The following is a 57671-nucleotide window of genomic DNA, read 5'->3' as shown; positions in this document are numbered from 1 at the left end:
GCGCGGCGAGCAATACCTGATCCGCGCGCCCGGCCAGGTGCAGGGCATGGCCGACATCGGCAGCATCGTCGTCAAGCAGGCGCAAGGCGTCAGCGTGCGCATCCGCGATGTGGCCGAGGTGGTGCTGGGCAAGGAGTTGCGCACCGGAGCGGCCACCGAGAACGGCCAGGAGGTGGTGCTGGGCACCGTGTTCATGCTGATTGGCGAGAACAGCCGGGATGTATCGCGTGCGGTGGACGAGCGCCTCACGCAGGTCAACAAATCGCTGCCTGCGGGCGTGATCGCCAAGACGGTCTACGACCGCACCGTGCTGGTGGACAAAGCGATTGCCACCGTCAAGAAGAACCTGTTCGAAGGCGCGGTGCTGGTCATCGTGATCCTGTTTGCTTTCCTGGGCAACTTCCGTGCGGCCTTGATCACGGCCATGGTGATCCCGCTGTCCATGCTGTTCACCTTCTCGGGCATGGTCAGCCAGAAGGTCAGCGCCAACCTCATGAGCCTGGGGGCGCTGGATTTCGGCATCATCATCGACGGGGCCGTGGTGATCGTCGAGAACTGCGTGAGGCGCCTGGCCCATGCCCAAGCCCACCATGGCCGTCCATTGACCCGAAGCGAGCGCTTTCATGAAGTGTTTGCTGCAGCTCAGGAGTCGCGTCGGCCCTTGCTGTTCGGGCAGCTCATCATCATGGTGGTCTACCTGCCCATCTTTGCCTTGACGGGTGTCGAGGGCAAGATGTTCCACCCCATGGCTTTCACGGTGGTGGTGGCCTTGCTGGGGGCCATGGTGCTGTCGATGACCTTTGTGCCAGCCGCCGTGGCCCTTTTTCTGACTGGCTCGGTCAGCGAGAAAGAAAACCGGCTGATGGTCTGGGCCAAGCGGGCGTATGAGCCCCTGCTGGACAAGGCCCTGTCGCGTCAGCCTTTGGTGCTGACCATCACGGCCGTGTCGGTAGCCCTGGCGGCGCTGATGGCCACCCGCATGGGCAGCGAGTTCATCCCCAGCCTGGACGAGCATGACATCGCACTGCACGCCTTGCGCATCCCCGGTACCAGCTTGAGCCAGGCCATCGAGATGCAAACGCAGCTTGAACGCACGGTCAAGTCCTTTCCGGAGGTGGACGCGGTGTTTGCCAAGCTGGGCACAGCCGAGATCGCCACCGACCCGATGCCGCCCAGCGTGGCCGACACCTTCGTGATGCTCAAGCCGCGTGACCAGTGGCCAGACCCCAAACGCTCCAAAGAGGATCTGATCAAGGCCATGCAAGTGGCGGTGATGAAGGTGCCCGGCAACAACTACGAGTTCACGCAACCCATCCAGATGCGTTTCAACGAGTTGATCTCGGGGGTGCGCAGCGATGTGGCCGTCAAAGTGTTTGGCGATGACATGGACACGCTCAATGAGACGGCCGAGCAGATATCCAAGGTGCTGGAGGCGGTACCTGGGGCTGAGGACGTCAAGGTGGAGCAAACCACGGGCCTGCCCATGCTGTCGGTACAGATCGACCGCGAGAAGGCTGCGCGTCTGGGCCTGAACGTGGGCGACATCCAGGACACGCTGGCCACGGCGCTCGGTGGACGAGAGGCCGGAGCCGTGTTTGAGGGCGACCGGCGCTTTGACATCCTGGTGCGCTTGCCTGAGACCTTGCGCAGTGACCTCGATGCCCTGGGGCAGTTGCCCATCCGCCTGCCAGCGAATGCATCGGGCGAGCATGCTGGTTTTGCCCGCCTGGGCGATGTGGCCACGATGGACTTGACGCCTGGCCCCAACCAGATCAGCCGCGAAGAAGGCAAACGCCGGGTGGTGGTCACCGCCAATGTGCGGGGACGTGACATCGGCAGCTTCGTCAATGAGGCCCGCAGCCAGATCGAGGCCAAGGTCAAGGTGCCTGCTGGCTACTGGACCGCCTGGGGCGGAACGTTTGAGCAACTGCAGTCCGCCTCCCAGCGTCTGGCCATCGTGGTGCCTGTGGCCCTGCTTTTGGTGTTTGTGCTGCTCTTTGCCATGTTTGGCGATGTCAAGGATGGCCTGCTGGTGTTCACGGGCGTGCCGTTCGCACTGACCGGCGGCGTGGCCGCGCTGTGGCTGCGGGACATCCCGCTGTCCATCTCGGCGGGCGTGGGCTTCATCGCCTTGTCGGGCGTGGCGGTGCTCAACGGCCTGGTGATGATCGCCTTCATCCGCAGCTTGCGAGAGAAAGGCATGGCTTTGGAGCCTGCCATTCGTGAAGGGGCCCTGACACGCCTGCGTCCGGTGCTCATGACGGCGCTGGTGGCCAGCCTGGGCTTTGTGCCCATGGCGGTGGCCATTGGGACGGGTGCCGAAGTTCAGCGACCACTGGCCACCGTGGTGATCGGCGGCATCTTGTCGTCGACCGTGTTGACCTTGTTTGTGTTGCCGCTGCTCTATCGATGGGTGCATCGCTCGGACGACTTAACCCCCGTGATCTGACTGTCTCAACTTGAAGGAGCTCATCATGCTGAAACTGAAAATGACGCTGGTCGCCATCGTTGCGACTTTGACCACAGCCTGTACGACAGGGCCGCAGGTGACGGCAGATGCCTACGCCAAAGGCTGGCGACGGGCGCAGATCCTGGCCGTTGGAGAGGATCAATTGGCAGTGCCATCCAGCAAGGAGGACTGTCGAAAGGCTGTGAGTGCCGATGCTGGGTACGATCGGTTTGCTTTGGCCTCCTACAGCTATGGGGGAAATCCCAACCTGAGGGCCAAGCGCATCGTGGCCATCCCCAATCAAGTCGATGTGGCTGTGGGTGATTGGGTTTATGTCAGCATCACGGATTGCCGCCTTGCGCTCAAAAAAGTGGACCCTCGAAATGTGGGCTATTGAGTCATGACAGACCTCTTATTTGAATCTGCTTGCCCATGATCCAAAAAATGCTCTCTCATCGACATGCGGGGATCATGTCGGCGCTGCTCGCCGCATTGTTGTTCGGTGTGAGCGCACCGCTGGCCAAGGTGCTGCTTGCTCAGACCAGCCCATGGCTGCTGGCGGCGCTGTTGTACCTGGGCTCGGGGATGGGCTTGTGGGTGGTACGTCGCCTCCAGCATGTTCAGCCGGTGACGCTGGCCTGGCGCGATTGGGCCTGGTTGGCAGGCGCCATCGTGACAGGAGGCATCGCAGCGCCCGTGCTGTTGATGACGGGGTTGGCAGGCATGTCGGCGTCTCAATCGTCCTTGTTGCTCAATGCGGAGAGTGTGTTGACCGCCGTGCTGGCCTGGGTGGTGTTCAAGGAGAACGTGGACCGGCGCATCGCGCTGGGCATGGCCGCCATCGTGGCCGGTGCCCTGGTGCTGAGTTGGCCAGGTGCAACTGCTGAGCACTCAGCCACTTCGACACTCTGGCCATCCTTGGCGGTGCTGGGGGCATGTTTAGGCTGGGCTGTGGACAACAACCTGACGCGCAAAGTCGCTTTGAACGACGCCGGCTTCATTGCCATGGCCAAAGGATTGAGCGCGGGCAGCACCAACCTGGTCTTGGCCGTGGCGCTGGGCGCTGGGTGGCCCGGTTGGGAGACCACATTGTCTGCGGGCTTGCTCGGGTTTCTCAGCTATGGAGCCAGCCTGACCTTGTTCGTCCTGGCGCTGCGACATCTGGGGGCGTCGCGCACAGGGGCCTACTTCTCCGTTGCGCCGTTCTTTGGCGCGCTGGTGTCTGTGCTGCTTCTCCACGAGCCTGTCACGGTTCAGTTGCTCGTCGCTGCGGCCTTGATGGCTTGGGGTGTCTGGCTGCACTTGTCGGAGGACCATGCGCACGAGCATGCGCATGAGGCCCTGGAACACGCGCATGAGCATGTTCACGATGCGCACCATCAACATGAGCACGATGGCCCTGTCGTGCCGGGTGTGCCGCACAAGCACGTTCATCGTCATCGCCCCATGAGCCACAGCCATGCGCATTTTCCGGATGCGCACCATCGGCACGGCCACTGACGTCAGGACGACGTTGGCTGAAACGCAATGAAGGCCTTCCCAGCCAGCGCCATGCAGGCCCAGACCGCTGTCCCAGCGGCTTGGGGTGATGCCATCCACTTGCCACAGCCACGCCAAGGCCCCGAAAATGTAGACATCACCACAGGCCGCGTAGGTTCGCCCGGCCGCCGTGGGGTGCAGCGTCGGCAGCCACGGAGAACAAACTCAGCGCTGTCGCAGCAGGCAGCAGGAGCCACATGGACTTGCCCTGCTTGAGTACCAGCGCTGGCAGATAGACCAGGATTTCAAGTGCGTCACTTTTTCTTGAAGCGCTGTAGCCGCAGGGCATTGCCAATCACCGACACGGAGCTCAGACTCATGGCCAGAGCCGCAATCAATGGGGACAGCAGCCACCCGGTCAGGGGATACAGCAAACCCGCTGCGATGGGAATGCCCAAGGCGTTGTAGACGAACGCGAAAGCCAGGTTTTGCTTCATGTTGGCCACGGTCGCCATGGATAGCATGCGCGCCGTGGCAATCCCTCTGAGGTCGCCTTTGACCAGGGTGATCTGGGCGCTGTTCATGGCCACATCTGTACCCGTTCCCATCGCGACACCCACATCCGCGCGAGCGAGTGCGGGCGCATCGTTGATGCCGTCACCGGCCATCGCCACCACACACCCCTCTTTCTGCAGGCGCTCGACCAGCAACAGTTTGTCTGCGGGCTTGACCTCGCCATGAACCTCATCGATACCCAACCTTGCGCCGACCGCTTTTGCTGTGGTCTGTCCGTCGCCTGTGGCCATCACTATCCGGATACCTGCCTCCCTAAGGACGGTCAGTGCCTCAGGAGTGCTTGATTTGATGGGGTCAGAGACAGCCAGTAAGCCGGCAATCTGGCCATTGACCGCCAGGTACATGACGCTGGCGCCCTCCGCGCGCAACGCTTCTGCCTGCGGCACAAGTTTCTCTACGGAAACCCCGATCTGTTGCATGAGGGTGGTGTTGCCCAGCGCCAAGCGATGACCATCTACCTCCCCTTGTACGCCAATGCCTGTGCCAGTTTCAAAATTGATCGGCTTGCCCAAGAGCAGGCCCTGTTCACGAGCTGCTCGCACGATGGCATCGGCAAGTGGATGCTCGCTCCCCTGATCGAGGCTTGCCGCCAACCTCAATACTTCGGTGGCGTCCCAGCCAGGGGCTGCCACCGCGCGGTCGTAGGCTGGCTTGCCTTCTGTGAGCGTGCCCGTCTTGTCCACGATCAATGCATTGACCTGACGCATGCGTTCGATGGCCGCAGCATCCCTGAACAAGACACCTTGCGTGGCTCCCTTTCCGGTGGCCACCATGATGGACATGGGCGTGGCCAGGCCCAGCGCACAAGGGCAGGCGATGATCAGCACAGATACCGCGTTGATCAGGCCGTACACCCAGCTCGGATCCGGCCCGAAGAATCCCCAGCCGAAGAACGTCAGGACCGCAATGCTGACCACGGCCATCACGAAGTAGCCAGCTACGACATCCGCCATGCGTTGCATGGGGGCCTTGGAGCGCTGAGCCTGGGCCACCAATTGCACGATCTGCGACAGCATGGTCTCTGACCCAACCCGCTCCGAGCGCATGATCAGCGCACCGTTGGTATTGAGCGTCGCGCCTATGACCTTGTCGCCCGATCGTTTGCTCACGGGAATGGGCTCACCAGTCAGCATGGATTCGTCCACGGCGCTCGCGCCTTCCTCCACGATGCCGTCCACGGGAACCTTCTCTCCGGGCCTCACGCGCAAGCGGTCCCCCACGTGGACATGGGACAACGGGACGTCTTCTTCGCTCCCGTCAGACATTAACCTCCGGGCTGTCTTGGGCGCCAAACCCAGGAGCGACTTGATGGCCGCGGAGGTTTGAGAGCGTGCTTTCAGTTCAAGTACCTGCCCAAGCAGCGTCAGAGAAATGATCACAGCAACGGCTTCGAAGTAAACCGCCACGCGTCCCATTGCCATGAAAGAAGCAGGAAAGACCTGTGGCGCAACGGTGGCCACGACGCTGTACCAGTACGCCGCACCGGTGCCCAGGCCGATCAATGTCCACATGTTGGGGCTGCGATGCACCACCGATAGCCAGCCCCGATAGAAGAAGGGCCAACCGCCCCATAGCACGATGGGTGTGGCCAGGAGCAGTTCCACCCAGCTTTGGACGGTCATGTCCATCAGCCTCAGGTTGTGTCCGAACATTGCCAGCACGAATACGACGGCAGTCAGTGGAAGCGTCCACCAAAAGCGCTGCTGAAAGTCACGCAACTCGGGGTTGTCGTCATCCAGGATGGGAAGCAAGGGCTCCAGCGTCATGCCGCACTTGGGGCAGTTGCCCGGGTGGTCCTGACGAACCTCCGGGTGCATGGGGCAGGTATAGGTGGCGCCTGTGAGTTGCTCCGAGGCTGGTAACTGAGGAGGACTTGCTTCAGCCTGCTGCGCCTCGTTCGGCAAGACGAACCGATCTGGGCTTGAGAGGAATTTGGCTTTGCAGCGTTCGCTGCAGAAGAAGAACATCTTGCCTGCGTAGCTCTCGGTCAGTGCCGATTGCTGCCTGATCGTCATGCCACAAACTGGATCCTTGACTTCGTCGTCAAGCAATGCGGTGCTATCGCTTGGTGAGTGGTGATGGCTGTGATTTTCATTCACGGGCAGCTCTCCAGCGGTGATTGGAAAAAGCGCGGCAGGAACCTTGGTGTCATGAAAGCATGGACCTCGTAGGCCGCTCCAAACTCATGTTGTATGCACTTCATCGGGTTGTCTTGCCAGAATCTGCCGATTCCTGTGGCGTGTCAGACCCGTGCTTTTGCCCTCCGTGACCGCCATGGCCATGCCCGAACAGGTGCATCAGTGGGCATGCCAATAACAACAGATAGGGCAGCTTACCCACGACATGCGACCAGTGCTCTCGCAATACGAAGAACGCCAGAATGGCGCCGACCATGATCAACGCTACGCCGACCGGGGACCTCAGAAACGATGGGCGTCCAGTGCTGCTTTGGTGAGGGGTGTGTGCGTTTGTCATTTGCGCTCCGTGTATTGCGAGTGTTTACGTGGAAATCACTTTTTCGTACCGGATGCCGGGCCCATGCCCATGCCGTCCTTCATCATTGGACAGCCGCTTTCCTTCATGGCTTTCATGTGCTCATTCATGGCTTCCTGGCGCTTCTTGAAGTCTCGGATCTTCATGATTCGCTGGATTTCGGCGTGGTGCTTTTCCATGTGGGCGTGCATGCCCATTGACTCGCCCATGGCCGACGAAGTCGATGCGCTTGGGGCAACAACTGACGCGGATGCCGACGCCGACGCCGCAGGGTGATGTGCCGAGTGATCTTCTGCCTTTGATTGTGCAAAGGCCATTCCGTTCAGTGCCAAAAAAACCAGGGCTGCGGCAGAGAAATTGCGTTGATTGACGATCATGCTGACTCCAGTATTCGCTAGGCGAACGGTTGTGGTGAGTTCAGCTTAGTGGCGGCACCTTTCATGCAGGTGAGCCGGAGATTACAGGTTTGTTATCTTGGTGTCATTGAGGCCATTAACGCCAGCCAGCTTGATCTAGATCAATGGCAGAGGGCGCGCATTGCGCGGCACCGGGTGCCTGGATGCCAATTCCACAACAGAACGAGCACGTCAGGCGTGGGTCGGGTTCGCCCTGTCGCCCACCGGGAAACTCAGCGTGAAGCAGGTACGCCCATGCTCTGAGGTGACGGCGACTTTTCCGCTGTGGGCTTCGACAATCGCACGGGTGATGGACAGACCCAGTCCTGCGCCGTCGCTGGATGGGTGAGCCCGAGCGGGGTCTGCACGGAAGAATCGATCGAACAACCTTGGTAAAACCTTGGGGTCGATGTCTTCGCCCGAATTGGCAACAGCCACCTCGATATAGGGCTCTGCTTTTCGCACGGAGATGCAAACGTCTCCGCTGCTCGGTGTGTGGCGAAGGGCATTTGACAGCAGATTGCTGACGGCCCTCCTGAACATCAGCCTGTCACCTGTGATCAGATCATCGCCCACAAGGTTGATGCGGATGGATTTTTCTTCCGCGACGGCATCGTAGAACTCTACGAGTTTCTGGATTTCTGATGACGCTTGAAAATGCTCCTTTTGAGGTATGGCAAAGCTGCGTTCAGTCTTGGCCAGAAAAAGCATGTCTGACACCATTCTGGCCAAGCGCTGAAACTCCTCGACGTTAGATGCCAGGGTATCTCGATAGGTCTCCGTGTCACGTTGCGATGACAGGACAACCTGTGTTTGCGTCATCAAGTTGCTGATAGGTGTGCGCAGTTCATGCGCCAGATCGGAGGAGAAATCTGACAAACGCTGAAAATCACTTTGCAGCCTGTCCAACATGCTGTTGAGTTCCTTTGCCAGATCGGCCATCTCAATGGGAACTGAGCCGACAGGCATCCGCTCGTCAAGTTGCCTCCCGGAAACTGTCGCAGCACGCGATTTCATCGCCCTCAACGGAGCAAGACCCTGGTGGGCAGCAAACCAACTGAACATGCCGCTGGCGATCATCGCAAGTACCGTGTAAATCGCCAAGGTTCGGCCGAGTTGGGCGATGAATTCGTCGTGGTGTTTCGTGTCAATGGCCACAACAACGTCAAGGGCGTTGGTGGGGTCGTATCCAGGGCTTTGCTGCATGCGAAGCGCCCGGTATTCCCGCCCTTGACTCTGCCACCTTTGAATCACCTGCTCGTCAGGCTGGCTCAGCCCCGGCGCCACTTGCCCAGGCGGAGAAAACCGATCTGAACTATAGAGTGTTGATCCGTCAATGCCTTTGGCAGAGATGTACATGCCGTGGTGGTGATTCAAGGCCTCGCTCAATCTTTTGCGGGCGTCATCTTGAGAGCGCGACTTCGTTAGGATGTCCTTGATGAGGAGTTGCTTGTCACTGAGGGTGAAGCGGTCCAAATCGATGAAATGCTGGTCTGCAGCGTACATAAGCAGGCTGCCCAAGCCCAGCACAATGCACACGGACGTCAAGGTGAAGAACAATGTCAAGCGAGCGGTCAGTGACAACGCCTTCAGTCGTTCGATCTTCACTGTGCAGACCTTCCAGGCTCTTCGAGAACGTACCCCATTCCTCGTACTGTTTGAATCAACTTGATGTTTTGGCCTTCGTCGATTTTGACCCTCAGCCGCCGAATGGCCACCTCGATCACGTTTGTATCGCTGTCGAAGTTCATGTCCCACACTTGCGATGCGATGAGAGAACGCGGCAGCACCTCACCTTGTCGCCGCATCAGTAGCTCCAGAAGACCGAACTCTTTGGCCGTCAAGTCGATCCTCACGCCACCTCTGGTCACGCGTCGTCGCAAGAGATCCATCTCAAGATCAGCAACGCACAACGTTGGGCCGTCACCATGCTGCCGCCCCCTGCGCAGGATGATTCGAACCCGCGCCAGCAACTCCGCGAACGAGAACGGTTTGATGAGGTAATCATCGGCGCCCAACTCCAGCCCTTTGACACGATCCTCGACTTGATCGCGGGCTGTCAAAAATAAGACAGGCATTTCCAGGCCCTGCTGACGCAAGGTGCTCAGCACTTGCCACCCGTTGAGACCTGGCAGCATGACGTCCAGGATCACCAGATCGTGCGCACCGTGTTTGGCGAGGTGAATCCCGTCGGGGCCGTTGGTCGCCAGATCGACAACAAACCCTGCTTCGCTGAGCCCTTGGCGCAGGTACTCCCCGGTCTTTGGTTCGTCTTCTACGATCAAGATGCGCACGGTGATCTCCAGTTCCTGCCAGCGCATGAGTTTGCCGCCATTCTGACGTGCGTTTCGCAGATGACAAAACTGTCATCTGCGAAACAGGTTCTCGACAGGCTGACCTGAGCACAATGGCAGCTTGAAATCACAGCTTGCCAAGAGGAAGACATGCTATTGGCCCAATCGTCCTATGTTGTTCGCCCCGCACTGGGTCTGGTGCTGTTAGCCATGGGGGGGCTGACCCAAGCCCAGCAGCCTGCCAGTGCTGAACCAATCGCGCCACCTGAATTCAAGGTGACCTACCGATCCCCTATTGGCAGCTACCAGGGCTTTTCCGATCCGGTTCTCGCGGCCTGGAAAGAGTCCAACGACTTGGTCGGTCGCATTGGTGGTTGGCGAGCTTACGCACGAGAGTCGCGTGGTGGTCCCAACATCAAACCGAGCAGCGAGTCTGAACGCGATGATCCGCACGCAGGTCATGGGGAGAGCCGTCGATGAAAAGGCTGTTCAATCGAGTACCGCTGAGAGCGGGTGTCGCTGCGATCGGTTTGGGTGTTCTCTCGGGTTGTGCGAGCATCGACATTGGTCAATCGGTCAAGCGCATCAACGACGAAACCTCGGGCTTCACGCAGGGGAATCTGTCGCTGGCGACGAACGATTCTGAAAAGACAAAACTCCGCGGACGAGCCCACTCTCTGTTGGAAAAGCCTTTGAGCCAGTCGCAAGCAGTGGAGTTGGCGTTGGTCAATAGTCCTTCCATGCAAGCCCTGCTGGCGCAGAGTTGGGCTGAAGCAGCTCAGACGGCTCAGTCAGGCCGCATCGCCAATCCGGTGTTCAGTTTTGAGCGCTTGCGCGCTGGCGATGAGCTGGAGTTGGGGCGCGCTTTGTCCTTTGGCTTGCTTGATCTCATCTCTCTACCTTGGCGACAGAGTGCTGCCAGCCGACGAATTGAACAAGCACAGGTAAAGCTGGCTGCAGACGTTGTGGACCAAGTGACCTTGGTCCGCCAGGCATGGGTCCGTGCCGTGGCCGCTCAACAGACGCTCAAGTACGCCGAACAAGTCTATGAGGCATCGCAAGCAAGCGCAGAACTGGCGCAGCGTATGCAAGCGGTCGGCAACTTCAACCGTGTTTCGCGCGCCAGGCAGCAGGCCTTCTATGCCGATGCAGCAACCAGGCTGGCCTCTGCAAGCCATCTGAATACGGCGGCCAGAGAGGAGTTGGTGCGTCTGCTTGGTTTGAACGATGCCCAAGTCGATCAGTTGAGGCTTCCAGATCGTCTCCCCGACCTGCCCAAGGAACCAGTGAATCCGAAGGCATTCAGTGCGCAGGCGTCTCAATCCCGACTGGACATTCGCTTGGCCCAGAGTAATTTCGATGCGTATGCCAAGGCTCAGGGTCTTGAACTGGTGAACTCGTTTACCGATATCGAGTTGACCGCGCGCAGGAACACCAAATTTGATAACGCAGCGGGAACAAGTTCTTCCGCCAGAGGTTATGAGTTGGCCTTGCGGCTGCCAATTTTTGACTGGGGTGGCATGCAGCGCGACGCCTTCAATGCGCGAACTTTGGCGGCAGCCAATCAGCTTGAAGCTGTCACTCGCTCAGCAGGCTCCAATTTGCGAGAGAGCTATTCGGCATATCGAGCTGCTCACGACGTCGCCAGGCATTACAGAGACGAGGTTCTGCCTCTGCGCAAAGTCATCTCGGATGAGAACCAGCTTCGCTACAACGGCATGCTCATCGGTGTATTCGAGCTGCTGGCCGACTACCGGGATCAAGTCGAAACGGTTATTGCTGCCATTGATGCTGAACAACAGTTCTGGTTGGCCGACGCCGCGATGCAGGCATCTCTGATCGGGCGCCCCACCAGTACCACCTTGTCCGTCGGCGGCGCAGCTCCCAGCGCCGGTGGCGGTCACTGATCAAAGGAACAAAGATGTCGTCAAGAAGAGATTTTTTCAGGATGGCTGGCATTGCTGGTGGCGCCGTGGCAGCCAGTGCCGTCAGTCGCGTAGCGATGGCCGCTTTGCCTGAGCCGGTGATTCAGACCAGTTCGGACACCATGGCTCCTCTCGTTCCTGAAACAGGGCGTTCTTACAACCCTGTGGTGACCTTGAATGGCTGGACTTTGCCTTGGCGGATGAACCAAGGCGTCAAGGAGTTCCATTTGGTTGCCGAGCCAGTGGTGAGAGAGATGGCGCCAGGCTTCAAGGCACACCTGTGGGGGTACAACGGGCAAAGCCCGGGGCCCACCATTGAGGTGGTTGAAGGCGACCGTGTTCGGCTTTATGTCACCAATCGGTTGCCTGAGCACACGAGCATCCATTGGCATGGACAGCGGCTGCCCAACGGCATGGACGGTGTGGCCGGTTTGAATCAGCCCGCCATTCCCGTTGGGAAAACCTACGTATACGAGTTCGTGGCACGTCGTCCAGGAACGTTCATGTATCACCCCCATGCCGATGAAATGACCCAGATGGCCATGGGCATGATGGGGTTTTGGGTCACGCACCCGAAGAACAAGCACCCGTTGATCGATGAGGTCAACAGAGACTTCTGCTTCTTGCTCAATGCTTTTGACATCGATCCGGGCAGTTACACCCCCAAGACGATGACCATGCTTGACTTCAATCTGTGGGCGTGGAACAGCCGCATCTTTCCCGGGGTCGACTCGCTCAACGTTCGACTCAACGACAAAGTGCGCATCCGGGTTGGCAATCTCACGATGACGAACCACCCCATCCATTTGCATGGACATGAATTCTTGGTGACAGGCACCGATGGTGGCCCGACGCCGAAGAGCACTCGCTGGTACGAGGTGACCACCGACGTTGCCGTTGGGCAAATGCGGCAGATCGAGTTTTTGGCCGATGAGGAGGGGGACTGGGCTTTTCACTGCCACAAGAGCCATCACACCATGAACGCCATGGGGCATGACGTTCCAAATCTGATTGGTGTGGATCACCGTGGCGTTGCCAAAAAGATCAAGGGCCTTTTGCCTGAGTACATGGTCATGGGCGAGCGTGGGATGGCCGACATGACCGAGATGGAAATGCCGATACCTGACAACACGGTACCCATGATGACTGGCGAAGGGCCTTTTGGCTCGGTCGAGATGGGCGGCATGTTCAGTGTGCTCAAGGTTCGCAAGAACCAAAAGCATGGCGATTACAAGGACCCTGGTTGGTTCAAGCATCCTGCAGGCACCGTGGCACATGAATATACCGGCCCCTTGAGTGAGCCTGCCAGATTCAAGTCTGAAGGTGGGCAATCTATGCCCCGGGCCAAGAAGCCTGACAAGGCTGTCGAGGTGCGAGCCCGCAAGCCGACGTCTCACAGCGATCACTGATTCTCAACCTCTTGATACGGATTTTTCATGATGAACAAACGTCGATTCGCCACCCACTTCATTGCTGCAACTTGCTTGACGCTGTCCGCTTCCGCATTTGCTGGGGGAGACCATGCGCATGACCATGGTGCAGGAACCCAGGCCGCTGAAGAAACCGCCATTGGCGAGCCTGGTCGGGCATCGAAAGTCACCAGAACGATCAAGGTTTCGATGAGCGACAAGATGCGATTTGAACCTGCATCGATTCAAGTCAAGCAGGGCGAAACAGTGCGCTTCGTCGTCAGAAACGCAGGCCAGATCAAGCACGAGATGAACCTGGGGACCGAAAAGGAACTTTTGGAGCATTTGGAGGTGATGAAGAAGTTCCCGAACATGGAGCACGACGAGCCCAACAAGGTGACCATTGCGCCTGGGCAGCAAGGTGAAATCGTCTGGCAGTTCACTAAAGCCGGGACAGTGAATTTCGCATGCTTGGTTCCTGGTCACTACGAGGCGGGCATGAAGGGCAAGGTCCAGGTTTCGAAGAAATGATCATGCGAGACCAATCTGTATCTCCATTGCGCTCTAGGCGCAAAGTGCTGATGGCGGCCTTGTCATTGGCATGTACGCCGACGATTTGGGCGGCCTCAGAGACTGCGGAGCGAACACCAATCAAGGTGTGGAAAGATCCCAACTGCGGCTGTTGCAAGCTGTGGGTCTCGCACCTTGAGCACAATGGCTTCGTCGTCACCGTGGTGGATGAGGGCAACAAGGCCGCGCGTGCCACCCTTGGGATGCCGGAGCGGCAGGCATCCTGTCACACGGCTGTGGTGTCCGGCTATGTGATCGAGGGGCACGTCCCTGCGCGCGATATCCGCCGGTTGCTCAAAGACAGGCCACATGCCCTGGGTTTGGCTGTGCCTGGCATGCCTGTCGGATCTCCTGGGATGGATGGGCCTGACTTTGATGGTCACCGCGATCCATACCAAGTGCTGCTGATCCGCAAAGACGGATCGGTTCTGGTTTTTAACTCTTATTCATGAGGTCAACAATGAACGTCATTGCTAAATTTTTAGCCGTATCGGCTTGTGCCATCGGCATCGCTTCTCCACTTGCTTCATTCGCTCAAGCTGCCATGGACCATTCGAAGATGGAGTCCGCGCAGGCTCCCGCAATGACCGACGGCGAGATCAAGAAAATTGATCAGACCAACGGCAAAGTCACCATCAAGCATGGTGACATCAAGCACCTGGACATGCCAGGCATGACCATGGTGTTTACCGCCAAAGACAAGAGCATCTTGTCCAATCTCAGGCCTGGTGATCAGGTGAAATTCATGGTCCTCAGCGAGGGTGGGAAGATGATCGTGACGGAAATTAAAAATGCGCCTTGACGAAAGTGTTAAATCACGTTAGGTGCCAGGCTTGTTGAGTTAGCGTTGACTGTCTGTGCTCGGTGGTGTTTTTCCGAGATCGATTCAATCGGGCTTTGCTTGGGCTATTTATCTGATCGGGTTGGTTGGTTAGAGGATCGCCCATAGTCCAATTCAGTGCCCGCTCAGCTGAAGATGGTTTTTGGCCTGATTTGGGAATGCTTTTGGTTTGGGGCTGTGGTGAAGAGCTATCTTCTTTTTCTTCGGTATGCATTGAAAAACTGGTTATCGAAAGAAAAATTGGTGGACGAGAGCTCAGCGTTTGATGTGTCCCTCACTTCACACGGAGATCGTGTCAACAGGGTTCATTTGGCGATCGAATCTGCGTGCAGCGGAATTAAGCCCAGAAGAGTCATTCTGTTCTTGTCTCGGGAAGATTGGCCGGGGCGATTGCCGAAATCGTTGACGCGTTTGTGTCATCGTGGATTGGAGGTGATAACCTGCGAAAACGATGGGCCTCACAAAAAGCTGCAACCTTATCTGCAGATGAATGCCTCTTTCGTTCGACCTTTGATCACCATTGACGACGATGTTTTTTACGAACATCTTGCTTTCAAGCATCTTTTTGATGCCTGGTTGAGCGATAAGGCCGTTATTCATTGTTTGCGCGCTCGGTCTGTCTTAACGAATGGCGATGCATTGATGCCCTACATCGCATGGCCGCTTTGCAATAGCAGTGCCCCCTCCCATCTTAATTTCTCCACTGGGGTAGGTGGCGTACTTTACCCACCTGATTTTCTGCTTCTGCTCAAGCGAGTCGGACTCGGTTACCGGGCGACGTGTCCTGATGCGGATGATATTTGGGTTAACGCGTGTGCTGTGCGCTCCGGATTTCGTGTCAGGCAAGTTTTCAATGCTCCCTCACGCAGACCAGATATACCTGGGTCCAGAGGTACTGCCTTGTTCAAAAAGAACATCCGTTTGGGCGGCAATGATGCGCAATTGGCAAGGGTCTATGACAAGTACATTATTTCAATAATGACGGATGAGTTTTCAAGAAGTTTTAATATTGAAGAGATGCTGTCAAATTAGTCATCGCGACGTCATGTCTTTGTAAGGTGATGGCGGTTAAATTGCGTGTTGTGGTCTTGTATATTTTATTCGAAGGCCACATCTTTGCAAATTTCTAGGAAGAAACACCATGAAAAATTCTACCTCGTTGATCACACTTGTCGCCTTGATTGGATTTGTCGGATCTGTTTATGCTGGTGATGCGGCAAAAAATCAGGCCGCTGCTACGCATCAACTGAAAGATGGTGGCACGCTTTACCTTTTCAAGGATGGAAAAATGGCGAAGGAAAGTAAGTATGGGAAAGCCGTTTACATGAAAAAAGGGGAAACGTTAGAAACCGTCGACGGGAAGAAGATAGTTGCGAGCAGCAACGAGGTGGCAAGGCTTGGCATCCTGATCAGCGAAGGACACCTGGATTGATTGGATGATGCGTTGCTTGCCCACATCGTCCAGGTCAACTTTGCCGACCTGACCGCAGCCCGCTACGCGCGGGCTTCGTTTCGCTTTGGGCATGTGGGGTTGCCAGGATATCGAGGATCGGACAGTCCGGTCTGTCATCACCATGGCAGCAATGAACGAGGTGTTCAAGGGTGGCCTTCATGGCAAGCAGTTCCTGGAGCTTCTGGTTTAACTCCTGCAGATGGGCCTGGGCCAGCGCCTTTACCTGGCGGCTTGGGCGTCGACGGTCTTGCCACAGTCCCAGCAGTTCGCGGATCTGATCCAGCGAGAACCCGAGGTCTCTGGCTTGCCGAATGAAGCGCAAGGTGCCGACCTCCTTGTCGGTGTACTGGCGGTAACCTGCATCGGTTCGCAAAGCGCCGGGGAAGAGCCCCACGCTTTCATAGTGCCGGATCATCTTGGCCGACACGCCAGAGGCCTTGGCTGCTTCTCCGATGTTCATGTGTTCGCTCATGCAGCGGCTCCTTGTGAATTGACGGTGGCAGGCTTGGTGTGCTGTGGCAACTCGTTTTCCATCGCACCCCGCCAACGGCGCAGCAAGAGCGCATTGGCGATGACGCTGAGGCTGCTGAGCGCCATGGCGGCACCCGCGATGACGGGGTTGAGCATGCCCAGTGCCGCCAGTGGGATGCCCAGGACGTTATAGGCAAAGGCCCAGAACAGCCCCTGCTTGATCTTGGCATAGGTTCGCCGCGACACATCCAGGGCGTCGGCCACCAGCCTGGGGTCGCCGCGCATCAGCGTGACGCCTGCGGTCTCGGTTGCCACGTCAGCACCTCCGGCCATCGCAAAACCGCAAGATGCTGCAGCCAGGGCAGGGCCATCGTTCAGGCCATCACCCACGAAGGCCACGACCTCACCGCTGGCGCGCAAGGCTTGCACGATGGCCGCTTTGTCGCTGGGCAGCACCTCCGCTCGCACATCGAGAATACCCAGGGCCTGCGCGACCGCATCAGCGCTGCCCTGGTTGTCGCCGGTCAGCATGAGGGTTTTGATGCCCAGTTGGTGCAGGTTTCTCACCGCTGCAGCTGCCGTGGGCTTGACGGTGTCTCCGAAGGCCATCAGCCCCAACAGTTCAAAGCCGCCTGCGTTTTGCTGCACAAGCCATGACAAGGTCCGTCCTTGCCGCTCCAACACATCGGCTTGCGTGCCGAGCGCACCTGCATCCACCCCCAGTTCATTCAAAAGTCTGGTGTTGCCCAGCATCAACTTGGCTCCCCTCACCATGCCCTCGACGCCCCGGCCCGCCAGTGCCTTGGCATCTTGCACAGAGGGGATGGTGAGGCTGGCGTCGCGGGCGTGGGTGGTGACTGCCAGTGCCAGCGGATGGCTGCTTGCTTGTTGCAACGCTGCGGCCAGAGCGACCACTTCGTCAATGCCTGACCCTTCGGCCGGGACAACGGCTACCAGCGTCGGCTTGCCTTCCGTCAGTGTGCCTGTTTTGTCGAACGCCACGACGGTCACCGAATGCGCGATCTCCAATGCCTGAGCATCCTTGATGAGGATGCCTCGGCGTGCGGCGGCACCTGTTCCGACCATGATCGCCGTGGGTGTGGCCAGGCCCAATGCACATGGGCAGGCGATCACCAGCACGGCCACGGCGTTGATCAAGGCATGCTCCCAGTCTCCGTTGATGCCAAGCCAAGCCAGAAAGGTGAGTAGCGCGACCCCCAACACCACGGGAACGAACACGGCGCTGACACGGTCCACGATGCGCTGGATGGGTGCCTTGCCCGCCTGGGCCGACTCGATCAGCCGGATGATGCGTGCCAGGGTTGTTTCGGCACCGACGGCCTGCGTCTTGACAATCAACATGCCCTCGGCGTTGATGGCCCCGCCGGTCACCTGATCACCCACTTGTTTGGCGACAGGCAGGCTTTCGCCTGTGATGAGCGATTCATCCACATGGCTGCGCCCCTCAATGATTTCGCCATCAACGGGCACGCGGTCACCCGGGCGTATGCTCACCAGGTCACCGACCCTCACGTCGGCCACGGGCATTTCGACGTCAACGCCATCGCGTCGAACCAGTGCCGTGCTCGGCCGCAAGGCGTTGAGAGAGCGAATCGCGTCCGTGGTCTGCCGCTTTGCGCGATCTTCCAACCACTTGCCCAGGAGAACGAGCGTGATCACTGCAGCCGAGGCTTCGAAATAGAGGTGCGGCATGCCGTGCTGTGAATGCCGCATCAGAAGGTAGACGGACAGGCCGAAGGCTGCGGACGTGCCAAGCGCAACCAGCAGGTCCATGTTGCCGGCCTTGGCCTTGACGGCCCGCCATCCTGCCCGGTAGAAGCGCCAGCCCAGCCAGAATTGCACCGGCGTGGCCAGTGCGAGTTGCAGCCAGCCATTGAGCATCCAGTCGATCCCCACCAACTGCAGCACCATGGGCAATACCAGTGGCAAGGTTAAAACAGAAGCGATCGCCACGGGCCCCCATGTCGGCAGGGTGTTGGGCTTTGCGGGCTCGGCTTCCTGCTTCAATTGAGTCACATAGCCTGCCTTGGTGACGGCTGCCACGAGAGATGCGGGTGGGATCGTGGAGAGTGCACGCACGGCGGCCTGTTCGGTTGCCAGGTTGACGGAGGCCAACAAGACGCCGGGAACCTTGAGCAAGGCTTTTTCCACCCGGGTGACGCAAGAGGCGCAGGTCATGCCCTCGACATGGAGGGCCACATCGGTGGTCTTCAGGTCGTAGCCGGCCTCGCGGACGGCTGCGCTGAGTACCTCAAGGTTCACAGATGGGTCCGCTTGGACCGAGGCCACTTCGGTGGCCAAATTGACGTTGGCGCTTTGCACACCAGCCGTTGCCTTGAGCGATTTTTCTACCCTGGACACACAAGAAGCGCAAGTCATCCCCGAGATGGGGATGTCGATTCGGAATGTGGCCAGCGGCTTTTGCGGGGAGATCATGGTGTGCCCGTATAGGTGGTTGATGTTTGTCGTGGATCCTCAAGCTTCCCATCGTGGGAATGTAAAGCCGTGTGGCAGTTACATGCGTTAACTGCGGGGTTATTGAAAACAGGTGCTTGACCTTCCTGCTGTAGGAAGCTTGAAAGTGAATCCACCCCAAACCAATCGGAGTTTCTGATGATCACTTTTGAAGTCAAGGACATGACTTGCGGCCATTGCGTCAGCACCATCACCAAGGCGGTGCGGGCCGTCGATAAAGAGGCCACCGTACGGATCGAGTTGCAGTCGCACCAAGTCCAGATCGAACCCACAGAGGCGGATGCAGATGAACTTCGCGACGCAATCCAGGAGGCTGGCTACACCCCTGTGGTGGTGACAAATGGGCCGCTCAAACCCGAGAAGGCCAGTCGAGGTGGCTGTTGTTGTGGGTGATGGCGTGACAGCCTTCAGGCATGTTTCATGTGAGGCGCTTGCGTGGCGCGCCTTGCCTTTTTGCTGCGGCGAATCAGCAGGTACGCAGCCGGAATCACGAACATCGACAGCAGTGGCGCCGTGATCATGCCCCCGACCATGGGTGCAGCAATGCGCTGCATGACCTCGGAGCCCGTGCCTGCACCCCACATGATCGGCAGCAAGCCCGCGAGGATCACTGCCACCGTCATGGCCTTGGGGCGCACGCGCAGCACGGCACCGTCACGGATGGCGTCCAGCAGGTCATCGACACTGACCTGGCCCTTGTCGATGCGCTCACCCCAAGCCTGCTTGAGGTAGAGCAGCATGATCACGCCGAACTCGGCGGACACGCCAGCCAATGCAATGAACCCGACTGCCCCGGCCACCGACAGGTTGTAACCCAACAGGTAGAGCAACCAGATGCCCCCCACCAGGGCAAAGGGCAGCGTGGCCATGATCAGCAAGGCTTCGTCAAACGCGCCGAATGTCAGGTACAGCAACACGAAGATGATCAGCAGCGTGAACGGCACCACCACCTTGAGCTTGGCCGTGGCCCGCTCCAGGAACTCGAACTGGCCTGACCAGGACACCGAGTAGCCAGGCGGCAGTTTGACCTTGGCCGCGACAGCCTTTTGCATGTCCTGCACCGCTGATCGCAGATCCCGCCCCCGGATGTCCACATACACCCAGCCTGACAGGCGGGCGTTCTCGCTGCGCAGCATGGGCGGGCCATCGGTCACGCGGATGTCGGCCACATCGGACAAGACCAGGCGCTGTCCACGCTCGTTGACGATAGGCAAAGTGCGTAATTTCTCCAGCGAATCGCGTGTCTCGCGTGGGTAGCGCAGGTTGATCGGGAAGCGCTGCAAACCTTCCACCGTCTCGCCGATGTTCTCGCCGCCCACTGCCGAGCTGATGACCGACTGCACATCGGCGATGTTCATGCCAAAGCGCGCGGCGGCATCGCGGCGGATGTTGACGTCCACATACCGGCCACCTGTCAGGCGTTCGGCCAAGGCGCTGCTGACACCGGGCACATCCTTGAGCGCCCGCTCGATCTCACCCGTGAGTCGGTCGATGGTGGCCAGGTCGGTGCCCGCCACCTTCACGCCCACGGGGCTCTTGATGCCGGTGGCCAGCATGTCGATGCGGTTGCGGATGGGGGGCACCCAAATGTTGGCCAGGCCGGGCACTTTGACAATGCGGTCCAGCTCTTCAACCAGCCTGTCTTGCGTCATGCCCGGGCGCCATTGGTCTTTGGGTTTGAACTGGATGGTGGTCTCGAACATCTCCATGGGCGCCGGGTCGGTCGCGGTTTCGGCGCGGCCTGCCTTGCCATAGACACCGGCCACCTCGGGCACGGTTTTGATCAAACGGTCGGTTTGCTGAAGCAGCTCGGCGGCCTTGCCTGCGGACAAGCCCGGCAGGGCCGTGGGCATGTAGAGCAGGTCGCCCTCGTCCAGCTTGGGCATGAACTCACCGCCAATGTGCTGCAAGGGCCACAAGCTGAGCAACAGCAACACGGTGGCCACCGCCAGCGTGCGCTTGGGGCCTTGCAAGACCGCATTGAGCAGCGGGCGGTAGATGGCAATCAGGAATCGGTTGAGCGGGTTGCTCTGCTCGCTGGGGATGCGGCCACGGATCAGGTAGCCCATCAGCACGGGGATCAGCGTGACCGACAAGCCCGCTGCCGCCGCCATGGCGTAGGTTTTGGTGAAGGCCAGCGGCGAGAACAGCCGCCCCTCTTGCGCCTCCAACGTGAACACCGGCACAAAGGACAGCGTGATGATCAACAGCGAGAAAAACAGCGCGGGCCCGACCTCGGCCGCCGAATCGCCGATGATCTTCCAGCGCTCGGCACCTTCCAGCGATTGATCGGGGTGGGCTTGCTCCCAGTGTTCCAAGTGCTTGTGTGCGTTCTCGATCATCACCACGGCTGCATCCACCATGGCGCCGATGGCAATGGCGATGCCACCCAGCGACATGATGTTGGCGTTCACCCCTTGGTAGTGCATGACGATGAAAGCCGCCAGGATGCCCAGGGGCAGCGAGATGATGGCCACCAGCGCCGAGCGCAGGTGAAACAGGAAGACAAAGCACACCACGGCCACCACGGCGAACTCTTCGAGCAGCTTGTGCGAGAGGTTCTCCACCGCGCGCTCGATGAGGGTGGATCGGTCGTACACCGGCACGATCTCGACCCCTTTGGGCAAGCTGGCTTGCAGGGTCTTGAGCTTGGCCTTCACCGCAGCAATCGTCTCCAGCGCGTTTTTGCCTGAGCGCATCACGATCACGCCGCCAGCGGCTTCTCCCTCACCGTCCAATTCACCAATGCCCCGGCGCATCTCGGGCCCCATCTGGATGCGGGCCACATCCCCCAGGCGCACTGACACGCCTGCGTCGGTGGTCATCAAGGGCACTTGTCGGAAATCGTCCAGTGATTGCAGGTAGCCCGAGGCGCGCACCATGTACTCGGCCTCGCCCAGCTCCAGCACCGAGCCGCCCGCTTCCTGGTTGGCCTTCTGTATGGCCTCAACCACCTGGGTGTGCGGGATGCCGTAGGTGGCCAGTTTGTCGGGGTCCAGCACCACTTGGTACTGGCGCACCATGCCGCCCACCGAGGCCACTTCCGCCACATTGGGCACGGTCTTGAGTTCGTACTTCAAGAACCAGTCCTGCAAGGCACGCAACTGACCCGCATCCTGTGTGCCTCCACGGTCCACCAGGGCGTATTGGTAAATCCAGCCCACGCCCGTGGCGTCGGGCCCCAGCGACGCCTTGGCGCTGGCAGGCAAACGCGACTGAACCTGGTTCAGGTACTCCAGCACACGCGAGCGGGCCCAGTACAGATCGGTGCCGTCCTCGAACAGCACGTAGACATAAGAGTCGCCGAAGAAGGAGTACCCCCGCACCGTCTTGGCGCCAGGCACCGACAGCATGGTCGTGGTCAAGGGGTAGGTGACCTGGTTCTCGACGATGCGCGGTGCCTGGCCCGGGTAGGTGGTGCGGATGATGACTTGCACATCAGACAGGTCGGGCAAGGCGTCCAGCGGCGTTCTCGCGACCGAATACACCCCCCATGCGCTGAGCATCAAGGTGGCCAGCAGCACCAGAAAGCGATTGGTGATGGACCAACGGATCAGGCGGGCGATCATGGCTTGCTCCCTTGCTTGGCCGGGCCATGGGTGTGATGGGGCACCTCGGGCGCAGGCTGGGGCTCGGGTGCCAGGTGCGACAGTCGGGTCAACTGCGGCATGCCATCGGCATCCATGTAGAACTCAAAGCTCACCGGGTCCCCCACTTCCAGATGGCGGGGCAGTCCGCCCTTGAGCGGCACCTTGAAATCCATCGTCATAGAGCCCCACTTGAGTGAGGCAATCGGCCCGTGCGACAAGGTGATGGCCTCGTCTGCCAGGGCTTCCACCTTGCCCTGACCTTCGTGTCTGGGCGCGGTGTTGTCCATGGTCGGTGCCGGTGCGCCATTGAGCCGCGCCTCAACACCCTTGAGGCTGGCTTCGGAATCGATCAGGAACTGCGATGACACCACCACACGCTGGCCCACATCCAGGCCGCGCTTGACCTCGGTTTGCCCATCGCTCTCGATGCCTGCCTCGATCTCGACCGGGCGGAACCGCCCTTTGTCTTCGGCCAGCATCACCACGGTGCGCTTGCCCGTCTGGATGACTGCCTCTGTGGGGATCAACAAGGCCTTCTCGGCACGCATGTCCATGAACTGCATGGTCACGCTCATGCCAGGCACGAGGCGCATGCCTGGGTTGTTCAATTGAACGCGGGCCTTGAGGGTGCGGGTGCCAGGGTTGACCTCCGGCACCAGGGCCTGAACCGTGCCTTCAAAGGTGGTGCCAGGCACAGCCGGGCTGCGGGCCTGCACCTTGGTGCCTGGGCGCAGTTGCGCGACTTGACTCTCCGGCACTTCGGCGTTGGCCCAAACCGTGGACACGCCGTTGATGCGCAACAAAGTGGCTCCAGGCATCACGGACATGCCTTCACGCACCATCAACTCGCTGAGCACGCCGCCGATGGGCGCCACCAGGGTGATGCGCGGCTGGGTCTTGCCGGTTTGCTCGACGCGCTTGATCTGATCCTCGCTCATGCCCACCTGACGCATGCGCTGGCGAGCGCCATCCACCAAGCTGCCCAGGTCGGCACCCCGCATGCGGCGAACAGACAAGAACTCTTCTTGCGCGGCCACCCAATCAGGCACATAGAGATCGGCCAGGGGCTGACCTTGTTTGACCGCATCCAGCGTGGCGCGCACATGCAGCCGCTCCACAAACCCGGCGGCCCGTGCTTGCATGACAACCTGGTCGCGTTCGTTGTAAGCGATGCTGCCCACGGCAGAGACCTGGGGCGACAGCACCCCTTCTGTGACCTCTGCAGTGCGTACACCCAGGTTCTGCTGGATGCGCGGGCTGACGGTGACCTTGCCCTGGTCACCATCGCTGTCTGCGTAGACGGGCACCAGCATCATGTCCATGAAAGGCGACTTCGCGGGCTTGTCGAACTTGTTGCCCGGCACCATGGGGTCGTGGTAGTACAAGACCTTCTTGCCGGTGACCGGGTCCATGTCGCCAGCCTTGAGGCCATCGGCGATGTGTCGCCGGGTGGCGTCTTCACCCTCGGCCACGCTTTGCGGCAGGGCTTGGGTGGCGTTTGCTTCTGTGGCAGGCTGAGCGGGGCGCAGTTCAGCATCGGCATTCATGCCCATGCCTCTTTGCATGCCCAATGCGTACAGGCCATATGCAGCGGCACTCAGTGCTGTGGCGGCAATCATGGCGATCACCAGATTTTTGAGTTTCATGTGAGGCTCCGTGTCAGTGGTCAAGAACGGGTATGGCCGCGTCGTGTTCCACCGGGATCAGGTAGTTGAGCTGCGCCCAGATGCGAGCGGTGTCCATGTCGAGTCGCAGCCGGTCCATTTGGGTGTCCAAGGCCATGCGGCGAGCCTCCAGCACGGAGGCCAGCGTGCCGCTGCCGCCTCGGTAGGCTGTCAATGCAGCCTGTGTTCGCTCGACCGCCAGGGGGATCAAGACGCTGTCGTAGCGACGCAGTCGATCCCGGCTGCTCTGCCAAGTCTGGAGCATCGCCGTGACCTGGGAAAGGTGCTCCCGTGTGGCTTCTTCGCGCTGGGCGCGCATCTGCTCAACGGTGGCCAACCTGGCAGCCAGGTCGCGGTCTTGACGGCTCTTATGATCCCATTGCAAGGGAACGGAGACATTGACAGAGACCATCTTGGAATAGCCGGGCCCACGTTGACTGAGCATCAGCTCCACACCCCAGTCGGCTTGTTTGTTGGCTCGGGCCAGGTCTGCGTCGGCCTGGGCCATCTCTTCCTGCCGGATCAGGACGGTGATGTCAGGGTGCGCGGTCAGGGTGCTTTCCAGATCGTTCAGGTGCGAGGGAACATGGCGGGTGTCGGGCGCATCGCCCAGGGGCGTGTCGGCTGCACGACCTGTCCACCGGCGCAGCGCGGTCTGCGCTGTGCTCACTTCACGCATGGCCTGGTCGATGCGGTCATCCACCTGAGCAAGCGCTGCGCGGGCAGCGAGCACTTCAGTTTGCGATCCTCTGCCCCCTCGATAGGCGACCTCAGTCGCCTCCACTTGCAGGCGGATTTCATCGCGCTGGGCCTTGACCAGGACCAGCATGCGTTCCTGGTAGTAGAGATCCAGCCAGGCCATGGCCGTGTCACGTTGCAATTGAGCCAGCGCCTGGGCCCGGCTGGCCTCGCTGGCCTGGGCTTCCCGCTCAAAGCGCATGGACCGTGCAAGGCGTTTGTCTTGACGGGTGAACTCCTGCATGAGGCCCACCGAGCGCATGGTCATGAAATCGCGGGTGACACTGAAGCGATCAGGTCCGCTGATGGGCAGGTTGTTGATGCCCAGTTTGAGGACGGGATCGGGCTGCTGTGCGGCCGAAACCGCCATGTCGCGGGCAGCCGCCGTGGCGTGGTTCTGGGCCACCAGTTGTTGTGAGCGCGCCTGGGAAAGCCTGAGAGCCTGTTCAAACGTCAGGACATCCCCGGCATGGGCGTGGAAGGATGCGAGGCTGAGGGCCACCAGAACGACGACACCTTGGAAGCGCGTGCGAATGCGCGTGAGCATGCGCATGCAAATGGGATGGCCGAGATCGACCAGTTGCATGCCCCTGCGCGGCAGGAGCGAAGAATGGGTAAACATGACACCTCCGAATGAAGCCAATGGCGTGGGCGTGTGCAGGACTTGGCAGAACGCCACGCGCCTGCATTGGCCAGCAACCTGCGCGACCAGGCGCTGAAGCGGCCGTCAGGCCTTTCAGCGCCGCGTCACTCGGCGTGTCAAATTCGGAAGCAGCAGTGCAGTATGGACAGCGGCGGTGGCGCCGCGTGAAGGCGGCTGTCCGCAGTCGGCGCTAGGCCATCCGGCCTTGACGCATCCACCGTCAGGGCGACGGTGTACAGCGCGATCAACAGCGCCGCAGGCACGGTAGGCGCCTGGGTGTGATCGCTTTGTTGGGTGGGGTGGCAATGCTCGGCGCACAGGCCAGGGTTGGCTTGGTCCAGGTGCCTTCCCATGCCTTCGCCCATCTGCTCGCAATCCACCATGGCGTCCATCGCGGTGATGGCGTCGGCTGTGGCATTGCCGGAGACCATGTTGCTGGGGCAAGCGTAGGCTGCCACGCTCATCTGCGCAAACAAGATCACGCCGACCATCAGTCGGCAAATCCAATGCTTGAGCGCGCGAGGCATGGTCATGCGGCCACCTGCTCTGCGGGTCGGGGGGCGTGATCGACCAGGGCCGCGATGATGGGGCAGTGATCTCCCTTGGCTGACTTCTGGCAACAAGTGACCAAGCCTTCAAGGGCAACGGCCATGGCTTCCAGTTGGGTGGCTCGCTGGCGGATGTCCAGCACACGTTGCTGGGTGATCTCGCGAACGCGCAGCTGATCGGTCTCAGTGCTCAGAGACACCAGCGAGGCCACATCGTCAAGGGAAAAGCCCAGCTCTTGCGCGCGCTTGATGAAACGCAGGCGCCGCACGTCACCCTCGTCGTACTGCCGAAAGCCATTGCCTTCACGGGCAGGCTCACGCAACAACCCGCGACGCTGGTAAAAGCGCACCGCTTCCACGCCGACCCCTGCGGTGTCAGCGAGCTTGCGAACGGTGAAGGCGTGCGTGGGCATGAGAGGCAGTTGCGCCGTAAGTCTGTACAAGTGAACGAAGTTTAGGCAGGCCTACCCCATGTGTCAAGTTTGCCTGGCGGGCGTTGCCTTGACCTGCGATATGGCTAAAGCCATATCCAGAGTGCTGTACAGACCCCAATCCAGATAAGCACGATCAGAACCGCACCAAAACGGCTGCTTGGTTTGGATCCCTGCACTTTCAGCCAGTTGTCAGCCTGTTCGCGGCAGATGACCAAAACCTCAGCGGGCAAGAGCCGAATGGTCAGCCAGATGAGACAAGGCAGCAGCAACACATCATCCACGTAACCGAGCACCGGGATGAAGTCCGGGATCAAATCGATAGGACTGAGTGCATAGGCCACGACGAAAAGACCGATGGCTTTCGCATACCACGGCGTTGCCGGGTGTTTGCCAGCGAACCAGAGCGTTACACCGTCTCGCTTGATCCGCCTTGCCCAGCCTCTGAGCTTGCCGCTGATGTTCATGCTATCGAGAATGCCACATACGCGCTCGGGCTTGACGTCGCATGAAGTCGCGAGAGCATGAACCATCGCATGTTCATGAAGGAGCGCCACCATGGTAAAAACCACTGTCACCGTCCAGGGCGGTTCGGCGGCCCTGCCGACCCTGCTCGGGCAAGGCCCCGCCCGCATCCCCACAGGCGGCAAGATCCGCGCAGGCATCAAGGTGCTCACCCGCAAGGCGGCGGAGCAACCCCAGGCTCAACGCCTCTACGACGAGGGCGTTGAAGCCGGCCAGTCCTTCGATCAGATCGAACGCGCCATCGTGGGTGCGATGCCGCAACTCAAGTCACCGCTGATCCCGCGCAACGTGCCCTGGTTTACCGTGCGGGCACAAGACTTCCCCAATCCCGAGACACCGAAGCAGATCCTGCAAGCCTATGGCGAGGACCGTGGTGAAGGCCTTCACCTCTATCGCTTCCCCATCGTCTTTCCGGCTGACCAGTGGCAGACCGTGATGCCGCATGAACTCGCGGCCTGGGGGGCGCAGGACAAGCGCTACTGGTCGCAGTATTCGGCTGATGGCCGTGTGCGCCACTGCATGTGCCATGCACCTGTGCCCATGGACAACACGGGCCGGCGCTCTATCCGCATCTTCGGTGGGCGCAAGACGGTTCTGCGCGAAGACAACGGCGGCATTTGCGAGCCCGAGTCCTGCGCTGACTACCAGCAGCGGCGCTGCAACCTGACCGGGCGGTTCCTGTTCTTCATCCCGGGTATCCGCTCCATCAGTGCGTTCGAGTTGCCTACAAACAGCTTCTACGCCATGAACTCGGCCATCCAGAAGTTCGAAACCATCGGCTTTCTGCGTGGCGGTCGCATCTCTGGCTTTCTGGATCGGCAACGCACCCCGTTTTACCTGACCAAGCGCTTGATGGAGGTCGCCCATATCGACGAGACGGGCCTGCCCACCCGTGTGCCGCAATGGATCATCGAACTGGAAGCGCCCGTGGATGTGACCGCCTTGCTGCGCGACAGGGAGGACGAAGACACGGCCATTGTTCAAGCGCAACTGGCCACTCAGGTCCTGGATGGTGCCCCAACGTGGGAGGGTGCTGGTGCCGATGTGGATGCCGATGTGGATGCCGTTGTGGCGTCGGTGATCGCTGAGGCACCCAAGGACGCCCCGGTGCATGACGGGGATCTCACCTTGGAACACCTCCTGGCGCGTGCCCAAGCCTATGGCATTGCTGCGGACCAATACCAGGCCTACGCCGACCGACGGTGGGGCCGAGGGTGGCGGCTTAACCCGCATGGTCGTCGCCGTGCTTGGGATGAACTGGATCGCTATCGCAACGACCCGCAGGGCTACCTCGACAAGATCGAGAGCGAACTGCACCGGGTGACATGAAGGAGATACGGCATGGTTCGCATTGCTCATTTTTCTGACCTTCACTACGGCCCCAAGAACCTGATCGAGGCCGACCGCTGTTTCGGGGCAGCCATCGACATGGCCATGGCCTCAGGTGTGCAGGCTGCAGTGCTGTCTGGGGATTCAACCGATCACGCCCTGGACCTGCATTCGCCCGCTGCCGAACGCCTGGTGGCGCAGGTGCGTCGCCTGGCTGACCATTGTCCGGTGCTGATGCTGCAAGGCACGTTCTCTCATGAGCCACCGGGCACCCTGTCCATCTTCAAATCCTTGGGCGGGCGTTACCCTGTCCATGTGGTCGACCAGATTGGACAAGTGGCGCTCATGCCGAACGGCTGCTGGCAGGTTTCTTCAAGCTGGCGTTTCGATGTGCTGCCAGATGGGCTCATGGCCCTGTTCAGTTGCGTGCCCACGGTCAACAAGGCTGCTGTGGCGGCGACGGTGGGGGCGGGGGCTGCTGCCGAGGCAGTGGGCGAGCACCTGGCCGTCTTGCTGGCCGGGTTTGCCGAGAGCCACCGACGCGCACAGACCTTGGCGGTGCCGTCCATCGGCGTATCGCATGGCACCGTCTTTGGCTGCATGAGCGAGCACGGCGTTCCCATGGCCGGATTCGACCACGAGTTCACCACGGGCGCATTGTTTGCTGCCGAGGCCCAGGCTTTCATGCTGGGGCACATCCACCGACATCAGGCATGGGACTGTGAGGCGCGGCATGGGCAGCAGCGCATCGCCTATGCGGGCTCCATCGGGCGCTTCCACTATGGGGAGGATGGCGACAAGGGCTGGCTGCTGTGGGAGGTGGATACCTCGTCAGCGGTCTGCACGCTGCAGCCGACACCTGCTCGGCGAACGGTTGACATTGTGTTTGACGGCAAGCCAGACCTCGACACCTTGCGGGATGCGGTGGCGCAACAGGACGTTGCCGGGGCGTTCGTGCGTGTCCGGTGGACGGTGGCGGACGAAGATCGCCATGAGGTCAATCGCCAGGCCATTCAGGAGGCGTTGGGTGCGGCAGCTGAAGTCAAGTTAGAAGGGCGCATCGTGCCGGTTGTGCGGACCAGAGCGGCGGGCATTTCGCAGTTGGACAGTTTGGAACAGAAAGTCACGGCTTGGGCGCAGGCAACGGGTGTTCAGCATGCGGGGCTGCTGAGATGCCTTGGTGAATTGGTGTGTTCACAGCCCGATGAAATCGCTGGCAGAATTTTGGAAGCGAAATGCCTAAGTTGCGGTGATGGTGGCATCAAGGGCGTATGAGCCGCGAATGGTGTCTAGCGATGACGTTCTGCTGTGTCGATCTACCGTTCCGCAGTCATACACGTGCAGGGTGGATGAGGGGTGCCATCGACCAACGCGGATCTGCCATGAGCAGTCGTTGTGCCCACGCACCTGAGCGGCAGGCCAAGGCTGATCTCGGACGTTCGACCATGACGCTCCCAGTGGCTGCTTTTGCAAGAAGCGGTCGAACGACCTGGCACGGCTTGGCTGACGGCTTCGCACCCGGAACCGGCCGTTGGGCCTGACGTTCACATGCGGACTGCTCGAGTGACCGCTATCGCGATCCGCGGCCGTCGCAGATCGACCCGAAGGCGACCTTCACCTCAGCCTAGCACTCGGCGCAAACCGGACATCGGCGCACCGACGATCCCCAAAATTCCTCACTGCCGGTGACATGGGCAATGGGGCTGCCACCTCAAGGTCGGACCTTGAACATGGTGCCTCCCAGTGGCAAGGTCAACATGCGTAGCTTCGTAAAAACTGCCCGTGTGCGCATTCATCGCGTCGTTGAACTTCACAAATCTGTGGGGCGCTGTGTCGGCCTTAACTTGCAATGCCAGCTGCATGCTCGCCATCACGTTCGACTGCGTGTAAGGGGCCATGTAGGCCTAGGGCGCCGTTCGACGCTTGGCTGAGCTGCGAAGGGACCGATGGCCACACAGCCAGAACCTAGCGACAATCGGTCGCGGGAGTGCGCGTCGGCGCGCTGGAGAGCCAGCCTAGCGAGGTCGCACGGTGTCTACGCGTAGAAGTGTCTCTGTCCTTCCGCATAGGACCTCCCGCCCCGAGCGGTCCACGCATAACGCCAGCTCTACGGTCACAGCGTCCTGTGTTTTTTTCGAGGTTTCCGAGGGAAACTTTTCTGTGAGCGCCGGGCGCGACGACTGCCCCGATATTGTCCGCCTCACCTTCAGCGATTGCGCCTTCAGTTCGTTGCAGAGGGTTACTGCCTCCGGGAATCTCGCGGGTGTATCGCAAACCTCCTCGGCGACTCGCTGTTGGCTGATCCTTCTTACGCGCTCAAGCACCGACACGACGCACCAGCGACTGCCCTCGCGAGCTTCGATCACGTACCCCGTTTCCTGCCCCTTGCTTCCGAAGCTCACAGCCACCCCGATGTCCAGCGAGGGACGGAGAGTCTGATTCTCAGCGGCGAGTTGTCGGCTGAGCTCGGCGTAGCTGTTGCAGCTGCCCAAGGACAAAGCGCTGGCCTCGCGTGCGGGCGCGAGCAAGGCCGCAACTGTAAACAAGGCAAAAGCGATTTGCTTCATAGTTTGGTGCACCCTACCTTGTTTGTGGCGGGCTTCAAGGCAGGGAGACTTTGCCTAGCTTGGCATCAACTATTGCGTCGAACAAGGCCTCCACCTGGAAGGTCTGTTCGTTGGCCAGCATTCGGCCCACGGCAATCTTAACGTCCCTGGCCTGCAAAGTGACGCTACCGTCTTGGCCAGCGCTGTTTATCATTGCAGTGATATCGGCTTCGGCTTGTGCGAAAGTTGGGTTCAAGTCCATCTCGAAGTCGTTGCGGACGACCTCGGTCAACTTGTCGTCTAGCAGCAGCGAGACGAGGTCCCAAATTGGGTTTGTGAACTTGCGCGTCACCTTCACGTCCGACAGTCGAATCTTGCGACCCTGGTCAAGTGCCTGCGGCCGCGCGGTCAGCCAGATGGTGCCCGAACTGTTTAGGAACCATAGCCAGCGAAACTCAACCGCCGCCGACACGCCGATGGCGAGCATCTGGCCGTCGGTCGTTGGGTAAAACTGGACGTCCTTGAATGTGACCTTGACGTCGCCGGCGGGTGTTTTGCCGCCGAAGGGTTCGAGTGTCAGCGCCTGTTTGGTCAGCGCTTCGAAAGTGTAATAGCGCGTCGAGATAGGCACTGCGAGAGAGAAGCGCCCAGGGCTAATCGTCGCTGGGGTATTCGGTGGCAGTGGTAGCGGATCCGTGGATATGGGCGTCTGGTCGAGCGACACGAGCGCTTCTAGATTGCCCGTGAAGTTGAGATCGGTCGCGGAGATGTTCAAGCCAGGCAGATACAGCGCCTGCGGACGGATGTTCAGGTGCAGTTCCTCGTAGGGCACTTTCACTGGGAACGTGTAGCCGCGCCAAGCCTTAGCAAGCGCGTCGCGAACGGGCTGGCATGGGATAGCCTTCTGCAGGTTGGCTGCGACCGTTGGCAACTGTGGCCGCAGGCTGTTGTCGATGGCGCTGTCGAACTCAATGTTGGCTGGACCAAAACACACTCCCCACAGGCAGTTTCGCCCGATGATTTGGAAGTAAGGGGGCGTGATCCACGAGTAGTCGAGCTCGACGCCGGTCAATGCGGGGCAGAAGTCGATATTGGCAGCCAGCCCGCTCTTGAAATTCACAGATAGGGCAGCGTCGAAGCGTTTGTTGGTTAGCGAAAGGAGTCTGGCGATGTCTCCTTTGAAGCCGACGCCGCCGTCGATCGCTGCGGAAACATCAACGACGAGCCGATTCTGCTCGCCTTTAAGCACTACCGGTCGCGGCTGGTTGACCGTGTATTGCCACTTAGCGTCGAGGTACTCGCAGAAAAAGCAGCCGCCACCGAGCCAGGGCGGCTTCATGATTTCGATACTCGCCAGGCGCTTGCCGTCTTCGACAGTGAAGGGTAGCAAGCGGCCGACGGCGCTGTTGGCGCCGTCCTGCAGAGTCGCTAGGGGCATCGAAAGCACGGGTTGGATGGTGCTCGGGCGCGGCGTTAAGGGCGTGTCCGCGGCGTCGAAGGCCGGTTTCTCTGAGATTGCGTCATACCGATAAAGCCCCGCGCAACCGGCCAAGTGCAGCGTAGAGACGAAGAGCAAAACCGCACGTAGGCGCCGCAGCATGAATACCTCCCTTATCACCAGCCGAGGCAGACGCATACGCCCGTACCCGCCTTGACGCTTTCACCCTTGAAGCGACCTTCGCCGTCATATGTGCAGACATGCGTGTTCTGCACGAGGACGGCACACGAAGTGCCGTTGTCAATTTCGGCGTTAGGTGGGCCGTTCGCAGAGCACTGCTGGGCGCCCTGGCGGCAACCTACAGTGGCCGAGGCGCATCCTCCCAGCAAACCCACGCAAGCCAGTGCGACAACATAGTCCACCCGCAACATATCCCTCCCATCAGCTCGACTAGAAGCTATTTCTCTGAGTTATTCGCTAGGATCCTACGACATTGCGGAGGACTCGTGCAAGTTAAAGCTAGGGGGGGGGACAAACAGGGCGAGATCCTATGATCGAGTGGAGCTCGCAATCCCATCCTTGGAATCTCACTGAGGCCTCTGCTCAATTTTGAGCGACGATTCGCCTGCTTCAATCTACGAGTAGTCGCCGGCTTGACTGACGGAAAGCTGCCAGCCGTGACCGACAGGTTCTGGCCGGGCCCTGCCTGCCGCAGAGCGGCCCGTCAGCGGCCCTTCAACCCAGGGGGCGCCAGCAGCACGGATTCGTCGATGCCACACTCGGCAGCGAGCAGCTGTTGTCGGGTGCGCAAGCGAAGACCCGAACCCGGCCAGAAGCAGACATTCGTTTTGCTATTTATATTCTATTGAGCCTAAATCCGGAGAATGGAGAATCAAATCTGCAAGGCTTGCCACCGGACCGCTTAACGAAGTTTCTGAGCGATGTACGAGATAAAGATCTTTGTAAACATCTTCTTCAATCGGAATTGCATGTAACCATCCGCTTGCCTGTTCATGCTTGACCGCGCTTTCCATCACAAGCGAGATTCCTAGCCCTGCGTGGACCGCGTGTTTGACCGCCTCGGTGCTACCTAACTGCATACCCACTGTGAACTCTGCCGAGTCGGCACCGGCATATTGTTGTAGTAGGCGCCCAGTTCCGGTAGCCGCTTCGCCTCCAAGCAAGTTCTGGGATTTTAACCACTTAAGTGGAATGGTCGACTCGGCAGCCCAAGGATGGCCGGGGCGAACAATGACAACCATCCTCTCGCGCCGCCATACTGTTGAGACGAACCCAGGACGTGAGTCCCACCACTCCATTACCGCTACATCCACTTCAAGCGTTTCCAGCAAAGCGGCAATCTCGATATTTTTGCCGATCCTCACATCGATCTTGTTTGCTAATTTATCTTGGAGCGCCTTGATATAGGGTTGTAAAAGATAAATGCCGATATTGGAGCTTGCACCAACGACCAGGCTTTTATTGTGGAGGGCTGCCGTAGCCTTATGGCTAGTACGGAGCAATTGTTCCGCATAGGGGAAAAAAATCTTTCCCTCCAATGTCAGGCTTTGCGGCATTGTTGCGCGGTCAATCAGCCGGGCCTGCAAAGACTGCTCCAGCCGCTTGATATGCTGCGTTACTGTTGGCTGGGACAATCCAGTTTGCTTCGCCGCTTCGCGAAAGCCCCCGCATTTGACGACGGCAATGAACGTCGCCACACGCTCCAGATCTATCACGCCGCCTTTACTCCCGGATACGGCTGATTAATCGCGCCCATCGGTTCTTCACCAGCGAGTGCCTGGATGATGTTCATCGCTGCCTGCCGCTCGATTTCAAGCCGAACTTCCTTGACCGCCGATCCCAAATGCGGCGTAAAAAACGTTTGTGCCGTATTGTCGAGCAGCGCCTTGGGGATAGCCTGCGGGCGATCAGCGCGTATCCATTCTTCCATCTCGAAGACATCGGCTGCATATCCAGCTAGTTTTCCAGACGCCAGTGCTGCTATCACCGCATTCTCATCCACGACCGAGCCGCGACATGCATTGATCAGGTAGCTACCGGTTTTCATCTTGGCCAACGCGGTGGCATCGATCAGATGCAGTGTCTCTGCGGCCATCGGAACCATCGGCACGACATAATCACATTTTTCGAGCAGTTCATCGAGCGTGACGCGCTGTACGTGCCAAGCCTTTTCTTGTTCGGCATTGAGCGGAATCGGATCGCAATACAAGAGATTCATTTCAAAGCCAGCCAAGCGCTGGGCGATTGCACGGCCGACCGCCCCCATACCAATGATGCCAAGCGTTTTTCCTGTCAAACCAGAGCCATATAGTGTCGGCCGCCAGCCTTGGAAGTGTCCGCTACGGATTTGCCTATCGCCTTCCAGCATATGCCTTGTCAAACCGAGAAGAAGGCCGATAGTCAGTTCAGCGGTCGGGATCGTAAGCAAATCCGGCACAATCGTAAGCCATACACCGTGGCGTGTGCAGGCGTTGACATCGAAGTTATCATAGCCTTTAAGCGCGGCGCCGATGACACGCAGCTTTGGACATTCCTCGAGAAACGCGCTGTCGATGCTGTCCGGCATGAAAGCCATGAGTGCATCCGCATCTTTGGCTCGCGCAATTACCTCAGAACGCGGCAAGGTTTCCCGTGTGGTGTTGGGGATAACATCGGCGCTAGCGGACAACAATTCGATGATTTCCGGGTGCACCCAGTGGGTGAGGACGACTTTGGGCTTCATAAAAACCTTTGTAAGCTTTGGGAGTTATTTGAACTTGCGACGCAGGAAGGAGCTGAAGGCGTCGACGAGGGTAACCATGCCTAAAATAACCAGCAAAATAGCCGAGACATCCTGGTATTGCATGATGCGCAGAGAGCCCATCAGCTCGAACCCGATTCCACCGGCGCCGACCATGCCCATCACGGTCGAAGCACGGAAGTTGTATTCCCATCGATAGATCGCGGTATCGGCCATTTGCGGAAGCACTTGGGGAAAGATCCCATGAAAAATCACCTGCAATGGCGTGCAGCCCGCTGCATGCGCGGCTTCTACCGGTGCCGGATCGGCATGTTCGATCGATTCCGAAAAAAATTTGGCGATCATGCCAACCGAATGTAAGCCTAGGGCTAAAACACCCGGCAATGCGCCGAAGCCAACGGCTGCCACGAACAGGATGCCCATGATCAGTTCGGGTATCGATCGCAAAGCGTTTAACAGGCCGCGTGTGGCTTGATACACGAGTGGATGAGGGCTAGTATTCCGCGCGGCGAGCACTCCTAAGGGAATGGATAGCAATACCGCGATTGCCGTGCCGGCGATACTCATGGCCAAGGTATCCAGTACCGGTTTGACCCAGGTGCCAGCCTGCGAGAAGTTCGGTGGGAACATCTCGCCGGCAATTTTTACCAGGCTTGGCATGCCATCCTTCAATCGCTCGGCATCAAATAGGCCGACGTAATACCAGCAACCGATCACAATCGCCAGCACAACGGCAAACTGCAGTATCGTGCGGTTCCATACGCGCTGGCGCTCGGCCAGAATCAAACCAAAATCAGCTTGCATGCTGTCGCTCACTTAGAACTTCGACAGATCGAGCTTGAGCAGTGTGCCAAGGCTGCGCACCACGTCATAGTCTTTGTCGCTGATCGGGCCGAAACCATCGGCTTTGAAAGGTTTCAGGACTTCCGGATCTTTGAGATTCAAGAAGGCTGCACGGATCTTTTCCTTCAGTTCCGGCTTCAGATTGCTGCGCATGGTCCACGGGTATTGCGGATATGGCTTCGATTCGGCAAGAACTTTTACTTTGTTGGGATCGACCAGTCCGCGCTGAACCAGGGATTCAAAAATCGGCTTACTCAAGCCGCCAGCCTGCGCGTGACCGTTTTGCACGGCCATGGCCACCGCGTCATGCGCACCGGCAAAGTGTTCGCGATAGTTTTCGCCGGCTTTCAAACCGTTTTCCGCCAATATCGACTTCGGAATCAAATGGCTGGAGGTGGATGCCTTATCACCGTAAGCGACATTCTTGTTGACGATATCACTGATTTTGGCGATGCCGGCGCCAGTATTGGCGATCAATACGGACTGGTAGGTAGTGCTACCCTTTTGCTTCATCGCTGCGAATGGCTCGATGTCGCTCTTTTGCTTAGCCAGCACATACGACAAGGGGCCAAAATATGCCATGTCGATACGGCCGTGACGCATGGCTTCGATCATTGACGAGTAATCAGTGGTAACCACCAGCTCAATTTTCTTTCCCAGCTCTTTTTCCAGATAGATTTCGAGCGGCTTGTTGTTTTTAATTACGGTCGATGCGTTTTCGTCCGGCAGCAGCGCAACTTTGAGCGTTTCTGGATCGGGATTGGATGATGCATGGCCAATGCTGCAGACGGCGGCAAGCAAGACAGACATTAATGCGGATGCGAGTTTTTTCATAATCAATCCTTTACGGTAGCAAGTTGCATGGGAAATGAAGTATCGATAAGCCGTTCCTCTCGAGCGTCTTGTGGAACGCTCAAAGAAGAACGGGGTACTTGTTCATACAGCGTGTCGTAACTGGCTTGATCCAAAGTCTGCGGGGCGGCATCAAAAATGACTCGGCCATGGGACAGGCCAATAATACGGTCGGCATAACGTTGAGCGAGGTCTACCTGATGCAGGCTGACGACCGCCGAAATCCCGTCCTCTTTACAAATGCGGTGCAGCAGACTTAGCACTCGCTCTGCAGTAGCAGGATCGAGGCTGGCTACCGGTTCATCAGCCAACACCAGTTTAGGTTGCTGAGCCAGAGCCCGGGCAATACCGATGCGTTGCTGCTGGCCGCCGCTCAATGCGTCGACACGGCTTAAGGCTTTGTGCAATAAGCCGACTCGGTCCAGACTTTGCAAGCATATGGATTGATCCTTCGCCGGGAGGGGGAATAGACTGCGTAATGCCGTGTGGTAGCCCATTCGGCCCATCGAAACGTTTTGCAAAGCCGTCAGTCGGCCAATCAATTGATGCTGTTGAAACACCATGCCAGTCTGTCGGCGATGCATGCGCAATGCACGCGAGTTCGCCAAATTTCCTAAGCCGGCGACAATGGTGGTGCCGCGCTGCGACGCATGCAGCGAATTAATACAGCGAAGTAGCGTGGATTTTCCAGCGCCGGAAGATCCGAGCAATACGGTGAACTGTCCCTGATGGAGTTTGAGAGTGGTGGGATACAGTGCAATCGCATCACCATAACTGACTGAGACATTCTGTAGTTCGATCATGACACCTCCGGCAGATTTGAATTCGTAATCAAAAATGATGACCTGATTACGAATCTGAATTGCAGCGATGGTAATGTCGTGATATGACACCCTGATGACTCGTTGATGTCATTTTTGTGGCATGGTCGCGGGTGCCTGTGAGGGAAATAAGTTGTGCTATCTATGCCAAATATAGACGTCTGCTATGGGTCGGAAGTACCTGTTCGTCGACGGAAGCAGCGGTCGTTCGATCGACTCGAACAGGCTTCCTCACCTTCAGCGACCGCTGCACCTCATGGAGCGGTCGCAAAGCAGGCCGATCGATGCCAAGCCGATGACCGCTTGGTGGTGTACAGCGTGCAAAGGAGTTTCGGGTCGTAAGACCACAACCGCTGCAGTGCTGGCATTCACCGTACTGACAGGCAGACGTTGACAACGTGACATCACGTCGGAAACTGGTTTCAGCAAACCGCTGGAGCCAACCATGCAACCACTGAAACTCACCCTCAAAGGCTTTCGGGGCATCCGTTATGGCCTGGGGCAAGACGTGTTGACCCTGGACTTCGAGCGCCTGGCCGATGGCGCTGAACTCGTCGCCATTGCAGGGGCCAATGGGCGGGGCAAGACCACGCTGATGGACAACATGCACCCCTATCTGACGATGCCGTCACGGGCGGCCTTGAGCGGCCCCGGCGGCTTTTCCTACTACGACCATGTCTGTCTACCGGAAAACGAAAAGGATCTGACCTGGTCACATGAAGGCAGGTGCTATCGATCCCAAGTGGTGATCCGGCTCAACGGGCGCCGCAAGACCGAGGCCTATTTGCATGCACTCAGTGATGAGGGCCAATGGCGCCCCGTCTGTCTCGACGATGGTCTGGTGTCCGATGGCAAGGTCGAGACCTACAGCCGCTGTGTGGAATCCATTTGTGGCAGCGCTGATACCTTCTTCACCTCCGCGTTCTCAGCGCAGGGCAAGCGCCAACTCAGCACCTACCGCAATGCCGAGATCAAGAGCCTGCTGTCCGACTTGCTCGGCCAGGAAGAAATCCGAGCGTTGGGGCAAAAGGCCAATGACACCGCCAAACTGATCAAGGCCGGGCTGTCGTCCATCAGGCAGGAGTTGGCCGGCCTAGATGCGGAGCATGCTCGCCTGGATGCGGGACTGCATCGCTTGCAAGGTGCATCCGACCGAGTTACGCAGACCTTGATTGGGCGAGAACAAGCGCAGCAGGCATTGGATGGGCATCGGGTTGGCCATGCCCGCTTGCAGGCACAACGGGATCAGTCACAGAGCACCGAGGCGCGTCGTGCGCAGTTGCTTGAGGAGCGCAAGGCGTTGATCGTTGCCGGCACGCGAGCCATCGAGGGGCTCAAGGCTCAAGAGCAGGATGCCTTGCAAGGCTTGGAGCGCTTGGCGCAACGCATCAACAGTAGGCGCACGCAAGCGCAGTCTCGGCAAAGCGCGCTCATGCAATCACGTCGCCAGTGCCTGAACGTGCTGGAAGAAGCTGACACGGTCCAGCGTGCGGCACATCGCCTGCCTCTGGCTGAACTGGTGCTGAGTGCCAGGCAACAGGAGATCGTTGTGTGCCGACAGCAGGTGCAGGCGATGAGGGATGCACAGGCCACGGAACGACTGCTAGTGCAGAAGCTAGCCAGCATCGAACTTGAGGCAGGCAGGGCGGCTTTGAAGGCCCAGGAGTTGGCACACCGCTTTGGCCTGGTCGCTGAGGTGCCTTGTGCGGGCACCGATCTGCAAGGGCAATGCAAGCTGCTGGGGGATGCGCATGAAGCCCAGACCCTGATGCCCAGCGCACAAGGCCAGATAGGTCGCCTGGCACAGGACAAGGCCCTGGCAGAACAGGAACTGTCCCTGATCCGCCATCGGTACGAAGAGCTGGCCCAGGCGCCGCAAGCGCTGGCCCGGGCCGAACGCTTGGGTGACATGGCTCGAACACGGGTGTCCCGCTTGTCGCTGCTGGCGACCAGGGCTGGCCAGATCAGCCAAGCCCGCGCCGCCTTGCAGACCATTGAGCTTGAACTGTCCTCATTGATGGCCGAGCTTGGCCGGACCCAAGGCAACGAGACGACCGAAGAGCAGGCCGAGCGCCAACAGATCGAGGCAGCACGCCTGCGGATCGCGCAGGCGCTGGTGCAACAGGCGCAGCATTTCCGGGAGGCGCTCAATCGCCTGGATGCGGTGCTTCACGCGTTGCCAACGCCCTTTGACCATCAGATGCTGGCCGCTGCCGCCCAGGCTGAGGCCCAAGCGCGCCTGGCCTTGTCCACCGCAGAGCAAGCCCACTTGGCCGCCGAGCGCGATGCCCAATCCAGGATTGAATTGACGGCTCAGGCGCGGGCCCTGGCTGATCGACGTGTGCAGGTGCAGTCCCGCGTGGCCCGAGCGGAGGACAGCTTGGGAAGTTGGAACCTGTTTGCCCGATGCATGAGCAACGATGGCCTGATCGCCCTGGCCATTGACGATGCAGGCCCGGCTTTGTCTGGCTTGGCCAATGACTTGCTGCTGGCCTGTTATGGCCCACGCTTCACCGTGTCCATCCTCACGCTGGTGGAGACAGGCAAGGGCGAGCAACGCGAGGGCTTTGACATCGTCGTGCATGACGGCGAGTCGGGCGACAGCAAGAGTCTGGGCCTGATGAGCGGAGGGGAGCGCGTGTGGGTCAACGAGTGCCTGACGCGGGCGGTGGCGCTGTACCTGGCGCAGCATGCAGGTCGGCGCTACGACGCCTTGTTTTCTGACGAAGCCGATGGGGCGCTGGACCCCGAGCGCAAACGCATGTTCATGGCCATGAAGCGCGAGGTGCTGCGCGTGGGCGGCTACCAGCGGGAGTTTTTTGTGTCGCAAACGCCGGAGTTGACCGCCATGGCCGACGCCGTGATCGACCTGGATGCGATGCGCGATCGCGGGGTGACTGTAGATGGCGCAAAAAAATGGGCGTCGGCCTGAGGGCGCGACGCCCGGTGGGGGTCAAAGGGGATCGGTCTCTTCGAAAATCGGCAGCCCGTCCACGATGGCTGCATCGCTGTCGAACTTGAGCCAGACGATGCCAGCCAATCTGGCTGCTTCGAAGATCGTGGCCATGTCGTTCTCAGCGGGCACCGTGTAGGGTGGGGCACCTACGTAGACGAAGCCACCATAGTCGTTCGGGTACACGTTGACCGACAAGTCGTCATTGGCCAGCTTCTGGCGTGTGGTCGCCGTCAAGTGGCTGATCGACAGGGCGACGAGAGGCTCAACCAGTTCCAACAGCCTGGTCACGATGAGTTTATCCAAGGCGAACTCCTTCTTGGCGAGAGCGGGGACTCGGTTCACGCACAGTCTTGCGGGACGGGCGTTGGAAGTCCATCCCACAGTTCCGACAGCGGAACCAACGCAAGCGGCCCAGTGAGCCCAACAAGACACCTTGTCCATCACATGCATGACAAGGTGGTGGCTGTTGGGAGGATGTGGCTGCCCTATTCACAGCAAGCCCTGTTCCGCAAAAGACAGGATGCGGTCGCCTCCTACGACGAAATGGTCGAGCACGCGCACGTCCACCATCATCAAAGAGGATTTCAGCGTCTGGGTCAAGAGTTCGTCTGCACTGCTTGGCGACAATTGACCGCTCGGGTGGTTATGGGCCAACAAAACGGATGCCGCGTTGTGGGCCAGCGCGCTTTTGACGACCTCACGAGGGTAAACAGACGTTTGGGTCAATGTGCCCCGGAACATCTCTTCAGCCTCGATCAGAACATGCTGGGCGTTCAGGTACAGCACCAGGAACACCTCGTGCTCCAAGCCAGCGCAGTACATGCATAGCCAGTCTTTGACAACCTGGGGTGAGGCCATGATCGGGCCATCCAGCATCTTGGTGCGCATGTCGCGCAGCAGCAGTTCGCGCGCGATGCTGAGTTTGTGGGCCAGCTCGGACGGCGAGTGCTCGAAGGCCTTGTAGGCCGCCGCCGCATCGCAAGCGCAGGGTTGGGTGGGGGAAACTTGGCGAACAGGTGTGGCCAGCAGCTCGCTGGCCAGTTCGGCACGGGACAAGTGGGTGACATTCACGGATTTCTCCTTCACAAAAAGGAAAAGCGGGAACGTCCTCTCCCGAGGGGATGGATGTTCCCGCTCGGGATGTGCTGACGCGTGGCCAGCACGGTCAATGAGGCAGGTGACGACTGCGACGCCGACGCAAGGTCGGGAGCGCATTCCGCGATGGAATGCAGGTAGCAGCGGGCAGTGTGTTGTGATGGCCGCAAGCGTTCAAGCCTTGACCGCTGCATGCCATGGACAAGGGGCCATGGAATCGGGGCATTGCGAAATGCAAGGCTTGGTGACAGCTGAATGTCACCTGAAGTTCAGTACAGAAATCTTGTCTCAGTGGGTGGCCAAAGCCGTGACACGGGCCTGAAATTTCGCCAAGATGGCGACTTGATCTCATGCAACGAGCACGACCATGATCCGTTTTGGCCTCCATATCCGGCTCACTCGGCGAGAGATTGAGCGCTTCAAGCTGATCACCGATTTGGAGCCTGTCGGCATCCGCACGCTGGCTGACCTGGATGCCTACATCGCGCAATGCAAGGCGCACTATTGGGGCGTCTCCAGGGACACCCAGTTTCTGCATTGGCTGATCGACCGCGAGTACCGGCAATGCCGCTCAGTGGCGTAGCAATGCGCACGCCGCCTGGCGGTTCATCAAGCAAAGACACGTGGCTCGATGGTGGCGCCGCGCATGAAGGCCAGGTAGGCAGCGGCCTTGCCGATGTCCGCGAAACAAGCGATGGCATCGCTGCCTCGCCTCACGGCCCATGGCAGGTCAGGGCATTCATTGGGCGACAGGCTCAAGTTGGCCTCTCGATAGGCTGGATGCCGATACGGTGTGTTGCCGGTCTGCCAGTCCACCAGGCACAGGATGCAGTCGGTCAAGATGGCGCCGCCGCCTGACTCGCCAGGCTCGACCAGCAGGGGGATTTTGAGCATGCCGCCAGATCGACCAATGCGGCCGACCACGCCATGCTCGTCAAGCCACGGTTCACCCGTGGCGAGGTCGCCCAGTATCAGGCGGATCTTCTCGCCAGTTCGGCGATAGGACTCCAGCACCTTGGCAGCCTTGGGATCGGTCCCGGGCGCAAAGTAGGTGCGTTGGCTCAGTGGGGAGCGGCCCCATGCGGCTGTGGCCATCAGGTATTTCTGATAGCCCGCCAGCGTGGCGTAGTCGCCTGGCGCAAAGGCCAGGTGGCTTTGGTCGAGTTGCTGTGCGATCTGGTTGGCATGATCGCGAGCATTGTCAAAGCCAAAGCAACTGTGGCCTGATCGCTCCGTGATGACATAGAGCTTTTGCTCCAGGTTGAGTGTGACGGTGGTCATGAGGATTCCTTGTGTGGAAGCCTGGGGACGCACCGCCGCTCGGGCCGTGGCCCCGCAGGCGTGTTGTGTCGCTATCAGGTCGGTATCAGCCTTGCGCGGCCAACCGGATAGGGGGCTGATCGCAGACGCTGTCCACCACTTGGCTTTGTCGCAGGTGCTCCAGCTTCAGCAGCAGTGCATGGGCATGTGCGCTGTCATCACCTGCCAGGCCAGGCTGAAGGGCCTGCACTTCCTTGATCAGCAAGCGCAGTTCCTGCACGATGGCCCGGTGGGCACGCTTCTCGATGGCGCACAAGGCGTCGGTTGCAGTGGTCATGGGAAATTCCTTCCGTGGGTGTGCCGCACTGCCACTCGGGCAGATGCAGGCGAAATGGGGGAGGACGCGGCATGCACCACCAGCAGGTGGGCAGGCGCGTGGGTCGATCTGGGCAGGGCCAGGGCGCTGGCCCCGGCACGGTCAAGACGCGGTGGTCTTGACGTGCGGGGAATCAGGCTGTCTGAGACACAGCATTGGGCTTTGACGGCTCTCCCGACGTGGCGGATGGCGCGTCCTTGGGCACAGGAGCTTGAGCTTCAAAAGACGATTGAGCCTGGGCAAACTCAGGCGCTTTCTTCAGGCGCTTGACTTGGGTCGCAGCCGGTTCGTTGGCCGTGGGTGGCAGGCATTCAACGGCGATGTCGCCGCCTTGGCGCAGCATGTGGCGAAGTGCCAAAGCTGGCGCAACAAAAACGCCATGGAACAGCCAACGCACGAACTGACCGATGCGCCTGTTGCGTGCGGCTGTGGCTTTGTGTGTCCGCAAGGATTGCTTGCAGCACAGGTACAGGGCCAGGTGGTTGCGCTTCATCAGTGGATCAGCTTCCAACTGGGCCATGACTTCGGCGGCCATGACGGGGTCCTGACCCACGCGGCGGTAAAAGCCCATCCAGGCACGAGACTCCTCAATCTCGACACAGCTGCGTTTGGGGCGAGCGCGAGACGCTTCATGATTCATGGTGTGAACTCCAGAAAGGAGGAAGGCACACCTATCCCGGCGGGGAGACGGTGGACTCCCCCAAAGGGTTGCGTGGAAGTGCAGCACAGCCGAATGGCCGAGGCACATGAAAGACGGTTCACATCCCATGAAGTCGAGGGCTCCCGATCAATCGGGCTTGACTTCAATGGGATGCGAACGCGGGTGAACACAAGTTGGGCGAGACCGGGGAGGTCTACGCGTCATTTCGTGTTCGACCCGAACTGTGGGCGAGGTCAATCGCCACGGTATCGATGTGCTGATGCTGGACCACAGTGAAGTGGTTCAGGCGGCAGCACGGTAAGCCATGACCTGTTCGACCTGTCGCGAGACAGGCGGCGCAGGCTTCAGCAATGCGGGTAGCACTGCAGGATGGATCACAGGCTCGCGGGCAAGCCCGGAGCCACCCAACAGCACGCAAATGGCGCGCGTTTCCCTTGTCGCATGAGGGCATGCGTTCATGACGTTCTCCTTCAGGGTGTGAAGGGGAACGCCTCGTCCCGGTGGGGAACATGGTGGTTCCCCAACTTGGGATGCTTCAGCCTTGGCGGTTGAAGCGGCTCGGCGGCGGCACGGTGAGGTGCGCCGATGACACGGTGTTCAGCATGAGGGCTGAACGAGGCACAAGGCCATTGACATGGCCGAGCTGAACCGAGGTTCAGCTTCTACAAGGCAGGTGACGACTGCGACGCCAGCATGGCTGGACTTCAGGGAGACCGAAATCTCCATTGAAGGCTTCGTGAACGCGATGTCCACAGGTAGCCCTTTCAGTCTGCTGGAGAGATGGTGCCAAATCAACATGACTTGAGCCTCACGGCGTGTTATCCATGCGAAGAAGCCCCCCAAATCCCGTCGATTGACGGTGGCGTTGTCCACGCATGCATGCGCTCATGGCACCAGCAAGTCGGTTGATCTGTGGCCGCTACCAAGCCCGACACCCACCCAGACATTGGAGATACCGATGATTAGAAACACCATGGGATTGGTCTTGTTGTCGGTGATGTCCAGCCAGCTTCTGATGTCGGTTGATGAAGGCGTTGGCAGCTGCTCTGGATGCGTATGCCACTCCCCGAGGTAGTCCATCTTCTGGCCGCTTTCAGTCCATTTCCTGACAGCCATGGACTGGTGGTACGACTCCTTACGGTGGAATCCAAAGCGGCTCCGGCGATCGTGTGGATGGGGCTCGGTGGCGTCAACAACATGCAGGTGCTCTCCTCGCCGGTATCCCAAGAGGATTCCACCCGACTCAGGGTCTCGGGGCCGCAGTTGCCTGTAGATGGACAGACGAGCGAGAACTTTGGGCTCAATGAGAACCCGTGCCTCAGTGCTACCGTACGGCTGGGATCGCAACATCATTGGTACCGCACGCTGGGCAGGCGGCCAGGCGGGTGAGATCCTGGTTCTTGACTTCGAACACGTCGGCGCTCGCAATTGAGCGGGTGCGAAACCGGGGGCTTGGGCTATCGCGCTGCAACCAGTCAAGGATGGTTTCAGTGGCCAATGTCGCGGCATGCATCGGCGCCGCAACACCATATGGCGTAAAGCCGGTGCACCCGATGAGTCTGCGCACGGGGTCCTCTTTAAGGACCTTGAATCTTTCTTCTCTGTAGTTCTTGTGATCTGCCAAGCGCAGGCACCGGAAGCATCCCCCTTTGCTGCCTTGAACCCAAAGTGTCTGAACAGTCTGCCCATTCCCTTTGATCCACGCGTGCAACAAAGGTGTTTTCGTCGCCTCGGCAATTCTGCGGGCATTGAGAAACTCGCTCACAGACTCTTCGCCAGTGGCATCGATCACCAAATCGGCGGAGAACAAGGCAGGAACGCCACGGACGTCAGTCGGACTCGCGTCAATGGTGGAGAAAGGGAACTGGCGAACAAGTTCATCACGCAAGGCGGTCGCCTTGGATTTGAACAGTGCTGGATAGCCCAACACATGCCTTCCGATGTTCTCCGGTTTGAGTTTGTCGGGGTCGATCAACATCAACTTTCCACCATTTGCTCCAGCGCCAAGTCGAACCAGAGATAGAGCGACATAGGAGCCAATCGCACCGCATCCCACAACCTTGATCTGCCGGCCGCTGAGGTCCTTGAAAGTCAAGTTTCGACTGTGGACGAACGCAGGCCCGAACTCCGAAATGGACAATCGCATGATGCCGCGTGTGCCGCCTTTGCCGTGGAGGTGCTGTTTGTAAAGCCGCGGCTTCTTGATGGCGCCCAGCCGTTGGATTTGGTCGAGATCGAAGCCGAATCCGAGCCAGCCGATGGGCGTTTTTACGGCAAAGGTCGCTTGCTTGTATTCGAGGTATCGGGGCTCCTTCTCCAGGATGCGCTGAACGCCGTTCGAGATGCCCTTGTCCCACGCCTTTAGCCAGGCGAATAACGCTTTCACGGTTGATGGCATGACATCCGGCACAACAGGAAGCACGTCGGTTTGGAACAGCCAGCACGGGCAGGTTGTCTTTTCGGGAGCTGAAGCACCGAGTGCTCCAGCGAAGGCAGCAACTTCCTTTTCTGAGTCTGCGATCAATGCGGTCGGCACGCCGTTGATGTCGACGAGCCAGTAGTTGGTACAGGTGGCACCGGGTGCGACGGTGCCAATGAGCACATCCCAGATGGCCGTCGATTGGCCATTGAGCCAATGCACCATGAATTCGTCTTGGATGTCGCCCCTGCGATAGTCCGCATCAAAGCGAATTTGTTCAAGTACCAGCTTGGCCTGGTCAAGACACTGAGCGAGTGCTTCAGCTGGGTTGTAGCGATCAAGGACAACTGATCCTGCTGCAAAGTAGCAAAGCCATCCTTCGGCAGTCAGGTGCGGAACGAGGGGAGGGAAACCGTCGGTGCCATCGAGCACGATGATCGATGGATAACGCAGAAAGTCCCAGTCCGTGATGCTCAGCCGAACGCGCACATTGCCACCACGGCAAGGCAAATCGCCCTCAAAAGAACGCGTGCCAGCACGGTTGCCTGCAGGCTCAAAGCCACGCGTGCGAAGCAACCGCAGGGCGTCGGTCAGCTGCGCATCATTCGGGGTCATCAGCCAGCCGTGGTGGCTCTGACGATCGGGCGGCTGACCTCACGAGCAGGCACGCTTCTCACCGCATCATTGCCGCTGTCTGGCTCGATCAGATCGGTCCGCATTGGGATGCGCAAACCAAGTTGGCTTTGGATGATGTCGATGGCATCACCCGGCGCGTGCAAGGGCTTCAGCCGCGCCGCCTGAATTTGCTGCGCCAGGGTGATGGCCATGGCTGAAGCCTCTTCCCGTTGCGCCGGATTCAAGCGCTTGTTGAAGTCTTCCTTGCCTTCGTCAATGCCTGGCGCACGGATGTCTCCGCGCAAAGCGTTGGCGAGGGTCTTGGACGCCGCCTCCAAAGCCAGATCGTCACGACCACGGATCGCTTCGAACTTCTGTGCGACGGCCACCATGATGCAAACGGACGTGGGCCCATCGCCAGCTTTCCAATGCAGGTCACGCCAAGCCTTGAGGTAGCAACACACCCGGCGCAGCTGATCGGTATGTTCCTTCACCCGGTCAAGGAACCACTTCGAGACAGCTTCAGGGTCTGATGATTTCCATTCGCCAGACCGCGTCGCCATGACGATGTGATCCAGGTCGGCCCACTCTTGTTCTGCGATCTCGCCGAACGCCGCATTCTCAACCAGGGCGCCACGCGCCGAGTCAAGCGTCAACTGAGCGGAGAAGGACTTTTCAAGGATCGTCGCGAACTCTTCTTCAGGTGCAGCGTACAAAGGGATATCGATGTGCGCCCAGTTGTTGATCTGGATCCTGATGCAGGTGTCCTTGCCGGTGATCAGTTCCCAACCCTTGTCCGTGCAAAGGTCCGCCAGCAGTTTCTCCACCAGCGTGAAGTAGAGCTTCGCCATCTTGTGCGGCGGGCCATTGTCTTCCCAAACCGTGACCGGCAAGTACACACCGAAGTCCCAATCCATTTCCTGGGGTGGCTGCCATGCTGGCTGGATGCAGGTCCTATACGACCAGGAGCCTTGGGTGCGGAATTTTGGGTCGACTGCCTTGTCCATGCCGAGCACGGCTACTGTCGCCGCTCGAATGCGTGGCCGCAGATGATCCCGAATGTCGTTCTTGGCCTGAACCAAGGTCTCCCGTTGATGTGGGGTGGGGGCGAGGCGGTCGATGAAGACATCGGTCTCGGAAGTGGCGAACAGCAGTCGATTGAGTTTCAGCATGAGAGACCCCGGTCAAGGAGATGCGTGTTCGCCGTGAAAGAAGACTGACTTGGGTGGCGAGTGTTCCAAGAAAGCCAGTAGACGTGGGTCACTGATGCATCGTTTCGAGCGCTCAATGGCGGCGCCGAGCAGCACCTCACGTGCGTGGGCATCGGCCTTGTCAAGCGCGACCGCTCGGGCACGTTCATCGAACAGGTCGTCATCGATGCGCAGGTATCGGTTTTCCAGACGGTGCTCCAGCACCTTGTCAGTCAGAACCTCTTGTGCGGAGATGGACAACCCAAAGAGCCTCTTGGGCATGTTGCTGGGGTTCCAGCCACCCCAGTCGTAGGCGCCACCTTGCCGGTTGTGCCGAGGGTCAACGGTGAACTTCGACGACATCGTCCCGATGCTCAGCATGCGGATGTGCTTGATATCTCTACCGAAGAAATGCTGCGATTCATGGAGCGCGAGCAGTCCCGGTGAGTTCGCGAACAACCCACCATCGACATACTGCCCCCCATTGAACACATGACGCGGAAAGTAGGCCGGCGCAGCACTGGTCGCAAGCCCGATGTCCACCAGGCGATGTTTGTGGTCTCGTTTGAACGTGGGGTGGTGCCCCGTCTTGAAGACAACAGGCTCACCCGTTGTGTAGTTGATGGAGGGGACCATCACGGGGTGAAGGCAAGCGCCCAGGAGTCGGTCGCCGAAGACTTCGGGGGCCTCAAGCTGCGCCTTGAGCGATGCGGGCGAATAGGGTGCGCGCACCATTCCCAGAAAAGACCAGCGCTTTTTGAAGATATCCTCGCCGTGCTTGACGAAGAGGTCAACCATCGTTTGCGCCCGGATTTCCAATGCGAGGGCCAGCGCCAAGATCCCGCCAATCGAGGTGCCTGTGATCAGATCGAACTTGGTTGCGATGGGCCCCTGGAGCTCCTGCTCGATGTCTGCAAGCACTTTTGCGGTGTACAGGCCTCTGTAGCCGCCGCCTGAAAGCGCAAGGACTTGGAATACCTTGTTTTGATCTGGCTGCGACGCTGAACAGGGGGCAGGTGCTGACATGAGGTGTACTTGTGGCAGGCGCTATTTAGTGTCTGGGTGGGGTAAAAAACACTACAGGTAGCGTTTTATCACATTTTCCATGTGGATTTATACAGTGTCAAGTCTCCGGGGCTCTCGTCCAGCGATTCCGAGCAGTTGGGCGTTGCTGTATGGCGCAAGCCCCAGACATTCAGTGATCCAATCGAGCCTTGGCTCGGTGGAAAATCATGCCCATCGCGATTTCCCCCGATTTCCCAGGTATTTATGGATCACGCAGCACATAACAAGATCGTCTCGTTCATCTGGTCCATTGCAGATGACTGCTTGCGCGACGTTTTTGTACGGGGCAAATACCGTGACGTGATCCTGCCTATGTTCGTTCTCCGCCGCCTGGACTGCTTGCTTGAGCCGAGCAAGGCGGGTGTGCTCGAAGAAGTGCGGTTCCAGCAAGAAGACGCGGCGATGGCTGATCTGGACCCGCACGGCCTGCGCGATGCGTCTGGCTACGTCTTCTACAACACGTCCAAGTTCACGCTCAAGAGCCTGCTGGGCAACCCCACGCAACTGGAAGCCAACCTCAAGAATTATCTCGACGGGTTTTCGGACAACGTGAAGGAAATCGTCGACAAGTTCGACCTGCGCAACCAGATCCGCAAGATGGCGCAGTCCGACGTGCTCCACGACGTCATCGAAAAATTCGTCTCCGAAGAAATCAACCTCAGCCCGGATGATCGCAAGGGCCCGGATGGCCGCACACAGCCTGGCTTGTCCAACCTGGGCATGGGCTACGTGTTCGAAGAGTTGATCCGCAAGTTCAACGAAGAGAACAACGAAGAGGCCGGTGAACACTTCACGCCGCGTGAGGTCATCAAGCTGATGACGAACCTGGTGTTCATCCCCGTCAAGGATCAGCTTCCCAACCCGCTGACCATTTACGACCCCGCTTGCGGCAGCGGTGGCATGTTGACCGAGTCCCAGGACTTCGTGACCGACCCTGAAGGCGAGATCAAGGCCAAGGTGGGCGTCTTCTTGTACGGCAAGGAGGTCAACCCCGAGACCTATGCCATCTGCAAGTCCGACATGATGATCAAGGGCAACGACCCCGAGAACATCCGCTTTGGCTCGACGCTGGCCACCAACGATTTCTCTGGCAAGCGCTTCGACTTCATGTTGACGAACCCGCCCTACGGCAAGTCATGGAAGAGCGACCAGAAGAGCATTGTTGAAGGCAAGGAAGTCATTGACCACCGCTTCCAGGTCAACCTGTCCGACTACACGGGCGAGCGCTTTGATTTTTACCCGGCCATCCCTCGCTCCTCAGATGGGCAGTTGCTGTTTCTGATGGAGATGGTGGACAAGATGAAGCGTCGTGCCGACAGCCCTGTGCGGTTTGCCGGCTCGCGCATTGCATCGGTCCACAACGGCTCGGCCCTGTTCACCGGTGATGCAGGCAGTGGCGAGAGCAACATCCGCCGCCACCTGATCGAGCACGATTACCTCGAAGCCATCATCCAGCTGCCCAACAACCTGTTCTATAACACCGGCATCACCACCTACGTGTGGCTGCTCACGAACAACAAGCCTGCCAAGCGCCAGGGCAAGGTGCAGTTGATCGACGCGTCCAACCTGTTCCAGAAACTGCGCAAGAACCTGGGAGAGAAGAACTGCGAGTTCACCGACGAGCACATTGAGCAGATCACCCAGTTGTACCTGACCATGCCGGCGGATGGCATCTCGAAGGTCTTCCACAACCGGGACTTCGGCTATTACAAAGTCACGGTGGAGCGCCCATTGCGGTTGGCAGCCCAGTTCACACCCGAGCGCATGGCCACCTTGCGCTACACGCCGGGCATGCAGGAGATCATGGAATGGGTGCACGGCAAGTATGGCGAAGAGGTCTATACCGGCCTGAAGGCCCATGCCGAGGCCATTGAGAACCACCTTGAGCGCGAAGAAATCACCCTTTCGCCCAAGAGCCGCAAAGAGCTGTTGTCTGAGACCACTTGGCTGGCGCAGCGATCCATCATGCAAGCCGCTCAGCAATTGGCTGGGGTGATCGGCAGTGCGGAGCACCTTGATTTCAATGTGTTCGAAGCCCTGGTGGACGATGCCATCAAAGCTTTGGGCCTCAAGCTTGCTGCGAACGAGCGCAAGCAGATCCTGAACGCCGTGAGCTGGCGAGACCCGCGCGCAGCCAAGGTGATCAAGAAGCGACACCAGCTCACCGCAGCCAAGCTCAAGGACTTGTTGGCCGAACTGAAAACCACGGCCGACAAGCTGGCCGACCATGGCTATTGGCCAGCAGAGGTGCAGGCCGCCGCTGAAACCAAGGGCGTCAAGAAAGCGGCCAAGGCGGGCGAGTACATCGAGTACGAACCTGACAGCGAGTTGCGCGACACCGAAAACGTGCCGCTCTCACTGGACGCCAGCCTGCCCGCCTCTGGCGTCATCCACGATTACTTCATCAAGGAAGTGCGCCCTCATGTGGACGAGGCCTGGATCGCGCTGGACAAGACGGTCATCGGCTATGAAATCAGCTTCAACAAATACTTCTACCAGCACAAGCCATTGCGCAGCCTGGAAGCGGTGACCCAGGAAATCCTGGCCCTGGAAGCCGAGACGGATGGCCTGCTCAAGGCCTTGGTGGCTTTTGTGGGGCCAGGGGCATGAGCCCGCGCAAGGTTGTGGCGCCCCAGGCAGCGGCCTTGCCAGGCGAGTTGCTGGGCCGTGTCGTCACCATCCTGGAAGATGCGCGCCAGCGCGTCGCGCGCACGGTCAACAGCGAGATGGTGCTGGCCTACTGGCTGATCGGGCGCGAGATTGTGCAGGCACTGCAGGGCGGGCAAGATAGGGCGGGTTATGGCCAGAGCCTGCTGGACGGACTGGCCTCTGAGTTGACCGCCCGCTTTGGGCGCGGCTTCTCGGCCACCAACCTCAAGAACTGCCGTTTGTTCTACCAGGCCTACGCGGAGCGCCATCCCGAAATTCGTCAGACAGCGTCTGACGAATCGAGCCCCTCGGGGTTTCTGGCTGAACTGTCGTGGTCGCACTATGTGTTCCTGACGGGTTTGCGCAATGCCGAGAGCGCCGTGGCGGGTGGTCAAGATGGCAGCCTGCCTGTCGCCAGCAAGAAGGCGGGCAAGTGATGCGGCGGTACGAACAGTACAAGCCCAGCAGCCTGGATTGGTTGGCGGATGTGCCATCTCACTGGCAGGTCGTGGCCAATCGTGCCCTCTTCAGGGAGCGCCAAGAAGCTGGCGAGGATGGCCTACCGGTGCTGTCAGTTTCCCTGCACACGGGTGTTTCAGACGACGAGCAGAACGAAGAAGAGAACGCCCGCACCAGAACGCGCATGACCGATCGCACCAGCTACAAACGCGTTCGCCCTGGCGACGTTGCGTACAACATGATGCGTGCCTGGCAGGGCGCCATTGGGGCGGTTCGCACGGATGGCTTGGTCAGCCCTGCCTACGTGGTGGCCGCGCCGACCGCTGCGTTGAACCCTGCCTACTTTGAGTACCTGTACCGCACGGACTGGCTCATCGGCGAAATGAACCGGGCATCCAAGGGCATAACGGACTTTCGCAAGCGCCTGTACTGGCAAGAATTCAAGCAGCTGTCGACGTTGGTTCCGCCACTCGACGAGCAAGATTGCATCGTTGCTTTCCTTGATCAAAAGACCGCTGAGGTCGATGCGGCCATCGCCAAGAAAGAGCGCCTGATCGAACTACTTGCAGAACAGCGCGGTATTCAAATCAATCAGGCCGTGACTCGCGGTCTTCAGCCAAACGTTGCGTTGAGAGACAGTGATGTCGAATGGTTGGGGGTCATCCCTCAGCACTGGGAGTCGGTGCCGCTCAAGCATGTCTCGGCGGTCCAAAGTGGATTGACCCTGGGGAAAAACTACGCTCAGCTGCGAGGGGCCAAGCGGTATCCATATCTGCGCGTTGCGAACGTTCAGGACGGCTATATCGATCTCTCGGAAGTCACCGAAATCACCATGCCCGTTCGAGAGGCAAAGAACTATCTTCTGCGTACAGGTGACATTCTTGTCACCGAAGGCGGCGACATTGACAAGCTAGGCCGAGGAAACTGCTGGTACGGGGAGATAGAAGACTGCTTGCATCAGAATCATGTCTTCGCCGTGCGTGTGCTTTGCAAGGTTCGACCTGAATTCGTCAGTCTGATCACCAGCGTGCCGTATGCCAGACGCTATTTCACGACCACGGCAAACAAGACAACCAATTTGGCTTCAACCAACAAGACTAAGCTTGGCAACCTGCCATTGCTGGTTCCTCCTCTGCAAGAGCAGGATGCCATCTTGGCGCATTGCCATGACGTGAAGGTTAGATTTGCAGGGTTGATCGCAGGGATCAATAAAGAAATTGCAGCGCTGAAGGAAATGAAGAACGTTTTGATCGCCGAAACAATCAGCGGAAAAATTAAAGTTTAGGGGAACCATGGTCAGTCAAACCAACGAAGCCGCGCTTGAAACGCACATCGAAACAGCCCTGGTCAAGGATGGCTATCGCGTTGGCAACCCGGCTGACTTTGACCGGACCTTCGCGGTCGATCGCCAGCTGTTCTGGGAGTTTCTGGAATCCACCCAACCCCAGGAGGTGGCCAAGCTCAAAGACCGCCCCAACTGGCAGCGCCTGGTGCTGGAGCGGCTCAGCAAGAAGATCAAGAAAGACAGCGTGCTGGCCGTGCTCAAGAAGGGGCTCGATGTGGACGACGCCCACTTCGATCTGCTCTACCGCCAGCCCTACAACCAGCTCAACCCCGAGGTGCTGGCCCGCTACGAGGCCAATGTGTTCAGCGTCACCCGGCAGGTGCACTACAGCGAGACCGACAGCCTCAAGTCCATCGACATGGTGCTGTTCGTCAATGGCCTGGCCATCGCCACCATCGAGCTCAAGAACCCCTGGACCGGGCAAACGGTCTGGAACGCCATCTACAAGCAGTACAACCTGCGCGATCCCAATGAGCCGATCTTCGAGTTCGGCCGCTGCCTGGTGCACTTGGCCGCAGACCCGGACGAGGTCTACATGTGCACCCGCCTGGCTGGCAAGGACAGCAACTTCCTGCCATTCAACAAGGGCGTGGACCACGGCAAGGGCAATCCGGTCAACCCGAACGGCTATAAAACAGCCTACCTGTGGGAAGAGATCCTGGCGCGTCGCAGCCTGAGCAACATCATTGAGCAGTTCGCCAAGTTCACGGTTGAGAAGGACAAGAAGACCGGCAAGGAGCGCAAGGCGCTGTACTTCCCGCGTTATCAGCAGCTGGATGTGGTCCGCCGCATCTTGGCCGACGCCCAGCAGAACGGCGTGGGCCTGAGCTACCTGATCCAGCACTCGGCGGGCTCGGGCAAGTCCAACTCCATCACCTGGCTGGCGTATCAGTTGGTGGAGTTGTACAACCAGGCAGGCACGGCCAATGTGTTTGATTCTGTGGTCGTGGTGACAGACCGGCGCGTGCTCGACACCCAGCTCAAGGACAACATCAAGCTGTTCTCCGAGACCAAGAACATCGTGGCCCACTGCGAGAGCGGGCAGGAGCTGAAGTACAACCTGGAGGCCGGCAAGAAGGTCATCATCACCACGGTGCAGAAGTTCCCGCGCATCGTTGAAGGCATGGAGGCCCTGACGGACCGCCGCTTTGCGGTGATCATTGACGAGGCCCACTCATCGCAATCCGGCACGAGCGCCGACAGCCTGAACGAGGCCATTGGCGGTGAAGACGCCGAAGCGCCCGAGGACATCCAGGACAAGATCCTGGCTGCCATGGCGGGCCGCAAGATGAGCAAGAACGCCAGTTACTTTGCGTTCACGGCCACGCCCAAGCCTGCCACGCTGGAAAAGTTTGGCCGCCAAGGCGCCGACGGCAAGTTCTACCCCTTCCACCTGTATTCAATGAAGCAGGCCATCGAGGAGAAATTCATCCTCGATGTGCTGGAGAAGTACACCACGTACAAGAGCTACTACGAGGTGCAGAAGTCAGTCGAAGGCAATCCGCTGTTCGATACCGCCAAGGCCCACAAGAAGCTCAAGGCATTTGTCGAAGCCAGCCCCAAGACCATCGAAGTGAAGGCCCGCATCATGGTCGATCACTTCATGAGCAGTGTGTGGCAGGCCAAGAAGCTCAAGGGCAAGGCCAAAGCCATGGTGGTCACCCGCAACATCGAGTGTGCCATTCGTTATTTCTTCGCCATCCGCACCGCCTTGCAGGAAGCCAACGCGCCGTTCAAGGCGCTGGTGGCGTTCTCTGGCGAAAAGACGGTGGACGGCGTCAAGTACACCGAAGACAGCATCAACGGCATCGCCGTGCGTGCCCTGCCCGACGAGTTCGAGAAGGATGACTACAAGATCCTGGTGGTGGCCAACAAGTACCTGACTGGTTTTGACGAGCCCATGCTGCACACCATGTACGTGGACAAGAAGCTGCAGGGCGTGCTGGCGGTTCAGGCGCTGTCTCGCCTCAATCGCTGCAACTGGAAGCTCGACAAGCGCGACACCTTTGTGCTGGACTTCTATAACTCGGTGGACGACATCAAGGCCGCCTTCGATCCGTTCTACACCGCCACGTCGCTGAGCGAGCCCACCGACGTGAACGTGCTGCATGACCTGAAGGATGCGCTTGATGCCTTTGGCATCTACGACTGGAGTGAGGTGACGAGCTTCAACGAGAAGTTCTTTGCCAGCGCACAGGCCGAGGAGCTGGCGCCCATCATTGACGCGGTGGTGGCACGGTTTGATGCCGATCTTGACGATGAAAAGCGCATCGACTTCAAGATCAAGGCCAAGCAGTTCGTGAAGATCTATGCCCAGGTGGCGGCCATCTTGCCGTTCAACAACGTGAACTGGGAGATGCTGCACTGGTTCTTGAAGTTCCTCATCCCCAAGCTGAAGGTCAAAGACCCCGATCAGGACAAGCTGGACGAGTTGCTCAACAGCGTGGACCTGTCGACCTACGGCCTGGAGCGCTCGCGTCTGGAGGTCAAGATCGGCCTGGATGAATCCGAGGCTGAACAAGAGCCAGCCAACCCCAATCTGCGCGGTGCGCACATGGGGGAGGGCGATAAGGATCCGTTGGAAGACATTGTGCGCACCTTCAACGAGCGCCACTTTGCAGGCTGGGAAGCAACTCCGGAAGAGCAACGGGTGAAGTTCATCAACATCGCCAAGCATGTGGTGGCGCACGTTGATTACCGTGCCCAGGTTGAAGACAACCCCGATGCACAGAACAGGCAGTTGGCCCTGGAGAAGATCATCCAGCAGGCCATCAGCATGGAGCGCAGGCGGGAACTGGATTTGTACAAACAGTACGCCTCTGACCCGGATTTCAAGCGCGCATTTGACGCCAGCATCTCCCGGCTGATTTCCAGTGGAGGCTGGATGGACCGGCCTTCTGTCTAAGCGGCATTGTCATCACATGATTGCATTCGATCCCAATACCTGGCTGATGTATGAAGGCCTTTCCAACTACGGGCATGGCGTCTCGCCTGCACCTGTGGTGTCTGTCGCCACGTTTGTCCAGGCCGAAGCAGACTGGCGCCGTGTGCCTGCCAGTGGTGCCTTGCGGGATGCGTCGTGCGTGTTCCGTGAAGACTACTTTGACCCTGTCAGCCGGATTCGGCGTGGCAGGTTCTACGAGGTAGCAGGGCGTTCTCAGCCTGACGACTGGCGCGTTCACAAGCACCCGGTTGTTGCTGAAGACATTGGTCGTCAGGAGCCAGATGGCCGGTTCAAAAAATCCTTGATCTCATTCAGCCCGATGGGCAATGTGAGCCAACGCTTGGTGACCACGCCACGCACGCTGGTGGTGCTGGGGGCCGGCTCGGCCGTCACCGTCTGGAACATCGTGTCGGTGGAGCGTGCAGGCAATGATGAAGACCTGGTCACGATGCGTGCACGCTCGAACCTCGGCTTTCTGCCGGATCTCGTCTTGGATGCCATTCCGTCGGCAGCGCGAGAGCGCGTAAGCGCCGCCGTCATCAAGGTGGTGGACGGGGCTCACCGATCCAGCGGCATCACGGTGGTGGATCTGTGCCGGGATGCAATGGGCGTGATCTTGTCCGCGCACCTTCATCTGGACGCTGGTGAGGATGCGAAGGTCATTGAAAAAGACCTTGGCGCGCTGATTGCGAAGCTGCCACCGGAATCAAAGCTGTTTCGTGCGGCGGCAGATGTGGTCTGCAAGCTCCACCCCAGGGGTAAGTCCAATGAGCAACAGCGCCTGGGCACCCGCGATGTCACGGACGCTGATGGTGCCTTTGCCATCGAGGCTCTGGGGTTCGTGCTTCGTGATCTGGGCTGGGCGCGTTGAGCCACGGACAGCGTTGCTCAAAAATGGAGCAGCCCGAGGTTTCGTCTTTGGGCAGGTAAGCATCGCACTTCCATGCGGTAAGTTGTCCCCAGTTTTTGTGGATAACTCACGAGCCCATTGAGTGGTCTGGAGGGGGGCGGAATGCACCTTGATTTCAGGGGGGCAGGTGAGAACCTGTATGCATGG

Annotated in this window: 49 protein-coding genes and 1 pseudogene (1 of these 50 running past the window's edge); 21 read left to right on the top strand and 29 right to left on the bottom strand. The window is 59.2% G+C overall.

Translation table 11 applies throughout. From position 1 onward, the window contains the following. From EIP75_RS14760 to EIP75_RS14750, 3 genes are all read left to right on the top strand, one after another. A protein-coding gene (locus EIP75_RS14760) for a CusA/CzcA family heavy metal efflux RND transporter (protein WP_125244044.1) crosses the window boundary here: on the top strand, positions 1–2449 show its 3' portion. It extends 692 nt beyond the left edge of the window; 2449 of the gene's 3141 nt are visible here — the last part of the coding sequence; its start codon lies beyond the left edge, outside the window; it ends in the stop codon at positions 2447–2449. A gap of 25 nt (positions 2450–2474) precedes the next feature. Then, entirely contained in the window at positions 2475–2846 is a 372-nt protein-coding gene (locus tag EIP75_RS14755) for a hypothetical protein (protein WP_125244043.1), read from the top strand. Positions 2847–2920: 74 nt separating this feature from the next. Further along, entirely contained in the window at positions 2921–3949 is a 1029-nt protein-coding gene (locus EIP75_RS14750; protein WP_199758601.1) for a DMT family transporter, read from the top strand. Positions 3950–3951: 2 nt separating this feature from the next. Here the strand turns inward: EIP75_RS14750 and EIP75_RS14745 are convergent. From EIP75_RS14745 to EIP75_RS14720, 6 genes and pseudogenes are all read right to left on the bottom strand, one after another. Beyond that, positions 3952–4277 (bottom strand): annotated as a pseudogene (locus EIP75_RS14745) (YnfA family protein). After that, entirely contained in the window at positions 4243–6603 is a 2361-nt protein-coding gene (locus tag EIP75_RS14740) for a heavy metal translocating P-type ATPase (RefSeq protein WP_274379816.1), read from the bottom strand. Before EIP75_RS14740 ends, EIP75_RS14745 begins: the two are co-directional and overlap by 35 nt. 100 nt (positions 6604–6703) lie before the next feature. Next, positions 6704–6898 (bottom strand): DUF2933 domain-containing protein, encoded by a 195-nt coding sequence (locus tag EIP75_RS14735; protein WP_476561142.1) that lies wholly within the window; start codon positions 6896–6898, stop codon positions 6704–6706. 116 nt (positions 6899–7014) lie between these two features. Next, positions 7015–7374, bottom strand: coding sequence for a hypothetical protein (locus EIP75_RS14730; protein ID WP_125244040.1), 360 nt, complete (start codon positions 7372–7374; stop codon positions 7015–7017). A gap of 210 nt (positions 7375–7584) precedes the next feature. Further along, positions 7585–9000 carry a heavy metal sensor histidine kinase gene (locus EIP75_RS14725; RefSeq protein ID WP_199758600.1) on the bottom strand — a complete coding sequence of 472 codons (1416 nt, stop codon included), beginning with the start codon at positions 8998–9000 and terminating at the stop codon, positions 7585–7587. Then, on the bottom strand, positions 8997–9686 hold the full coding sequence (locus EIP75_RS14720) for a heavy metal response regulator transcription factor (protein WP_125244139.1): 690 nt from the start codon (positions 9684–9686) through the stop codon (positions 8997–8999). Before EIP75_RS14720 ends, EIP75_RS14725 begins: the two co-directional genes overlap by 4 nt. 150 nt (positions 9687–9836) lie before the next feature. On the opposite strand from EIP75_RS14720, the gene EIP75_RS14715 reads away from it, so the two are divergent. From EIP75_RS14715 to EIP75_RS14680, 8 genes are all read left to right on the top strand, one after another. After that, entirely contained in the window at positions 9837–10166 is a 330-nt protein-coding gene (locus EIP75_RS14715; protein WP_125244039.1) for a hypothetical protein, read from the top strand. Continuing rightward, positions 10163–11593, top strand: a complete 1431-nt coding sequence (locus EIP75_RS14710; protein WP_125244038.1) for a TolC family protein — start codon at positions 10163–10165, stop codon at positions 11591–11593. The genes EIP75_RS14715 and EIP75_RS14710 overlap by 4 nt, the downstream gene beginning before the upstream one ends. 14 nt (positions 11594–11607) lie before the next feature. Next, positions 11608–13020: a multicopper oxidase family protein gene (locus tag EIP75_RS14705; RefSeq protein ID WP_125244037.1), complete on the top strand. Its 1413-nt coding sequence runs from the start codon at positions 11608–11610 to the stop codon at positions 13018–13020. Between the two features lie 27 nt (positions 13021–13047). Then, the gene (locus EIP75_RS14700; RefSeq protein ID WP_233584874.1) at positions 13048–13551 is read left to right on the top strand and encodes a cupredoxin domain-containing protein; all 504 of its coding nucleotides are present in this window, start codon (positions 13048–13050) and stop codon (positions 13549–13551) included. A 2-nt stretch (positions 13552–13553) separates the two neighbouring features. Next, positions 13554–14042, top strand: a complete 489-nt coding sequence (locus EIP75_RS14695; protein ID WP_125244137.1) for a DUF411 domain-containing protein — start codon at positions 13554–13556, stop codon at positions 14040–14042. A gap of 8 nt (positions 14043–14050) precedes the next feature. After that, entirely contained in the window at positions 14051–14392 is a 342-nt protein-coding gene (locus EIP75_RS14690; RefSeq protein WP_125244036.1) for a copper-binding protein, read from the top strand. Positions 14393–14548: 156 nt separating this feature from the next. Then, a complete protein-coding gene (locus EIP75_RS14685; RefSeq protein ID WP_125244035.1) occupies positions 14549–15463 on the top strand; it encodes a hypothetical protein in 915 nt (304 codons plus the stop codon). Between the two features lie 109 nt (positions 15464–15572). Then, the gene (locus EIP75_RS14680; protein ID WP_125244034.1) at positions 15573–15863 is read left to right on the top strand and encodes a CopK family periplasmic copper-binding protein; all 291 of its coding nucleotides are present in this window, start codon (positions 15573–15575) and stop codon (positions 15861–15863) included. A 34-nt stretch (positions 15864–15897) separates the two neighbouring features. Here the strand turns inward: EIP75_RS14680 and cueR are convergent, their stop codons facing one another. Together cueR and EIP75_RS14670 are read right to left on the bottom strand one after the other, a co-directional pair. After that, positions 15898–16344: a Cu(I)-responsive transcriptional regulator gene (gene cueR / locus EIP75_RS14675; protein WP_125244136.1), complete on the bottom strand. Its 447-nt coding sequence runs from the start codon at positions 16342–16344 to the stop codon at positions 15898–15900. An 8-nt stretch (positions 16345–16352) separates the two neighbouring features. Continuing rightward, entirely contained in the window at positions 16353–18812 is a 2460-nt protein-coding gene (locus tag EIP75_RS14670; RefSeq protein WP_125244033.1) for a heavy metal translocating P-type ATPase, read from the bottom strand. A gap of 177 nt (positions 18813–18989) precedes the next feature. Here EIP75_RS14670 and EIP75_RS14665 point away from each other — a divergent pair, with 177 nt between their 5' ends. Further along, complete coding sequence (locus tag EIP75_RS14665; protein ID WP_125244032.1) at positions 18990–19244, top strand: heavy-metal-associated domain-containing protein; 255 nt, start codon at positions 18990–18992, stop codon at positions 19242–19244. Positions 19245–19258: 14 nt separating this feature from the next. On the opposite strand, the gene EIP75_RS14660 is transcribed toward EIP75_RS14665, so the two are convergent. The 6 genes from EIP75_RS14660 to EIP75_RS14635 all read right to left on the bottom strand — a co-directional run bounded on the left by EIP75_RS14660 (position 19259) and on the right by EIP75_RS14635 (position 26932). Beyond that, positions 19259–22420 (bottom strand): efflux RND transporter permease subunit, encoded by a 3162-nt coding sequence (locus EIP75_RS14660; protein ID WP_125244031.1) that lies wholly within the window; start codon positions 22418–22420, stop codon positions 19259–19261. Beyond that, a complete protein-coding gene (locus EIP75_RS14655) occupies positions 22417–24087 on the bottom strand; it encodes an efflux RND transporter periplasmic adaptor subunit (protein ID WP_125244030.1) in 1671 nt (556 codons plus the stop codon). The genes EIP75_RS14660 and EIP75_RS14655 overlap by 4 nt, the downstream gene beginning before the upstream one ends. Before the next feature lie 13 nt (positions 24088–24100). Beyond that, complete coding sequence (locus EIP75_RS14650; protein WP_125244029.1) at positions 24101–25390, bottom strand: TolC family protein; 1290 nt, start codon at positions 25388–25390, stop codon at positions 24101–24103. A gap of 212 nt (positions 25391–25602) precedes the next feature. Next, entirely contained in the window at positions 25603–26019 is a 417-nt protein-coding gene (locus EIP75_RS14645) for a hypothetical protein (RefSeq protein ID WP_125244028.1), read from the bottom strand. Next, on the bottom strand, positions 26016–26447 hold the full coding sequence (locus tag EIP75_RS14640; protein WP_125244027.1) for a MerR family transcriptional regulator: 432 nt from the start codon (positions 26445–26447) through the stop codon (positions 26016–26018). The genes EIP75_RS14645 and EIP75_RS14640 overlap by 4 nt, the downstream gene beginning before the upstream one ends. Before the next feature lie 104 nt (positions 26448–26551). Continuing rightward, a complete protein-coding gene (locus EIP75_RS14635; protein WP_125244135.1) occupies positions 26552–26932 on the bottom strand; it encodes a YkvA family protein in 381 nt (126 codons plus the stop codon). A gap of 91 nt (positions 26933–27023) precedes the next feature. Here EIP75_RS14635 and EIP75_RS14630 point away from each other — a divergent pair, with 91 nt between their 5' ends. Both EIP75_RS14630 and EIP75_RS14625 read left to right on the top strand, forming a co-directional pair. Next, positions 27024–28319, top strand: a complete 1296-nt coding sequence (locus EIP75_RS14630; RefSeq protein ID WP_125244026.1) for a recombination directionality factor — start codon at positions 27024–27026, stop codon at positions 28317–28319. Positions 28320–28331: 12 nt separating this feature from the next. Beyond that, complete coding sequence (locus EIP75_RS14625) at positions 28332–29594, top strand: metallophosphoesterase family protein (RefSeq protein WP_125244025.1); 1263 nt, start codon at positions 28332–28334, stop codon at positions 29592–29594. 1326 nt (positions 29595–30920) lie between these two features. Here EIP75_RS14625 and EIP75_RS14620 read toward each other — a convergent pair. The 6 genes from EIP75_RS14620 to phnC all read right to left on the bottom strand — a co-directional run bounded on the left by EIP75_RS14620 (position 30921) and on the right by phnC (position 37562). Further along, positions 30921–32465, bottom strand: a complete 1545-nt coding sequence (locus EIP75_RS14620; protein WP_158622863.1) for a DUF4403 family protein — start codon at positions 32463–32465, stop codon at positions 30921–30923. Positions 32466–33154: 689 nt separating this feature from the next. Further along, complete coding sequence (locus tag EIP75_RS14615; protein WP_231108837.1) at positions 33155–34021, bottom strand: LysR family transcriptional regulator; 867 nt, start codon at positions 34019–34021, stop codon at positions 33155–33157. A gap of 14 nt (positions 34022–34035) precedes the next feature. Further along, on the bottom strand, positions 34036–35046 hold the full coding sequence (locus tag EIP75_RS14610; RefSeq protein WP_024569576.1) for a phosphonate dehydrogenase: 1011 nt from the start codon (positions 35044–35046) through the stop codon (positions 34036–34038). A 24-nt stretch (positions 35047–35070) separates the two neighbouring features. After that, positions 35071–35868 (bottom strand): phosphonate ABC transporter, permease protein PhnE, encoded by a 798-nt coding sequence (gene phnE, locus EIP75_RS14605; protein ID WP_009238668.1) that lies wholly within the window; start codon positions 35866–35868, stop codon positions 35071–35073. Between the two features lie 12 nt (positions 35869–35880). Beyond that, on the bottom strand, positions 35881–36741 hold the full coding sequence (gene phnD / locus EIP75_RS14600; RefSeq protein ID WP_004629229.1) for a phosphate/phosphite/phosphonate ABC transporter substrate-binding protein: 861 nt from the start codon (positions 36739–36741) through the stop codon (positions 35881–35883). A gap of 2 nt (positions 36742–36743) precedes the next feature. Further along, a complete protein-coding gene (gene phnC / locus EIP75_RS14595; protein WP_020200553.1) occupies positions 36744–37562 on the bottom strand; it encodes a phosphonate ABC transporter ATP-binding protein in 819 nt (272 codons plus the stop codon). Positions 37563–38025: 463 nt separating this feature from the next. Between phnC and EIP75_RS14590 the strand changes: the two genes are divergently transcribed. Continuing rightward, complete coding sequence (locus EIP75_RS14590; protein ID WP_125244023.1) at positions 38026–40512, top strand: AAA family ATPase; 2487 nt, start codon at positions 38026–38028, stop codon at positions 40510–40512. A gap of 21 nt (positions 40513–40533) precedes the next feature. Here EIP75_RS14590 and EIP75_RS14585 read toward each other — a convergent pair whose 3' ends face one another. Further along, positions 40534–40839 (bottom strand): DUF5983 family protein, encoded by a 306-nt coding sequence (locus tag EIP75_RS14585; protein ID WP_125244022.1) that lies wholly within the window; start codon positions 40837–40839, stop codon positions 40534–40536. Between the two features lie 186 nt (positions 40840–41025). Beyond that, positions 41026–41607 carry a JAB domain-containing protein gene (locus EIP75_RS14580; protein WP_233584873.1) on the bottom strand — a complete coding sequence of 194 codons (582 nt, stop codon included), beginning with the start codon at positions 41605–41607 and terminating at the stop codon, positions 41026–41028. Between the two features lie 391 nt (positions 41608–41998). Between EIP75_RS14580 and EIP75_RS14575 the strand changes: the two genes are divergently transcribed. Further along, positions 41999–42214, top strand: a complete 216-nt coding sequence (locus EIP75_RS14575; protein WP_125244020.1) for a hypothetical protein — start codon at positions 41999–42001, stop codon at positions 42212–42214. A gap of 26 nt (positions 42215–42240) precedes the next feature. On the opposite strand, the gene EIP75_RS14570 is transcribed toward EIP75_RS14575, so the two are convergent. From EIP75_RS14570 to EIP75_RS14540, 7 genes are all read right to left on the bottom strand, one after another. Beyond that, positions 42241–42912: a hypothetical protein gene (locus EIP75_RS14570; RefSeq protein WP_125244019.1), complete on the bottom strand. Its 672-nt coding sequence runs from the start codon at positions 42910–42912 to the stop codon at positions 42241–42243. 85 nt (positions 42913–42997) lie between these two features. Beyond that, positions 42998–43228: a hypothetical protein gene (locus EIP75_RS14565; RefSeq protein ID WP_125244018.1), complete on the bottom strand. Its 231-nt coding sequence runs from the start codon at positions 43226–43228 to the stop codon at positions 42998–43000. Positions 43229–43400: 172 nt separating this feature from the next. Next, positions 43401–43802 (bottom strand): hypothetical protein, encoded by a 402-nt coding sequence (locus EIP75_RS14560; RefSeq protein ID WP_233584872.1) that lies wholly within the window; start codon positions 43800–43802, stop codon positions 43401–43403. A 1011-nt stretch (positions 43803–44813) separates the two neighbouring features. Then, a complete protein-coding gene (locus EIP75_RS14555; protein WP_233584890.1) occupies positions 44814–45278 on the bottom strand; it encodes a Mov34/MPN/PAD-1 family protein in 465 nt (154 codons plus the stop codon). Further along, entirely contained in the window at positions 45253–46962 is a 1710-nt protein-coding gene (locus tag EIP75_RS14550; RefSeq protein WP_125244016.1) for a ThiF family adenylyltransferase, read from the bottom strand. Before EIP75_RS14550 ends, EIP75_RS14555 begins: the two co-directional genes overlap by 26 nt. Further along, entirely contained in the window at positions 46962–48134 is a 1173-nt protein-coding gene (locus tag EIP75_RS14545; RefSeq protein WP_125244015.1) for a CBASS cGAMP synthase, read from the bottom strand. Before EIP75_RS14545 ends, EIP75_RS14550 begins: the two co-directional genes overlap by 1 nt. Before the next feature lie 12 nt (positions 48135–48146). After that, positions 48147–49178 (bottom strand): CBASS cGAMP-activated phospholipase, encoded by a 1032-nt coding sequence (locus tag EIP75_RS14540; protein ID WP_125244014.1) that lies wholly within the window; start codon positions 49176–49178, stop codon positions 48147–48149. Between the two features lie 243 nt (positions 49179–49421). On the opposite strand from EIP75_RS14540, the gene EIP75_RS14535 reads away from it, so the two are divergent. From EIP75_RS14535 to EIP75_RS14515, 5 genes are read left to right on the top strand one after another with little or no spacing between them, the layout of a single operon-like run. Then, positions 49422–51827 (top strand): type I restriction-modification system subunit M, encoded by a 2406-nt coding sequence (locus EIP75_RS14535; protein WP_125244013.1) that lies wholly within the window; start codon positions 49422–49424, stop codon positions 51825–51827. Beyond that, positions 51824–52303, top strand: coding sequence for a DUF1016 N-terminal domain-containing protein (locus EIP75_RS14530; RefSeq protein ID WP_125244012.1), 480 nt, complete (start codon positions 51824–51826; stop codon positions 52301–52303). Before EIP75_RS14535 ends, EIP75_RS14530 begins: the two co-directional genes overlap by 4 nt. Further along, entirely contained in the window at positions 52303–53610 is a 1308-nt protein-coding gene (locus tag EIP75_RS14525) for a restriction endonuclease subunit S (protein ID WP_125244011.1), read from the top strand. Before EIP75_RS14530 ends, EIP75_RS14525 begins: the two co-directional genes overlap by 1 nt. A 7-nt stretch (positions 53611–53617) precedes the next feature. Next, positions 53618–56575 carry a type I restriction endonuclease subunit R gene (locus EIP75_RS14520; RefSeq protein ID WP_125244010.1) on the top strand — a complete coding sequence of 986 codons (2958 nt, stop codon included), beginning with the start codon at positions 53618–53620 and terminating at the stop codon, positions 56573–56575. A gap of 16 nt (positions 56576–56591) precedes the next feature. Continuing rightward, a complete protein-coding gene (locus EIP75_RS14515) occupies positions 56592–57485 on the top strand; it encodes a hypothetical protein (protein WP_125244009.1) in 894 nt (297 codons plus the stop codon). Positions 57486–57671: the final 186 nt, after the last annotated feature.

Origin of the sequence: Aquabacterium soli (assembly GCF_003933735.1) — a bacterium.
Taxonomy (GTDB): domain Bacteria; phylum Pseudomonadota; class Gammaproteobacteria; order Burkholderiales; family Burkholderiaceae_C; genus Aquabacterium; species Aquabacterium soli.
The sequence above is the reverse complement of the archived record's forward strand: the minus strand, read 5'-3'. Positions and strand labels throughout refer to the sequence as shown.

Bases quoted from the DNA above. Each gene is read 5' to 3' on its own strand.
- EIP75_RS14755 (WP_125244043.1), top strand. From the start codon at position 2,475: ATGCTGAAACTGAAAATGACGCTGGTCGCCATCGTTGCGACTTTGACC.
- EIP75_RS14750 (WP_199758601.1), top strand. From the start codon at position 2,921: ATGTCGGCGCTGCTCGCCGCATTGTTGTTCGGTGTGAGCGCACCGCTG.
- EIP75_RS14735 (WP_476561142.1), bottom strand. From the start codon at position 6,898: ATGGTCGGCGCCATTCTGGCGTTCTTCGTATTGCGAGAGCACTGGTCG.
- EIP75_RS14730 (WP_125244040.1), bottom strand. From the start codon at position 7,374: ATGATCGTCAATCAACGCAATTTCTCTGCCGCAGCCCTGGTTTTTTTG.
- EIP75_RS14715 (WP_125244039.1), top strand. From the start codon at position 9,837: ATGCTATTGGCCCAATCGTCCTATGTTGTTCGCCCCGCACTGGGTCTG.
- EIP75_RS14710 (WP_125244038.1), top strand. From the start codon at position 10,163: ATGAAAAGGCTGTTCAATCGAGTACCGCTGAGAGCGGGTGTCGCTGCG.
- EIP75_RS14705 (WP_125244037.1), top strand. From the start codon at position 11,608: ATGTCGTCAAGAAGAGATTTTTTCAGGATGGCTGGCATTGCTGGTGGC.
- EIP75_RS14700 (WP_233584874.1), top strand. From the start codon at position 13,048: ATGATGAACAAACGTCGATTCGCCACCCACTTCATTGCTGCAACTTGC.
- EIP75_RS14695 (WP_125244137.1), top strand. From the start codon at position 13,554: ATGCGAGACCAATCTGTATCTCCATTGCGCTCTAGGCGCAAAGTGCTG.
- EIP75_RS14690 (WP_125244036.1), top strand. From the start codon at position 14,051: ATGAACGTCATTGCTAAATTTTTAGCCGTATCGGCTTGTGCCATCGGC.
- EIP75_RS14680 (WP_125244034.1), top strand. From the start codon at position 15,573: ATGAAAAATTCTACCTCGTTGATCACACTTGTCGCCTTGATTGGATTT.
- cueR (WP_125244136.1), bottom strand. From the start codon at position 16,344: ATGAACATCGGAGAAGCAGCCAAGGCCTCTGGCGTGTCGGCCAAGATG.
- EIP75_RS14670 (WP_125244033.1), bottom strand. From the start codon at position 18,812: ATGATCTCCCCGCAAAAGCCGCTGGCCACATTCCGAATCGACATCCCC.
- EIP75_RS14665 (WP_125244032.1), top strand. From the start codon at position 18,990: ATGATCACTTTTGAAGTCAAGGACATGACTTGCGGCCATTGCGTCAGC.
- EIP75_RS14660 (WP_125244031.1), bottom strand. From the start codon at position 22,420: ATGATCGCCCGCCTGATCCGTTGGTCCATCACCAATCGCTTTCTGGTG.
- EIP75_RS14655 (WP_125244030.1), bottom strand. From the start codon at position 24,087: ATGAAACTCAAAAATCTGGTGATCGCCATGATTGCCGCCACAGCACTG.
- EIP75_RS14650 (WP_125244029.1), bottom strand. From the start codon at position 25,390: ATGCTCACGCGCATTCGCACGCGCTTCCAAGGTGTCGTCGTTCTGGTG.
- EIP75_RS14645 (WP_125244028.1), bottom strand. From the start codon at position 26,019: ATGACCATGCCTCGCGCGCTCAAGCATTGGATTTGCCGACTGATGGTC.
- EIP75_RS14640 (WP_125244027.1), bottom strand. From the start codon at position 26,447: ATGCCCACGCACGCCTTCACCGTTCGCAAGCTCGCTGACACCGCAGGG.
- EIP75_RS14635 (WP_125244135.1), bottom strand. From the start codon at position 26,932: ATGAACATCAGCGGCAAGCTCAGAGGCTGGGCAAGGCGGATCAAGCGA.
- EIP75_RS14630 (WP_125244026.1), top strand. From the start codon at position 27,024: ATGGTAAAAACCACTGTCACCGTCCAGGGCGGTTCGGCGGCCCTGCCG.
- EIP75_RS14625 (WP_125244025.1), top strand. From the start codon at position 28,332: ATGGTTCGCATTGCTCATTTTTCTGACCTTCACTACGGCCCCAAGAAC.
- EIP75_RS14620 (WP_158622863.1), bottom strand. From the start codon at position 32,465: ATGCTGCGGCGCCTACGTGCGGTTTTGCTCTTCGTCTCTACGCTGCAC.
- EIP75_RS14610 (WP_024569576.1), bottom strand. From the start codon at position 35,046: ATGAAGCCCAAAGTCGTCCTCACCCACTGGGTGCACCCGGAAATCATC.
- phnE (WP_009238668.1), bottom strand. From the start codon at position 35,868: ATGCAAGCTGATTTTGGTTTGATTCTGGCCGAGCGCCAGCGCGTATGG.
- phnD (WP_004629229.1), bottom strand. From the start codon at position 36,741: ATGAAAAAACTCGCATCCGCATTAATGTCTGTCTTGCTTGCCGCCGTC.
- phnC (WP_020200553.1), bottom strand. From the start codon at position 37,562: ATGATCGAACTACAGAATGTCTCAGTCAGTTATGGTGATGCGATTGCA.
- EIP75_RS14590 (WP_125244023.1), top strand. From the start codon at position 38,026: ATGCAACCACTGAAACTCACCCTCAAAGGCTTTCGGGGCATCCGTTAT.
- EIP75_RS14575 (WP_125244020.1), top strand. From the start codon at position 41,999: ATGATCCGTTTTGGCCTCCATATCCGGCTCACTCGGCGAGAGATTGAG.
- EIP75_RS14570 (WP_125244019.1), bottom strand. From the start codon at position 42,912: ATGACCACCGTCACACTCAACCTGGAGCAAAAGCTCTATGTCATCACG.
- EIP75_RS14565 (WP_125244018.1), bottom strand. From the start codon at position 43,228: ATGACCACTGCAACCGACGCCTTGTGCGCCATCGAGAAGCGTGCCCAC.
- EIP75_RS14560 (WP_233584872.1), bottom strand. From the start codon at position 43,802: ATGGCCGCCGAAGTCATGGCCCAGTTGGAAGCTGATCCACTGATGAAG.
- EIP75_RS14555 (WP_233584890.1), bottom strand. From the start codon at position 45,278: ATGTTGCGATCCCAGCCGTACGGTAGCACTGAGGCACGGGTTCTCATT.
- EIP75_RS14550 (WP_125244016.1), bottom strand. From the start codon at position 46,962: ATGACCCCGAATGATGCGCAGCTGACCGACGCCCTGCGGTTGCTTCGC.
- EIP75_RS14545 (WP_125244015.1), bottom strand. From the start codon at position 48,134: ATGCTGAAACTCAATCGACTGCTGTTCGCCACTTCCGAGACCGATGTC.
- EIP75_RS14540 (WP_125244014.1), bottom strand. From the start codon at position 49,178: ATGTCAGCACCTGCCCCCTGTTCAGCGTCGCAGCCAGATCAAAACAAG.
- EIP75_RS14535 (WP_125244013.1), top strand. From the start codon at position 49,422: ATGGATCACGCAGCACATAACAAGATCGTCTCGTTCATCTGGTCCATT.
- EIP75_RS14530 (WP_125244012.1), top strand. From the start codon at position 51,824: ATGAGCCCGCGCAAGGTTGTGGCGCCCCAGGCAGCGGCCTTGCCAGGC.
- EIP75_RS14525 (WP_125244011.1), top strand. From the start codon at position 52,303: ATGCGGCGGTACGAACAGTACAAGCCCAGCAGCCTGGATTGGTTGGCG.
- EIP75_RS14520 (WP_125244010.1), top strand. From the start codon at position 53,618: ATGGTCAGTCAAACCAACGAAGCCGCGCTTGAAACGCACATCGAAACA.
- EIP75_RS14515 (WP_125244009.1), top strand. From the start codon at position 56,592: ATGATTGCATTCGATCCCAATACCTGGCTGATGTATGAAGGCCTTTCC.